The organism is Marinomonas sp. CT5 (genome assembly GCF_018336975.1).
Taxonomy (GTDB): Bacteria; Pseudomonadota; Gammaproteobacteria; order Pseudomonadales; family Marinomonadaceae; genus Marinomonas.
In genome coordinates this window covers 4415294-4471050 of record NZ_CP025572.1, presented here as the reverse complement: position 1 = coordinate 4471050, position 55757 = coordinate 4415294, and the positions used below count along the sequence as shown (strand labels likewise).

The 55757-nt window shown below is 42.4% G+C and carries 68 protein-coding genes and 1 pseudogene; 47 read left to right on the top strand and 22 right to left on the bottom strand.

The window, feature by feature from the left end; translation table 11 throughout:
- Positions 1–15 precede the first annotated feature (15 nt).
- The 31 genes from rpsG to rplQ all read left to right on the top strand — a co-directional run bounded on the left by rpsG (position 16) and on the right by rplQ (position 17808).
- A complete protein-coding gene (rpsG, locus tag C0J08_RS21305; RefSeq protein WP_212653865.1) occupies positions 16–489 on the top strand; it encodes a 30S ribosomal protein S7 in 474 nt (157 codons plus the stop codon).
- Between the two features lie 21 nt (positions 490–510).
- Complete coding sequence (fusA, locus tag C0J08_RS21300; RefSeq protein WP_212653864.1) at positions 511–2604, top strand: elongation factor G; 2094 nt, start codon at positions 511–513, stop codon at positions 2602–2604.
- A gap of 35 nt (positions 2605–2639) precedes the next feature.
- Positions 2640–3863 (top strand): elongation factor Tu, encoded by a 1224-nt coding sequence (gene tuf / locus C0J08_RS21295; protein ID WP_212653863.1) that lies wholly within the window; start codon positions 2640–2642, stop codon positions 3861–3863.
- A 207-nt stretch (positions 3864–4070) separates the two neighbouring features.
- Positions 4071–4382 (top strand): 30S ribosomal protein S10, encoded by a 312-nt coding sequence (rpsJ, locus tag C0J08_RS21290; protein ID WP_012071937.1) that lies wholly within the window; start codon positions 4071–4073, stop codon positions 4380–4382.
- Positions 4383–4512: 130 nt separating this feature from the next.
- Entirely contained in the window at positions 4513–5151 is a 639-nt protein-coding gene (gene rplC, locus C0J08_RS21285) for a 50S ribosomal protein L3 (RefSeq protein WP_212653862.1), read from the top strand.
- A 12-nt stretch (positions 5152–5163) separates the two neighbouring features.
- Positions 5164–5769, top strand: a complete 606-nt coding sequence (gene rplD / locus C0J08_RS21280) for a 50S ribosomal protein L4 (protein ID WP_212653861.1) — start codon at positions 5164–5166, stop codon at positions 5767–5769.
- The gene (gene rplW, locus C0J08_RS21275; protein ID WP_211536690.1) at positions 5766–6062 is read left to right on the top strand and encodes a 50S ribosomal protein L23; all 297 of its coding nucleotides are present in this window, start codon (positions 5766–5768) and stop codon (positions 6060–6062) included. The genes rplD and rplW overlap by 4 nt, the downstream gene beginning before the upstream one ends.
- 14 nt (positions 6063–6076) lie before the next feature.
- On the top strand, positions 6077–6901 hold the full coding sequence (gene rplB / locus C0J08_RS21270) for a 50S ribosomal protein L2 (RefSeq protein WP_212653860.1): 825 nt from the start codon (positions 6077–6079) through the stop codon (positions 6899–6901).
- A gap of 15 nt (positions 6902–6916) precedes the next feature.
- Positions 6917–7192 (top strand): 30S ribosomal protein S19, encoded by a 276-nt coding sequence (gene rpsS, locus C0J08_RS21265; RefSeq protein ID WP_012071932.1) that lies wholly within the window; start codon positions 6917–6919, stop codon positions 7190–7192.
- Positions 7193–7206: 14 nt separating this feature from the next.
- On the top strand, positions 7207–7539 hold the full coding sequence (gene rplV / locus C0J08_RS21260; protein WP_110577367.1) for a 50S ribosomal protein L22: 333 nt from the start codon (positions 7207–7209) through the stop codon (positions 7537–7539).
- Positions 7540–7553: 14 nt separating this feature from the next.
- Positions 7554–8234, top strand: coding sequence for a 30S ribosomal protein S3 (gene rpsC, locus C0J08_RS21255; protein ID WP_212653859.1), 681 nt, complete (start codon positions 7554–7556; stop codon positions 8232–8234).
- A 10-nt stretch (positions 8235–8244) separates the two neighbouring features.
- Entirely contained in the window at positions 8245–8658 is a 414-nt protein-coding gene (gene rplP, locus C0J08_RS21250) for a 50S ribosomal protein L16 (protein ID WP_212653858.1), read from the top strand.
- On the top strand, positions 8659–8850 hold the full coding sequence (gene rpmC / locus C0J08_RS21245) for a 50S ribosomal protein L29 (protein ID WP_110577370.1): 192 nt from the start codon (positions 8659–8661) through the stop codon (positions 8848–8850).
- A 1-nt stretch (position 8851) separates the two neighbouring features.
- Positions 8852–9112: a 30S ribosomal protein S17 gene (gene rpsQ, locus C0J08_RS21240; protein WP_013797833.1), complete on the top strand. Its 261-nt coding sequence runs from the start codon at positions 8852–8854 to the stop codon at positions 9110–9112.
- Between the two features lie 51 nt (positions 9113–9163).
- On the top strand, positions 9164–9532 hold the full coding sequence (rplN, locus tag C0J08_RS21235; RefSeq protein ID WP_067020125.1) for a 50S ribosomal protein L14: 369 nt from the start codon (positions 9164–9166) through the stop codon (positions 9530–9532).
- Positions 9533–9549: 17 nt separating this feature from the next.
- Positions 9550–9867, top strand: coding sequence for a 50S ribosomal protein L24 (gene rplX, locus C0J08_RS21230; protein WP_212653857.1), 318 nt, complete (start codon positions 9550–9552; stop codon positions 9865–9867).
- Between the two features lie 17 nt (positions 9868–9884).
- Positions 9885–10424 (top strand): 50S ribosomal protein L5, encoded by a 540-nt coding sequence (gene rplE, locus C0J08_RS21225; RefSeq protein WP_212653856.1) that lies wholly within the window; start codon positions 9885–9887, stop codon positions 10422–10424.
- Between the two features lie 12 nt (positions 10425–10436).
- Positions 10437–10742: a 30S ribosomal protein S14 gene (gene rpsN, locus C0J08_RS21220; protein WP_212653855.1), complete on the top strand. Its 306-nt coding sequence runs from the start codon at positions 10437–10439 to the stop codon at positions 10740–10742.
- Between the two features lie 129 nt (positions 10743–10871).
- A complete protein-coding gene (gene rpsH, locus C0J08_RS21215) occupies positions 10872–11264 on the top strand; it encodes a 30S ribosomal protein S8 (protein WP_123096695.1) in 393 nt (130 codons plus the stop codon).
- 8 nt (positions 11265–11272) lie between these two features.
- Positions 11273–11806, top strand: a complete 534-nt coding sequence (gene rplF / locus C0J08_RS21210) for a 50S ribosomal protein L6 (protein WP_012071921.1) — start codon at positions 11273–11275, stop codon at positions 11804–11806.
- 10 nt (positions 11807–11816) lie between these two features.
- Positions 11817–12167: a 50S ribosomal protein L18 gene (gene rplR / locus C0J08_RS21205; RefSeq protein ID WP_110577376.1), complete on the top strand. Its 351-nt coding sequence runs from the start codon at positions 11817–11819 to the stop codon at positions 12165–12167.
- A 10-nt stretch (positions 12168–12177) separates the two neighbouring features.
- Positions 12178–12678 (top strand): 30S ribosomal protein S5, encoded by a 501-nt coding sequence (gene rpsE, locus C0J08_RS21200; RefSeq protein WP_110577377.1) that lies wholly within the window; start codon positions 12178–12180, stop codon positions 12676–12678.
- Between the two features lie 6 nt (positions 12679–12684).
- The gene (gene rpmD, locus C0J08_RS21195; RefSeq protein ID WP_012071918.1) at positions 12685–12870 is read left to right on the top strand and encodes a 50S ribosomal protein L30; all 186 of its coding nucleotides are present in this window, start codon (positions 12685–12687) and stop codon (positions 12868–12870) included.
- Position 12871: 1 nt separating this feature from the next.
- Positions 12872–13306 carry a 50S ribosomal protein L15 gene (gene rplO / locus C0J08_RS21190; protein WP_111608640.1) on the top strand — a complete coding sequence of 145 codons (435 nt, stop codon included), beginning with the start codon at positions 12872–12874 and terminating at the stop codon, positions 13304–13306.
- Entirely contained in the window at positions 13307–14638 is a 1332-nt protein-coding gene (secY, locus tag C0J08_RS21185; protein WP_114412697.1) for a preprotein translocase subunit SecY, read from the top strand. It abuts the gene before it with no gap.
- A gap of 19 nt (positions 14639–14657) precedes the next feature.
- Entirely contained in the window at positions 14658–14771 is a 114-nt protein-coding gene (gene rpmJ, locus C0J08_RS21180) for a 50S ribosomal protein L36 (RefSeq protein ID WP_110577380.1), read from the top strand.
- 127 nt (positions 14772–14898) lie between these two features.
- Positions 14899–15255 carry a 30S ribosomal protein S13 gene (gene rpsM, locus C0J08_RS21175; protein WP_212653854.1) on the top strand — a complete coding sequence of 119 codons (357 nt, stop codon included), beginning with the start codon at positions 14899–14901 and terminating at the stop codon, positions 15253–15255.
- 65 nt (positions 15256–15320) lie between these two features.
- Positions 15321–15713, top strand: coding sequence for a 30S ribosomal protein S11 (gene rpsK / locus C0J08_RS21170; RefSeq protein WP_012071913.1), 393 nt, complete (start codon positions 15321–15323; stop codon positions 15711–15713).
- 16 nt (positions 15714–15729) lie between these two features.
- Positions 15730–16350 (top strand): 30S ribosomal protein S4, encoded by a 621-nt coding sequence (gene rpsD, locus C0J08_RS21165; protein ID WP_212653853.1) that lies wholly within the window; start codon positions 15730–15732, stop codon positions 16348–16350.
- A gap of 33 nt (positions 16351–16383) precedes the next feature.
- Positions 16384–17388, top strand: a complete 1005-nt coding sequence (locus tag C0J08_RS21160) for a DNA-directed RNA polymerase subunit alpha (RefSeq protein WP_212653852.1) — start codon at positions 16384–16386, stop codon at positions 17386–17388.
- 42 nt (positions 17389–17430) lie between these two features.
- The gene (gene rplQ / locus C0J08_RS21155; protein ID WP_212653851.1) at positions 17431–17808 is read left to right on the top strand and encodes a 50S ribosomal protein L17; all 378 of its coding nucleotides are present in this window, start codon (positions 17431–17433) and stop codon (positions 17806–17808) included.
- A gap of 137 nt (positions 17809–17945) precedes the next feature.
- Here the strand turns inward: rplQ and uvrA are convergent, their stop codons facing one another.
- Positions 17946–20768 carry an excinuclease ABC subunit UvrA gene (gene uvrA, locus C0J08_RS21150; RefSeq protein ID WP_212653850.1) on the bottom strand — a complete coding sequence of 941 codons (2823 nt, stop codon included), beginning with the start codon at positions 20766–20768 and terminating at the stop codon, positions 17946–17948.
- A gap of 156 nt (positions 20769–20924) precedes the next feature.
- On the opposite strand from uvrA, the gene C0J08_RS21145 reads away from it, so the two are divergent.
- The 6 genes and pseudogenes from C0J08_RS21145 to C0J08_RS22690 all read left to right on the top strand — a co-directional run.
- Complete coding sequence (locus C0J08_RS21145; RefSeq protein ID WP_212653849.1) at positions 20925–22283, top strand: MFS transporter; 1359 nt, start codon at positions 20925–20927, stop codon at positions 22281–22283.
- Positions 22284–22959: 676 nt separating this feature from the next.
- The gene (eruA, locus tag C0J08_RS21140) at positions 22960–27015 is read left to right on the top strand and encodes an NACHT domain-containing antiphage protein EruA (protein WP_212653848.1); all 4056 of its coding nucleotides are present in this window, start codon (positions 22960–22962) and stop codon (positions 27013–27015) included.
- Between the two features lie 304 nt (positions 27016–27319).
- Entirely contained in the window at positions 27320–28480 is a 1161-nt protein-coding gene (locus tag C0J08_RS21135; RefSeq protein WP_212653847.1) for a tyrosine-type recombinase/integrase, read from the top strand.
- Positions 28470–30575 carry a hypothetical protein gene (locus C0J08_RS21130; protein WP_212653846.1) on the top strand — a complete coding sequence of 702 codons (2106 nt, stop codon included), beginning with the start codon at positions 28470–28472 and terminating at the stop codon, positions 30573–30575. Before C0J08_RS21135 ends, C0J08_RS21130 begins: the two co-directional genes overlap by 11 nt.
- A gap of 8 nt (positions 30576–30583) precedes the next feature.
- Positions 30584–32350, top strand: coding sequence for a hypothetical protein (locus C0J08_RS21125; RefSeq protein WP_212653845.1), 1767 nt, complete (start codon positions 30584–30586; stop codon positions 32348–32350).
- 109 nt (positions 32351–32459) lie between these two features.
- A pseudogene (locus C0J08_RS22690) lies at positions 32460–32558 on the top strand (IS5/IS1182 family transposase); the annotation flags it as partial.
- Between the two features lie 218 nt (positions 32559–32776).
- On the opposite strand, the gene C0J08_RS21120 reads toward C0J08_RS22690, so the two are convergent.
- From C0J08_RS21120 to C0J08_RS21110, 3 genes are all read right to left on the bottom strand, one after another.
- Positions 32777–33046 (bottom strand): hypothetical protein, encoded by a 270-nt coding sequence (locus C0J08_RS21120; RefSeq protein ID WP_212653844.1) that lies wholly within the window; start codon positions 33044–33046, stop codon positions 32777–32779.
- Positions 33047–33171: 125 nt separating this feature from the next.
- The gene (locus tag C0J08_RS21115; RefSeq protein WP_212653843.1) at positions 33172–34569 is read right to left on the bottom strand and encodes a DEAD/DEAH box helicase; all 1398 of its coding nucleotides are present in this window, start codon (positions 34567–34569) and stop codon (positions 33172–33174) included.
- The gene (locus tag C0J08_RS21110; RefSeq protein WP_212653842.1) at positions 34566–35066 is read right to left on the bottom strand and encodes a hypothetical protein; all 501 of its coding nucleotides are present in this window, start codon (positions 35064–35066) and stop codon (positions 34566–34568) included. Before C0J08_RS21110 ends, C0J08_RS21115 begins: the two co-directional genes overlap by 4 nt.
- A gap of 91 nt (positions 35067–35157) precedes the next feature.
- On the opposite strand from C0J08_RS21110, the gene C0J08_RS21105 reads away from it, so the two are divergent.
- Positions 35158–35367, top strand: coding sequence for a helix-turn-helix domain-containing protein (locus C0J08_RS21105; RefSeq protein WP_212653185.1), 210 nt, complete (start codon positions 35158–35160; stop codon positions 35365–35367).
- Between the two features lie 155 nt (positions 35368–35522).
- Here C0J08_RS21105 and C0J08_RS21100 read toward each other — a convergent pair whose 3' ends face one another.
- The 5 genes from C0J08_RS21100 to C0J08_RS21080 form a co-directional block, all read right to left on the bottom strand.
- On the bottom strand, positions 35523–35690 hold the full coding sequence (locus C0J08_RS21100) for a hypothetical protein (protein ID WP_212653841.1): 168 nt from the start codon (positions 35688–35690) through the stop codon (positions 35523–35525).
- A gap of 252 nt (positions 35691–35942) precedes the next feature.
- Positions 35943–36140 (bottom strand): hypothetical protein, encoded by a 198-nt coding sequence (locus C0J08_RS21095; RefSeq protein WP_212653840.1) that lies wholly within the window; start codon positions 36138–36140, stop codon positions 35943–35945.
- Positions 36141–36283: 143 nt separating this feature from the next.
- Complete coding sequence (locus C0J08_RS21090) at positions 36284–36916, bottom strand: hypothetical protein (RefSeq protein ID WP_212653839.1); 633 nt, start codon at positions 36914–36916, stop codon at positions 36284–36286.
- 150 nt (positions 36917–37066) lie between these two features.
- Positions 37067–37702, bottom strand: a complete 636-nt coding sequence (locus C0J08_RS21085) for a hypothetical protein (protein ID WP_212653838.1) — start codon at positions 37700–37702, stop codon at positions 37067–37069.
- A gap of 52 nt (positions 37703–37754) precedes the next feature.
- Positions 37755–38846, bottom strand: a complete 1092-nt coding sequence (locus C0J08_RS21080) for a hypothetical protein (protein WP_212653837.1) — start codon at positions 38844–38846, stop codon at positions 37755–37757.
- Between the two features lie 378 nt (positions 38847–39224).
- Between C0J08_RS21080 and C0J08_RS21075 the strand changes: the two genes are divergently transcribed.
- Positions 39225–39386 carry a hypothetical protein gene (locus C0J08_RS21075; RefSeq protein WP_212653836.1) on the top strand — a complete coding sequence of 54 codons (162 nt, stop codon included), beginning with the start codon at positions 39225–39227 and terminating at the stop codon, positions 39384–39386.
- 41 nt (positions 39387–39427) lie between these two features.
- Complete coding sequence (locus C0J08_RS21070) at positions 39428–39865, top strand: MbcA/ParS/Xre antitoxin family protein (RefSeq protein ID WP_212653835.1); 438 nt, start codon at positions 39428–39430, stop codon at positions 39863–39865.
- A 41-nt stretch (positions 39866–39906) separates the two neighbouring features.
- On the opposite strand, the gene C0J08_RS21065 is transcribed toward C0J08_RS21070, so the two are convergent.
- Together C0J08_RS21065 and C0J08_RS21060 are read right to left on the bottom strand one after the other, a co-directional pair.
- Positions 39907–40143 (bottom strand): hypothetical protein, encoded by a 237-nt coding sequence (locus tag C0J08_RS21065; protein WP_212653834.1) that lies wholly within the window; start codon positions 40141–40143, stop codon positions 39907–39909.
- Between the two features lie 58 nt (positions 40144–40201).
- On the bottom strand, positions 40202–40936 hold the full coding sequence (locus C0J08_RS21060) for a hypothetical protein (RefSeq protein ID WP_212653833.1): 735 nt from the start codon (positions 40934–40936) through the stop codon (positions 40202–40204).
- Between the two features lie 280 nt (positions 40937–41216).
- On the opposite strand from C0J08_RS21060, the gene umuD reads away from it, so the two are divergent.
- The 4 genes from umuD (at position 41217) to C0J08_RS21040 (ending at position 44258) form a co-directional block, all read left to right on the top strand.
- Positions 41217–41663, top strand: coding sequence for a translesion error-prone DNA polymerase V autoproteolytic subunit (gene umuD / locus C0J08_RS21055; RefSeq protein WP_212653832.1), 447 nt, complete (start codon positions 41217–41219; stop codon positions 41661–41663).
- Positions 41663–42934 carry a translesion error-prone DNA polymerase V subunit UmuC gene (gene umuC / locus C0J08_RS21050; RefSeq protein WP_212653831.1) on the top strand — a complete coding sequence of 424 codons (1272 nt, stop codon included), beginning with the start codon at positions 41663–41665 and terminating at the stop codon, positions 42932–42934. Before umuD ends, umuC begins: the two co-directional genes overlap by 1 nt.
- A 596-nt stretch (positions 42935–43530) precedes the next feature.
- Positions 43531–43788: a type II toxin-antitoxin system Phd/YefM family antitoxin gene (locus C0J08_RS21045; RefSeq protein WP_212653830.1), complete on the top strand. Its 258-nt coding sequence runs from the start codon at positions 43531–43533 to the stop codon at positions 43786–43788.
- A gap of 86 nt (positions 43789–43874) precedes the next feature.
- Positions 43875–44258 (top strand): antitoxin Xre/MbcA/ParS toxin-binding domain-containing protein, encoded by a 384-nt coding sequence (locus C0J08_RS21040; RefSeq protein ID WP_212653829.1) that lies wholly within the window; start codon positions 43875–43877, stop codon positions 44256–44258.
- A 793-nt stretch (positions 44259–45051) separates the two neighbouring features.
- Here C0J08_RS21040 and C0J08_RS21035 read toward each other — a convergent pair.
- The 11 genes from C0J08_RS21035 to C0J08_RS20985 all read right to left on the bottom strand — a co-directional run bounded on the left by C0J08_RS21035 (position 45052) and on the right by C0J08_RS20985 (position 53127).
- Positions 45052–45411: a hypothetical protein gene (locus tag C0J08_RS21035; RefSeq protein WP_212653828.1), complete on the bottom strand. Its 360-nt coding sequence runs from the start codon at positions 45409–45411 to the stop codon at positions 45052–45054.
- Positions 45412–45449: 38 nt separating this feature from the next.
- Positions 45450–46064, bottom strand: a complete 615-nt coding sequence (locus tag C0J08_RS21030) for an ATP-binding cassette domain-containing protein (RefSeq protein WP_016239123.1) — start codon at positions 46062–46064, stop codon at positions 45450–45452.
- Positions 46064–46828: an ATP-binding cassette domain-containing protein gene (locus C0J08_RS21025; RefSeq protein ID WP_016239122.1), complete on the bottom strand. Its 765-nt coding sequence runs from the start codon at positions 46826–46828 to the stop codon at positions 46064–46066. Before C0J08_RS21025 ends, C0J08_RS21030 begins: the two co-directional genes overlap by 1 nt.
- Positions 46821–47633, bottom strand: coding sequence for an alpha-D-ribose 1-methylphosphonate 5-phosphate C-P-lyase PhnJ (locus C0J08_RS21020; RefSeq protein WP_212653827.1), 813 nt, complete (start codon positions 47631–47633; stop codon positions 46821–46823). Before C0J08_RS21020 ends, C0J08_RS21025 begins: the two co-directional genes overlap by 8 nt.
- Complete coding sequence (locus tag C0J08_RS21015) at positions 47630–48643, bottom strand: carbon-phosphorus lyase complex subunit PhnI (RefSeq protein ID WP_019282992.1); 1014 nt, start codon at positions 48641–48643, stop codon at positions 47630–47632. Before C0J08_RS21015 ends, C0J08_RS21020 begins: the two co-directional genes overlap by 4 nt.
- A complete protein-coding gene (locus tag C0J08_RS21010) occupies positions 48643–49200 on the bottom strand; it encodes a phosphonate C-P lyase system protein PhnH (RefSeq protein ID WP_029388398.1) in 558 nt (185 codons plus the stop codon). Before C0J08_RS21010 ends, C0J08_RS21015 begins: the two co-directional genes overlap by 1 nt.
- A gap of 4 nt (positions 49201–49204) precedes the next feature.
- Entirely contained in the window at positions 49205–49630 is a 426-nt protein-coding gene (phnG, locus tag C0J08_RS21005) for a phosphonate C-P lyase system protein PhnG (protein WP_021565143.1), read from the bottom strand.
- A gap of 12 nt (positions 49631–49642) precedes the next feature.
- On the bottom strand, positions 49643–50038 hold the full coding sequence (locus C0J08_RS21000; protein ID WP_226981137.1) for a hypothetical protein: 396 nt from the start codon (positions 50036–50038) through the stop codon (positions 49643–49645).
- A 112-nt stretch (positions 50039–50150) separates the two neighbouring features.
- Positions 50151–50975, bottom strand: a complete 825-nt coding sequence (locus C0J08_RS20995; protein ID WP_016239116.1) for an ABC transporter ATP-binding protein — start codon at positions 50973–50975, stop codon at positions 50151–50153.
- A gap of 2 nt (positions 50976–50977) precedes the next feature.
- Positions 50978–52036, bottom strand: a complete 1059-nt coding sequence (locus C0J08_RS20990; RefSeq protein ID WP_029388397.1) for a FecCD family ABC transporter permease — start codon at positions 52034–52036, stop codon at positions 50978–50980.
- Positions 52033–53127, bottom strand: a complete 1095-nt coding sequence (locus C0J08_RS20985) for an ABC transporter substrate-binding protein (protein ID WP_212653826.1) — start codon at positions 53125–53127, stop codon at positions 52033–52035. The genes C0J08_RS20990 and C0J08_RS20985 overlap by 4 nt, the downstream gene beginning before the upstream one ends.
- A gap of 86 nt (positions 53128–53213) precedes the next feature.
- Here C0J08_RS20985 and C0J08_RS20980 point away from each other — a divergent pair, with 86 nt between their 5' ends.
- From C0J08_RS20980 to C0J08_RS20970, 3 genes are all read left to right on the top strand, one after another.
- Positions 53214–54119 carry a LysR family transcriptional regulator gene (locus C0J08_RS20980; protein ID WP_086961197.1) on the top strand — a complete coding sequence of 302 codons (906 nt, stop codon included), beginning with the start codon at positions 53214–53216 and terminating at the stop codon, positions 54117–54119.
- A 698-nt stretch (positions 54120–54817) separates the two neighbouring features.
- Positions 54818–55444 carry a recombinase family protein gene (locus tag C0J08_RS20975; RefSeq protein WP_249344412.1) on the top strand — a complete coding sequence of 209 codons (627 nt, stop codon included), beginning with the start codon at positions 54818–54820 and terminating at the stop codon, positions 55442–55444.
- A gap of 84 nt (positions 55445–55528) precedes the next feature.
- Positions 55529–55757, top strand: a 229-nt coding sequence (locus tag C0J08_RS20970) for a transposase (protein ID WP_212653825.1), incomplete at its 3' end; no start/stop codon positions are given.

Sequence of the window (55757 nt, the reverse complement as noted above, 5' to 3'; positions counted from 1 at the left end):
GAAGAGGATATTGCAATGCCTAGAAGACGCGTCGTCGCTAAGCGTGAGATCCTTCCGGATCCTAAACACGGAAGCCAGATTCTCGCTAAATTCATTAACCATGTAATGGTTAGTGGTAAGAAATCTGTTGCAGAAAGCATTGTTTATGATGCTCTTGATACTATTGCAGCACGTGCTAAGACTGAAGAGCCTATGGCTATCTTCGAAAAAGCACTAGAGTCTATCCAGCCAATGGTTGAGGTTAAATCTCGCCGTGTTGGTGGTGCTACTTACCAAGTTCCTGTAGAAGTTCGTCCAGCTCGCCGCGCAGCTTTATCTATGCGTTGGTTGGTTGATGCTTCTCGTAAGCGTGGTGAAAAATCCATGGCTTTGCGTTTGGCTGGCGAAATCTTAGATGCTGCTGAAAACAAAGGTTCTGCTGTTAAGAAACGTGAAGACGTTCACCGTATGGCAGAAGCGAACAAAGCATTCTCTCACTACCGTTTCTAATCATCCAGAGAAGGATACACAGTGGCACGTAAAACCCCTATCAACCGCTACCGTAATATCGGTATTTGTGCGCATGTTGATGCAGGTAAAACGACGACAACTGAACGCGTTCTTTTTTACACTGGTCTGTCTCATAAAATTGGTGAAGTGCATGATGGCGCTGCAACAATGGATTGGATGGAACAGGAACAAGAACGTGGTATCACAATAACTTCAGCAGCAACAACATGCTTCTGGAGTGGAATGAATAAGCAGTTTGAAGAGCATCGTGTCAATATAATTGACACGCCTGGGCACGTGGACTTTACCATTGAGGTAGAGCGATCTTTGCGTGTCTTGGATGGTGCTGTTGTTGTGCTTTGTGGTTCTTCGGGTGTGCAGCCTCAAACAGAGACAGTGTGGCGTCAAGCAAATAAATATGAAGTTCCTCGTATGGTTTTCGTCAATAAGATGGACCGTACAGGAGCAGATTTCTTTTCTGTTGTACGTCAATTAAAAACACGTCTGGGAGCGAATGCTGTTCCGATTCAAATTAATGTTGGTGCTGAAGAAGATTTTAAAGGCGTCATTGATTTGGTATTGATGAAGACGATTGTGTGGAATGAAGAAGACCACGGAATGACTTTTACACTAGAGGACATTCCGGCTGGCCTTCTTGACGAGGCACAAAAGTGGCGTGAGCACATGGTTGAGGCGGCAGCTGAAGCAAGTGATGAGTTGATGGATAAGTACCTTGAAGAAGGTGAATTATCTGTTGATGATATTAAAAGCGGTTTGAGGATTCGTACATTAGCTAACGAAGTTGTGTTGGTTATGTGTGGGTCTGCCTTTAAAAATAAAGGCGTTCAGGCTGTTTTGGATGCTGTTGTTGAATATTTACCTTCACCGCTGGAAGTAAAGGCGATTGAAGGTACGCTTGAGGATGGTGAGACGGTTGTAACTCGCGAAGCTAATGATGACGACCCGTTCGCGTCATTGGCATTTAAGATTGCAACAGACCCATTTGTTGGCACATTAACATTTATTCGTGTTTATTCTGGTGTGTTGCGTTCCGGTGATGCGGTTTACAACTCTGTTAAACAGAAGCGTGAGCGTATTGGTCGTATGGTGCAAATGCATGCAAATAACCGCGAAGAGATAAAAGAAGTATTGGCGGGTGATATCGCTGCTGTCGTAGGTATGAAGTTTGTAACTACGGGCGATACACTATGCGATATGAAGGATGTTGTTGTTCTCGAGCGTATGGAGTTTCCTGAGCCTGTCATATCTGTAGCAGTTGAGCCTAAGTCTCAAGCTGATCAGGATAAAATGGCTGTTGCGCTAGGTAAACTGGCGCAAGAAGATCCCTCTTTTCGAGTGGAGACACACGAAGAGACAGGTCAAACAATTATTTCCGGTATGGGGGAGCTGCACCTTGATATCCTTGTTGACCGAATGCGTCGCGAGTTTAAGGTGGAGGCCAACATTGGTAAGCCTCAAGTTTCTTATCGGGAGAAAATTCGCAAAGAAGTGGTGGTTAATCACAAATTTGTGCGTCAATCCGGTGGTCGTGGTCAATACGGTCACGTCGTAATGAAGTTGATCCCAACTGATAAAGATGGGCTTGAGTTTGTTAACGAGATTGTTGGTGGTGCTATTCCTAAAGAATACATCCCTGCAGTAGAAAAGGGTGTTTCAGAGCAAATGAAGAACGGTGTAATCGCTGGTTATCCATTGCTGGGTATCAAGGTTGTATTGTTCGATGGATCCTTCCATGATGTTGACTCTAACGAAATGGCCTTTAAAATTGCAGCTTCTCAGGGGCTAAGAAAAGGAGCGGTAGATGCTGATCCTTGTGTTCTTGAACCTGTAATGAAAGTGGAAGTTGTAACTCCTGAAGAATACATGGGTGATGTGATGGGTGACCTGAATCGTCGTCGTGGTCTTGTTCAGGGGATGGACGATTCCCCGTCAGGGAAGATTATTCGTGCTGAAGTTCCTTTAGGGGAAATGTTCGGATATGCAACTGACGTGCGTAGCTTGTCGCAAGGTCGTGCAAGTTATGCAATGGAGTTTGAGAAATACGCTGAAGCACCGGCTAGTGTGGCAGACGCGATCATCAAAAATGAAGATTAATCATCATACTTACTAATTCTTAAGGTGTATGTATCATGGCAAAGAGTAAATTCGAACGTAATAAACCGCACGTTAACGTTGGCACAATCGGTCACGTTGACCATGGTAAAACAACGCTAACTGCAGCATTGACTCGTGTATGTGCAGAAGTATTCGGCGGTACAGCTGTTGCTTTTGACGGTATCGATAATGCTCCTGAAGAGCGTGAGCGTGGTATCACTATCTCTACTTCTCACGTAGAGTACGATTCTCCAACTCGTCACTACGCACACGTAGACTGTCCTGGACACGCCGATTATGTTAAAAACATGATCACTGGTGCTGCTCAAATGGATGGTGCGATTCTTGTTTGTGGTGCGACTGATGGTCCTATGCCTCAGACTCGTGAGCACATCCTTCTTTCTCGTCAAGTAGGTGTACCTTACATCGTAGTATTCCTAAACAAATCTGATTTGTTGGCTGAAGACTGTGGCGGTGCGGATTCTGAAGAATACGCTGAAATGCTAGAGTTGGTTGAAATGGAATTGCGTGACCTTCTTTCTGAATACGACTTCCCAGGTGATGACACTCCAATCATCCCAGGTTCTGCTTTGATGGCATTGAACGGCGAAGACGACAATGAAATGGGTACAACTGCAGTTAAGAAACTAGTTGAAACTCTAGATGCATACATTCCTGAGCCAGAGCGTGCTATCGATGGTGCATTCATTATGCCTATCGAGGACGTATTCTCTATCCAAGGTCGTGGTACAGTTGTAACAGGTCGTGTTGAGCGCGGCATTGTTAAAGTTGGTGAAGAAGTTGAGATTGTTGGTATCAAAGATACTACTAAAACAACTTGTACTGGCGTTGAGATGTTCCGCAAGCTTCTAGACGAAGGTCGTGCTGGTGAGAACTGTGGTATCCTTCTTCGTGGTACTAAGCGTGATGATGTTCAGCGTGGTCAAGTTTTGGCTAAGCCTGGTTCTATCACTCCTCACACAGAATTTACTGCTGAAGTATATGTGTTAGGTAAAGATGAAGGTGGTCGTCATACACCTTTCTTCAAAGGCTACCGTCCACAGTTCTATTTCCGTACAACTGACGTAACTGGTGCTTGTGAGTTGCCAGATGGTGTTGAAATGGTTATGCCTGGTGATAACATTCAAATGACTGTTACTCTAATTCACCCAATCGCAATGGACGAAGGTCTACGTTTTGCGATTCGTGAAGGTGGTCGTACAGTTGGTGCTGGTGTTGTAGCTAAAATCATTAAATAATAAATAATCAAATTTATTTATTATGATTTGACGAAAAGGCCATCCGCTAACGGATGGCCTTTTTATTTAGAGGTTTATTTGTCTGTTCGGGGGGTTGGTTACTTGACAACCAGTTTTTGAATGGCTAATATTCGCCGTCCTTAAAAAAGGATTGTGGCTTAATAAATGTACAGTTAAGTCATCAAAACATTGTATTTGGAGTTGGAAATGCAAAGCCAAAAAATCCGTATTCGTCTGAAAGCATTTGATCATCGTCTGATTGATGCTTCAACACAAGAAATTGTGGACACAGCGAAACGTACAGGTGCGCAAGTGCGTGGACCGATTCCACTTCCTACTCGCAAAGAGCGTTATACAGTATTGATTTCTCCACACGTAAACAAAGATGCGCGTGATCAGTATGAAATTCGTACACACAAACGTGTTCTAGATATCGTTGAGCCAACTGAAAAAACGGTTGATGCTCTAATGAAGCTAGACCTTGCGGCAGGCGTGGAAGTACAAATTTCTTTGGGCTAATGTTAGTTCAAAGTTTGGGGTGCGAGAACCGGCTGGTTATCAGTCGGCTTATGCACAATAGTGGAATGATCTGGAATGGTCAGCCGTAGCGGGTGATAGCCCCATACACAACTGGCAAATGAGGTAAAAAATGACTATTCAATTAGTCGGACGCAAAGCCGGAATGACGCGCATCTTTAATGAAGATGGTGTATCCGTGCCAGTAACCGTCATCGAGGTTGAACCGAACCGCGTTACTCAGGTGAAAACAGCAGAAACTGATGGCTATCAAGCTGTTCAAGTCACTGTTGGTTCTCGCCGTTCGAGCCGCGTTAACAAAGCTGCTGCGGGTCATTATGCAAAAGCGAATGTTGAAGCAGGCCGTGGTTTGTGGGAGTTCCGCCTTTCTGGTGATGAAAAAGAAATCAATGTTGGTGATGAGCTAACTGTTGCTGATTTCGAATCTATCCAAATGGTTGATGTAACTGGTCAATCAAAGGGTAAAGGGTTTCAAGGTGCCATCAAGCGTCATAATTTCCGCACGCAAGATGCTACACATGGTAACTCATTGTCTCACCGTGCACCTGGTTCTATCGGCCAATGTCAAACACCTGGTCGTGTTTGGAAAGGCAAGAAGATGGCTGGCCATATGGGTGCTGCACAAGTAACTACTCAATCACTAGAAGTGGTTCGTGTAGACACAGAGCGTAACCTTATCCTAGTGAAAGGTGCCGTACCTGGTGCAGTTAATGGTGATGTTATTCTTCAATCAGCTGTTAAAGCTCGCTAAGAGGGGTAGACAATGAACTTGAATCTAACAGGCGCGGAAGGAACGGTAGAAGTTTCTGATGTAGCCTTTGCTCGTGAATACAACGAAGCGTTGGTTCACCAAGTAGTTACATCTTACTTGGCTGGCGCTCGTCAAGGCTCACGTGCACAGAAAACACGCTCTGAAGTAGCAGGTGGTGGACGCAAACCTTGGAAACAGAAAGGTTCTGGTCGTGCACGCGCAGGTACTATCCGTAGCCCTTTATGGCGCTCCGGTGGTGTGACTTTCGCTGCCAAGCCACAAGATCACTCTCAGAAAGTGAACAAGAAGATGTACCGTGCAGCAATGCGCACCATCTGGTCTGAGCTTGTACGTCAAGACCGTCTTGTTGTTGTTGAAGATCTTAAATTGGAAGCTCCAAAAACTAAGCTCTTTATAGCAAAAATGACAGAATTGAATATTGAGAACGCTTTGATTGTTTCCGATCAGTTGGATGACAATTTATTCTTAGCGGCTCGCAACATTCCTAACGTAGATGTACGTGATGCAGCGTCTATCGACCCTGTTAGCTTGATTGCTTACGACAAAGTGTTGGTGACAGTTGGTGCTCTGAAACAAGTTGAGGAGGCACTAGCATGATCGGCGAACGTATTTATAAAGTTCTGTTGGGTCCACACATTTCCGAAAAAGCAACGATCGTAGCTGAAGGCAACGGTCAGTATGTTTTTCGTGTAACTGGTGATGCAACGAAACCTGAAATCAAACAAGCTATCGAAGCGCTTTTTGAAGTCAAAGTTGAGTCTGTTCGTACGTTGAACCAAAAAGGTAAAACAAAGCGCACAGTTCGTGGTCTAGGCAAGCGTAATGACGTGAAAAAAGCGTACGTTCGTTTGGCAGAAGGCCAAGACATTGATTTCATGGTCGCTGAATAAGGGGAGATAGGTCAATGGCTGTTGTTAAAAGTAAGCCAACGTCTGCAGGCCGTCGTCACGTTGTTAAAGTTACCAACAACGATTTGCACAAAGGCGCACCATATGCACCTTTGCTAGACAAAAAAAGCAAATCAGGTGGACGTAACAATAACGGACGCATCACTACGCGTCACGTAGGTGGTGGTCATAAGCAGCATTACCGTATGGTTGATTTCCGTCGCAATAAAGATGGGATTCCAGCGGTAGTTGAGCGTTTGGAATATGATCCAAACCGTTCTGCAAATATTGCATTGATTAAATATGCTGATGGTGAGCGTCGTTACATTATCGCTTCCAAAGGTATGGTCGCTGGCAATGTTGTTTTTAGTGGTGCAGATGCGCCTATCAAAGCGGGTAATACTTTGCCTCTGCAAAATATCCCAGTTGGTAGTACCGTACACTGTGTCGAGCTTAAGCCAGGTAAAGGTGCACAAGTTGCACGTTCCGCTGGTGCTTCTGCTCAGCTAGTTGCTCGTGAAGGTCGTTACGTTACCCTTCGCCTACGTTCAGGTGAAATGCGTAAAGTATTGACAGAATGTCGCGCTACTTTAGGTGAAGTATCAAACTCTGAGCATAGCTTACGAGTTCTTGGTAAAGCTGGTGCTACGCGTTGGCGTGGTGTTCGTCCTACCGTTCGCGGTGCGGCGATGAACCCAGTTGATCACCCACATGGTGGTGGTGAAGGTCGTAGCAAAGGTGGTCGTCACCCAGTTACACCATGGGGTGTGCCTACTAAAGGTTACAAAACGCGCAGCAACAAGCGTACTGATAAACTTATTGTACGTCGCCGTACTAAGTAATAAGAGGAAACGACTGTGCCACGTTCACTAAAAAAAGGTCCTTTTATCGACCTTCATTTGTTGAAAAAGGTAGAGGCTGCGGTAGAGAAAAATGATCGTCGTCCAATTAAAACTTGGTCACGCCGTTCTACTATCTTCCCTGATTTTGTAGGGTTGACTATCGCTGTCCATAATGGTCGCCAGCATGTTCCAGTTCTAGTAACTGAAGATATGGTCGGTCATAAATTGGGTGAGTTCGCTCCGACCCGTACATATCGTGGTCATGCTGCGGACAAGAAAGCCAAACGGTAATAAGGGGTATTAACATGAGTGAAGTAAGCGCTTCATTGAAGGGTGCTCGCCTCTCAGCGCAGAAGGCCCGTTTGGTTGTAGATCAAATCCGCGGCAAATCTGTTAGCGAAGCACTGAACATTTTAACGTTCAGTCCTAAAAAGGCGGCAGTAATTGTCAAGAAAGTACTGGAGTCTGCTATTGCTAACGCTGAGCATAACGAAGGTGCTGATGTAGATGACTTGCGAGTGTCTACGGCTTACGTTGATGAGGCTATGACTCTGAAACGTATTATGCCACGTGCCAAAGGCCGTGCTGACCGTATTCTAAAACGCGGTTGCCATATTACAGTTAAAGTCGCTGACTAATTAGGAGAAACCCAATGGGTCAGAAGGTTCATCCAACTGGTATACGCCTAGGGATAGTTAAAGATCATACTTCTACTTGGTATGCGAATAATCAAAACTACTCTAAGCTATTATTAAATGATCTTCAGGTTCGTAAGTTCTTGGAGAAAAAATTGGTTCAGGCTTCTGTTTCTCGTATCGAGATTCAGCGTCCTGCTCAAACAGCCCGTATTACAATTCACACTGCTCGTCCGGGTATTGTGATTGGTAAAAAAGGTGAAGATGTTGAGAAACTACGAAATGCAGTTTCTGAGATGATGGGCGTACCTGTTCACATCAACATCGAAGAAATTCGTAAGCCTGAAATGGATGCGAAATTGGTTGCGCAGAATATTGCTAGCCAACTTGAGCGTCGTGTTATGTTCCGTCGTGCTATGAAGCGCGCAGTACAAAATGCTATGCGTGCAGGCGCGAAAGGTATCAAGGTTCAGGTAAGTGGTCGTTTAGGCGGTGCAGAAATTGCACGTGCTGAGTGGTACCGTGAAGGCCGTGTGCCTCTACACACTCTACGCGCTGACATTGACTACGCTACTTATGAAGCAGCTACAACTTACGGCATTATCGGTGTCAAAGTGTGGATCTTCAAAGGCGAAATCTTGGGCGGTATTGAACAAGTGCGTGCTGATAAAGGCGCACAAAAGAAGAAGTCTAAGTAGGGGGTAAGTCATGTTACAACCGAAACGTACTAAGTTCCGTAAGATGCAGAAAGGCCGTAACCGCGGTCTTGCTCTTCGCGGAAACCAAGTTAGCTTTGGTGAATTTGGATTGAAGTCCACTGAACGTGGTCGTCTTACTGCACGTCAAATTGAAGCGGCGCGTCGAGCTATGACTCGTCACATTAAACGTGGTGGTAAAATCTGGATTCGTGTATTCCCTGATAAGCCGATTACTCAGAAGCCTCTTGAGGTTCGTCAGGGTAAAGGTAAGGGTAGCGTAGAATACTGGGTTGCTCAGATTCAACCTGGAAAAATGCTTTATGAAGTTGAGGGCGTTTCAGAACAGCTAGCACGCGAAGCATTTTCGCTAGCTGCTGCTAAGCTTCCTCTGTCCACAACTTTCGTAACGCGTACGGTGATGTAGATGAAAGCAAAAGAACTGCAAGAAAAGTCTGTAGCTGAGCTACAAGCGACCTTGATTGAACTGCTACGTGAGCAATTTACTCTGCGTATGCAGAAAGCCACAGGTCAGTTAGCGCAAACTCATTTGCTCTCGCAAGTTCGCCGCAATATCGCACGTGTTAAAACCGTGCTAAACGATAAGGCAGGTAACTAAGATGGCAGAAACAAAAGCGCGTACAGCTACTGGTAAGGTAGTAAGCGACAAGATGGATAAAACCATCACAGTACTAGTTGAGCGTACAGAAAAACACCCTCTATACGGTAAGTTTGTACGTCGTTCAACTAAACTACACGCTCATGATGAAAATAATGAGTGCCAGATCGGTGATACAGTTAAGGTCGTTGAAACACGCCCTTACTCTAAGTCTAAGACTTGGAATCTGGTTCAAGTTGTTGAGAAAGCAGCAGCTGTATAAGCTGCTCCTTCCTTCGTGAGACTTGTTATCTAATTTGATTGGAGAGCAGTAATGATTCAAACGGAATCGATGCTTGATGTTGCAGATAACAGCGGCGCAAAGCGTGTTCAGTGTATTAAAGTACTGGGTGGCTCACATCGTCGTTATGCTGCTATCGGTGACATTATTAAGGTCACAGTGAAAGAAGCGATCCCTCGTGGTCGTGTTAAAAAAGGGCAGGTTCTAAACGCTGTAGTCGTTAGAACTAAGAAAGGTGTTCGTCGTTCTGATGGTTCAGTGATTCGTTTTGATGTAAACTCAGCGGTTCTATTGAATGCTTCAGGACAGCCTATTGGTACTCGTATCTTTGGCCCTGTAACACGTGAGTTGCGTACTGAGCAATTCATGAAAATTGTTTCTCTTGCACCTGAAGTGCTGTAAGAGGGAGAGGGGACATTATGCGTAAGATCAAACGTAACGACGAAGTTATCGTGATTGCTGGTAAAGACAAAGGTAAGCGCGGTAAGGTTGTTAAGGTAGTAGACGAAAATCGTGTTCTAGTTTCTGGCATTAATACTGTTAAGAAACATGAGAAGCCAAACCCTATGAAGGGGTCAACTGGTGGTATCGTTGAACAAGAAGCACCTATTCAGGTTTCCAATGTAGCCATTTTTAACAGTGCTACAGGTAAAGCGGATCGCGTCGGCTTTAAATTGAACGAAGATGGTACAAAAGTACGAATCTTTAAATCAAATAGTGAAGCGATCGACGCCTAAGAGCGAGAATTATAGCCATGGCGAGACTTAAGCAAGTTTATAAAGATCAAGTTGTAGCAAAACTTACAGAAGAGTTTAGTTACAAAAACGTGATGGAAGTGCCGAAAATCACTAAAATCACATTAAATATGGGTGTTGGTGAAGCTATCGCAGACAAGAAACTTCTTGAACATGCGGTAAATGATCTTGAAGCACTTAGCGGCCAAAAAGTTGTTGTAACTAAGGCTCGTAAATCTGTAGCAGGCTTTAAAATCCGTGACGGTTATCCGATCGGTTGTAAAGTGACTCTACGTGGCGAGCGTATGTGGGATTTCTTTGACCGTTTGGTTGATGTTGCTATTCCTCGTATTCGTGACTTTCGTGGACTTAATCCAAAGTCTTTCGATGGTCGTGGTAATTACAGTATGGGTGTTAAAGAGCAAATCATCTTCCCTGAAATCGAGTACGATAAAGTAGATCGTGTACGTGGTATGGATATTACCATTACTACGACTGCTCGTACCGACGAAGAAGGTCGTGCTTTGTTAGCCGCCTTTAGTTTCCCTTTCAAGAAATAAGAGGTAGGAATCATGGCTAAAATATCAATGATTCAGCGCGAAGCAAAACGTACCAAATTAGTAGCAAAGTATGCTGAAAAGCGTGCTGCTCTAAAAGCGATCATTAGCGACGTTAATGCATCGGACGATGAAAAGTGGGAAGCGACGCTTAAATTGCAAGCGCTTCCACGCGATTCATCTTCTTCTCGTCAGCGTAATCGTTGCCAAATCACAGGTCGTCCACACGGTGTTTATCGTCGTTTCGGTCTGTCTCGCATTAAGCTGCGTGAAGCGGCAATGCGTGGTGACGTACCAGGCTTGAAGAAAGCTAGTTGGTAAGCAAGTAGAGCGCGATCATAATACATGGCAGTGAGTGGAGTGTCTAAATGCTAGACATTCTGCTCGCTGCTGTGTACTATGCGCGAGCTCTATTTGCTGCACAATGGTTTTTAAATTAGGAGCTCTTAAATGAGTATGCAAGATACCCTTGCGGATATGTTCACTCGTATTCGTAATGCACAGATGGCTGCAAAGACCTCTGTGAGCATGCCTTCATCAAAAATGAAGTCATCAATTGCTGCTGTTTTACGCGAAGAAGGTTACGTTGGTGACTTTTCCGTGGATGACGCAGTTAAACCGACGCTTACTATCGAGTTGAAATACTACGAAGGTAAGCCAGTTATCGAACAAATTAAACGCGCATCTCGTCCAAGTTTGCGTCAATACAAAGGAACTACTGCATTACCTAAAGTAGAAGCAGGCCTTGGTGTTGCAATCATCTCAACCTCTAAAGGTGTGATGACAGACCGTGCAGCTCGCGCTGCTGGTATCGGTGGCGAAGTAATCTGCACAGTATTCTAGGAGTTAGTATGTCTCGAGTTGCTAATAGTCCCGTGACGCTTCCTAGTGGTGTAGATTTGACTCTAAATGGCCAAACTGTTGTTGTAAAAGGCGGTAAAGGTTCTTTAGAGTTTAATATTCACACAAGCGTACAAGTGTCTAAAGAAGAAAATGTTATCACCTTCGCTGCGCGCGACGGTGCTAAGCAAAGCCGTGCCTTAGCTGGTACAACTCGTGCTTTGGTTAACAACATGGTCGTTGGTGTTAGTCAGGGTTTTGAGAAACGTTTGTTTCTTCAAGGTGTTGGTTACCGTGCTGCGCTTAAAGGCAATGTGCTTAACCTGTCTCTGGGTTTTTCTCATCCAGTAGATTACGAATTACCTGAAGGCGTAACAGCTGAATGTGCTTCTCAAACAGAAATTGTGATTCGCGGTATTGATAAACAAGCCGTTGGTCAAGTTGCTGCAGAAGTTCGCGGTTTCCGTCCACCAGAGCCATACAAAGGCAAAGGTGTTCGCTATTCTGACGAAGTAATTCGTCGTAAAGAAGCTAAGAAGAAGTAGGTAGGCATTCATGAACACTAAAAAACAATCTCGAATTCGTCGTGCACGTCGTGCTCGTTTGCATATTCGTGACTTAGGTGCGAATCGTCTTACTGTACATCGCACACCACGCCATATGTATGCTCAAGTGATTTCTCCTTGTGGTAGTAAAGTACTAGCTAGTGCTTCCACCCTTGAAGAAGCTCTTCGTGGCACAGCGACAGGCAATAAAGCAGCGGCTAAAGAAGTCGGTACTTTAATTGCTGCACGCGCTAAAGAAGCAGGTGTCACTTCGGTCGCTTTCGACCGTTCTGGCTTCAAATACCATGGCCGCGTTCAAGTTCTTGCTGACGCTGCACGTGAAGCCGGTCTAGAGTTCTAAGGGGTAGCAAATGGCAGTTAATGATCAACAAACTAGCGACCTCCAAGAGAAGCTAGTTCAAGTAAACCGCGTTGCTAAAGTTGTGAAGGGTGGTCGTATCTTCTCTTTCACTGCTTTGACAGTCGTTGGTGATGGTAATGGTAAAGTTGGCTTTGGTCGTGGTAAAGCACGCGAAGTTCCTCAAGCGATTCAAAAAGCAATGGAACAAGCTCGTCGTAATATGGTTTCTGTTAAGCTAGATGGCGATACTCTTCAGTATCCTGTTAAAGCTAACCATGGCGCGTCTAAAGTTTACATGCAGCCTGCGTCTCAAGGTACCGGTATCATCGCCGGTGGTGCAATGCGTGCGGTTCTTGAAATCGCTGGCGTGCACAACGTTTTGGCTAAATGTTACGGTTCTACAAACCCAGTAAACGTAGTTCGCGCTACAATTAAAGGTTTGCAGGATATGAAAGCACCTGAACAAATCGCGGCTAAACGCGGTAAGTCAGTCGATCAAATTTTGGGGTAATGTGTCATGGCGAATAATACCATCACAGTTCAACTAACCCGCAGCCCGATCGGTCGTCTTCCAAAGCACCGTGAAACTGTTAAAGGCTTGGGTTTGCGTAAAGTTGGCCAAACACGTGAGTTGGAAGATACTCCTTCTGTACGTGGTATGGTTAATAAAGTTTATTATATGGTTAAAGTGGTAGGAGAATAACATGTTCTTAAATACACTTCGTCCTGGCGAAGGTAGCAAACATGCTCCTAAACGTGTTGGTCGCGGCATTGGTAGCGGCTTGGGCAAAACCGGCGGACGTGGCCATAAAGGTCTTAAGTCTCGCTCTGGTGGTTCAGTAAAACCTGGTTTTGAAGGCGGTCAAATGCCTTTGCAGCGTCGTCTGCCAAAATTCGGTTTTACTTCACGTCAGGCAAAGTATGTTGCTGAGGTTCGTTTAAACGAGCTTGCTGCTGTAAATGCTGAAGTTGTAGATTTGGCTGCTCTTAAAGGCGCCGACATTCTAGGTCATCAAATTAAAACTGCACGTGTAATCTTGTCAGGTTCAATCGACAAAGCTGTTACTGTTCGTGGTCTTAAAGTGACTAAAGGTGCTCGTGCCGCTATTGAAGCAGCTGGCGGAAAAGTCGAGGAATAAATGGCAAAGCGTGGCTCACTACCTGCTGGTATGCAGAACGGATTAAGCGAGCTTTGGTCTCGTATTCGTTTTGTGTTTCTAGCAATTATTGTATACCGAATCGGTGCACACATTCCTGTTCCAGGCATAAATCCTGACAGATTGTCTGCTTTGTTTGATCAAAATGAAGGCACTATTCTGAGTTTATTTAACGTATTCTCAGGGGGCGCGCTTGAGCGCATGAGTATTTTTGCGCTTGGGATTTTGCCCTATATTTCTGCCTCTATTATCATGCAGTTATTGACGGTTGTGAGTCCGCAGCTAGAGCAGTTGAAGAAAGAGGGTGAAGCGGGTCGTCGTAAGATTACTCAATACACTCGTTACGGTACTGTTCTTCTTGCCTTAGTTCAGTCTGCTAGTATGGCAGTCGGTTTGGCGAGTCAAGGTATCTCTTTCAGTAGTGGTATAGAGTTCTATGCTGTTGCTGTTGTTACCCTTGTTGCTGGTACTGTTTTCTTGATGTGGTTGGGTGAGCAAGTTACTGAAAAAGGTATCGGTAATGGTATTTCCATTCTGATCTTTGCTGGTATTGTTGCTGGCCTTCCATCTGCTTTAGGTCGCTCATTTGAGTCGGCTCGTCAAGGTGATATTAATATTTTAGCTCTGTTATTAATTGGTATATTAGCTATTGCGACTATTGCGTTCGTTGTTTTTATTGAACGTGGGCAGCGTCGTATTACGGTTAATTATGCTAAGCGACAACAGGGCAAAAAAGTGTTTGCTGCACAAAAGAGTCATTTGCCACTTAAAGTTAATATGGCAGGTGTAATTCCGCCTATATTTGCTTCAAGTATCCTTTTGTTTCCTGCCTCTATCGGCCAATGGTTCGGTCAAGGAGAGGGAATGGAATGGTTGCAAAATATCTCTTTGGCTCTAGCTCCTGGACAACCGCTTTATGTGTTGTTGTTTGCGATCGCAATCGTTTTCTTTTGCTTTTTCTACACGGCGCTAGTGTTTAATCCTAAAGATGTAGCAGATAACTTGAAAAAATCCGGTGCTTTCTTGCCGGGTATTCGTCCTGGTGATCATACAGCTCGATATATTGATGGTGTAATGACTCGTTTGACATTATTTGGTGCTTTATACATCACTTTAGTGTCTCTGATGCCTCAATTCTTTGTTGTTGCGTGGAATGTTCCATTCTACTTTGGCGGTACTTCTATGTTAATCGTAGTGGTCGTTGTCATGGACTTTATGTCGCAAGTGCAAAGTCATTTGATGAGTCAGCAATACGAATCATTAATGAAGAAGTCTAATCTGACTGGTTATGGTCCGAATGGCCTAATGCGCTAAGCGTTGGTTGGAGTTGAACATGAAAGTACGTGCATCTGTAAAGAAAATCTGTCGTAACTGTAAAATCGTTCGCCGTAACGGTTCAGTTCGAGTGATTTGCATTGAGCCTCGTCACAAACAGCGTCAAGGTTAATTGCGACTTCGCTCGATGATAGGAAAGGGTGGTTGATTTATGTCCTAAAGATAGGCATAATCAGCCGCCCTCATGAAAGTAAAGTGATGATTAAAATCTAATCGTCAATAACAACGGAGTAAAGTGAATGGCTCGTATAGCCGGTGTCAATATTCCTGACAATAAACATGCGGTCATTTCTCTGACTTACATCTTCGGAATTGGTCGCACTCGTTCACGCGCTATCTGCGCTGCTACAGGTGTTGCAGAAACTGCGAAAATCGGTTCATTAAGTGATGATGTCCTTGATGAACTTCGTGGTGAAGTTGGTAAGTATACTGTAGAGGGTGACTTGCGTCGTGAAGTCAGTATGTCTATCAAACGTTTGATGGACCTAGGTTGTAATCGCGGGATTCGTCATCGCCGCAGCCTACCTGTTCGTGGTCAACGTACCAAAACGAACGCTCGTACACGAAAAGGTCCTCGTAAACCTATTCGTAAGTAATTTAAACGCGTTTCGCTCTAGCCACTAAGTTTGCTAGAGCTGAGCATTAAATAGGAAAGTGCAATATGGCTAAGCCAGCTACGCGCAACACCAAGAAAAAAGTCAAAAAGACGGTCGTCGACGGTGTTGCTCATGTACACGCGTCATTTAATAACACGATCGTGACTATCACTGACCGCCAAGGCAATGCTTTGTCTTGGGCTACAGCCGGTGGTTCTGGTTTTCGCGGTTCTCGTAAAAGTACTCCTTTCGCTGCTCAAGTAGCTGCGGAACGTGCCGGTACTGTCGCACAAGAGTTCGGCCTTAAAAACGTTGACGTAATGATCAAGGGCCCTGGTCCTGGTCGTGAGTCCGCAGTTCGTGCTTTGAATGCATTGGGCTTGCGTATCAATAACATCACAGATGTGACGCCAATACCACACAATGGTTGTCGTCCACCTAAGAAACGTCGCGTTTAATTGAGGAGACAGATACATGGCTCGTTATATAGGTCCAACTTGTAAGTTGTCTCGTCGTGAAGGTACCGACTTGCAATTGAAGAGCGGTTCACGCGCTCTTGAGTCGAAATGTAAAGCAGAGACAGTCCCTGGTGTGCACGGTGCACGTCGCGGTCGTCTTTCTGATTACGGCTTACAATTACGTGAGAAACAAAAAGTACGTCGTATGTACGGTGTTCTTGAAAAACAATTCCGTAATTACTACAAATCTGCCGCTCGTCTTAAAGGTGCAACAGGTGAAAACCTTCTGCAACTTTTGGAATCACGTTTAGACAACGTTGTATATCGCGCAGGTTTTGGTTCTACACGTGCGGAAGCTCGTCAGTTAGTAGGCCATAAAGGCATTCTAGTAAATGGCGCTACGGTTAATATTCCATCTTACCAAGTAAAAGCTGGAGATGTTGTATCTATCCGTGAAAAAGCTAAGAAGCAATTGCGTGTACAAAGCGCACTAGAGCTATCTAAAAGTCGTGCACCGATCCATTGGATCGAAGTTGATTCAACTAAGCTGGAAGCAACTTACAAAGCTGTTCCAGAGCGTGCCGATTTATCAGCTGAAATTAATGAGAACCTAATTGTCGAACTTTACTCTAAGTAAGTCGGTGATTGGGATTAAGAAATAGGTGGATCTATGCAGCGTTCAGTGAGCGAATTGTTAACCCCACGCAACATTGAAGTTCAAGAACTTGGCAAAACACGAGCTAAAGTAACACTGCAACCACTTGAGCGTGGTTTTGGTCATACTTTAGGTAATGCTTTGCGTCGTATTCTTTTATCTTCAATGCCAGGTTGTGCGATTGTTGAAGTCGAAATCGACGGTGTATTACACGAATACAGCGCAATCGAAGGGGTGAAAGAAGATGTAATTGAAATTCTTCTTAACCTGAAAGGAGTTGCGATCGCTCTACACGGGCAAGATGAAGCAACCCTTACTTTAAGTAAAAAGGGTCCTGGCATCGTAACAGCTGGTGATATTCAGTTAGTTGCTGATGCAGAGATCGCTAACCCGGATCATATTATTGCGCACTTAGATGATACTGCTGAACTAAATATGCAAATCAAAGTCGCACGTGGCCGTGGTTATGAGCCTGCTGATGCTCGTGTTGCTGGCGACGATGAGACTCGTCCAATTGGTCGCTTGCAGCTGGATGCCTCATTCAGCCCTGTTCGCCGTGTTGCATACAGTGTTGATAATGCTCGTGTAGAGCAGCGTACTGATTTAGATAAGTTAGTTTTAGATATCGAATCTAACGGTACAATTGACCCTGAAGAAGCAATTCGTCGAGCAGCGACTATCCTACAACAGCAAATTGCAGTGTTCGTCGCCCTTGAAAGCGAGAGCGAAGCACCTGTTGTGGAAGAAGAGGATGAGATTGATCCAATTTTGCTACGCCCGGTTGATGATCTTGAATTGACCGTTCGCAGTGCTAACTGTTTAAAAGCAGAGAACATTTATTACATCGGTGATTTGATTCAACGTACTGAGGTTGAGCTTCTGAAGACGCCTAACCTAGGTAAGAAGTCGTTAACTGAAATCAAAGATGTTTTAGCACAGCGTGGTTTGTCTTTGGGAATGCGTTTAGAGAATTGGCCACCGGCTAGTTTGAAAGACGATAGCAAAGTTCTAGCTCGCTAGGTCATTGTTCCCTGACCACCGTAGTTTGGTAAGGAATGTAAAATGCGTCATCGTAAGAGTGGACGTCACTTAAACCGTACTAGCTCACATCGTAAAGCGATGTTTAAAAACATGGCTGCTTCTTTGTTCGAACACGAAGTTATTAAAACTACGTTGCCGAAAGCGAAAGAATTGCGTCGTGTTGCTGAGCCTTTGATCACATTGGCGAAAGTTGATTCTGTTGCGAATCGTCGCCTAGCCTTTGCTCGTACTCGTAGTAAAGATGCAGTAGGTAAATTGTTTTCTGAACTTGGTCCTCGTTACCAAGCTCGTCCTGGTGGATATGTTCGCATTTTGAAATGTGGCTTCCGTGCAGGTGACAATGCACCTATGGCTTATGTTGAATTGGTCGATCGTCCAGTTACAGAAGCCGCTGAGTAATATCAGTTTGTTATAAAAAAGCCGAGCTAATATATTAGCTCGGCTTTTTTTGTGCAGAATTAATCTGATATTCAGTTATAAAAAAACACTTTAGGAAGGTGTCGTCTCTAAAGTGTTTTTGTTGTTTTACCATCTACTCAATTAAAAATTTGTTTTAAGAAGCGACCTGTATGGGATTGTTTTGATTCTGCGATATCTTCAGGAGTACCTTCGGCAATTATATAACCTCCTCCACTACCCCCTTCGGGCCCTAAATCGACTATCCAGTCCGCCGTTTTTATCACATCAAGGTTATGCTCAATAACGACCACAGTATTGCCATGATCCCTTAATCTGTGAAGAACCTTGAGTAGTTGTTCGATATCGGAAAAATGCAGGCCTGTTGTTGGCTCATCAAGAATATACAGTGTTGTACCTGTGTCTCGCTTAGATAGTTCTTTTGCTAACTTAACCCGCTGAGCTTCGCCACCTGAGAGTGTCGTGGCTGCTTGTCCCAGACGAATATAGCCTAAACCCACATCAATTAGGGTTTGTAATTTTCGGGCAATTGATGGAACGGGATCAAAGAACTCTCGTGCATCTTCGATGGTCATTTCAAGGCATTCGTGAATGTTTTTACCCTTGTAAGTTATTTCGAGAGTTTCACGATTGTAACGCTTACCCTTGCAGGTATCGCATGGGACATAGATGTCTGGCAAAAAATGCATTTCAACTTTGATGACGCCGTCACCTTGACAGGCCTCACAGCGGCCACCTTTTACGTTAAAGCTGAATCGTCCTGGTTTATAGCCACGGGAGCGTGATTCTTGCGTCGCTGAAAACAGCTCTCTCATTGGGGTAAAGATACCAGTATAGGTCGCTGGGTTTGATCTTGGTGTTCGTCCAATAGGGCTCTGATCAATATCTACGCATTTGTCGAATAAATCTAAGCCTTCAATGCGATCATGCGGTGCAGCTTTTAATGTGGTTGCTCCATTTAGAGCGGTTGCGGCTAATGGGTACAGGGTGCCATTTATTAATGTCGATTTACCGGAACCTGATACGCCTGTAATGCAGGTCATTACGCCAACAGGAATGTGAAGGTCAACGGTATTTAGATTGTTGCCGGTAGCACCGATAAGTTTTAGGTACTGTTTATCTTTTGCTGGGTGGCGAATACTTGGTATGTCAATTTTTCGTTTGCCAGTTAGGAATTGTCCAGTAATGGATTCTTCGCAATTCATGATGTCTTGCGGTGTTCCGCTAGCAATAATTTGACCGCCATGTACGCCTGCGCCTGGACCAATATCGACAACAAAATCAGCTACTCGAATAGCATCTTCGTCATGCTCAACCACAATGACGGTATTGCCTAGATCTCTTAGTCTGGTCAGTGTTGCTATTAATCTTTCGTTATCACGTTGATGTAATCCAATGGAAGGTTCATCAAGAATATACATGACGCCCACTAAGCCCGCGCCAATCTGGCTGGCAAGACGAATTCGCTGAGCTTCCCCACCAGAAAGAGAGTCTGCTTTACGGTCTAAGGTTAAATAATCTAGACCAACATTCACTAGGAACGTTAGACGATCACGAATTTCTTTTAGAATCTTTGAAGCGATTTCGCCGCGAGCGCCAGGTAGCTCTAGAGTTTCAAAGTATTCTAGACATTTGGCAATTGGATAAGTCACCACCTCTGGCAGTGTTTGTTCAGCAATAAATACGTTACGAGCCGATCTATTAAGACGGGATCCATGGCAGTCAGGGCAAGGCTGAATGCTTATGTATTGTGAAAGGTCATCGCGAACACTATCAGATTCTGTTTCATGATACCGACGTTGTAAGTTTGGTATAACACCTTCAAATGCATGAGAGCGTGTCATTTTATCGCCACGTTCATTAATATAAACAAAGTCTATCTTGTCTTTTCCCGAGCCGTGTAAAATGCGCTTTTTGAATTCATCAGGGATGTCTTTATATTTAGATTCAATATCAAAACCGTAGTGCTTTGCCAAAGCGCTAAGCTGCTGATAATAAAAGATGCTGCGTCTGCCCCAGCCTCGAATTGCGCCCTCAGCAAGCGTTAAGGTTTCATCTTGAATAATTCTTTCTGGGTCAAACATTTGGTGTGTGCCAAGACCATCGCAAGTTTGACATGCGCCATTGGGGTTGTTAAATGAAAAGAGACGAGGCTCTAATTCCGTTAAGCTATATCCGCAGACTGGACAGGCGAATTTGCTGGAGAAAATATACTCTTCTTTTTCATCGTCCATGTTGATGACTTTTGCAATGCCGTCGGATAAACCAAGGCAAGTGTCAAAAGACTCAGCTAAGCGCAATTGGAGGTCCGAGCGGACTTTAAAGCGATCAATAACGACTTCGATGGTATGTTTTTTGTTTTTTTCTAATGCTGGTGCATCGTCTAAATCGACGACAAGGCCATCGATTCGTGCCCGAATGAACCCTTTTGACAGTAAATCGCTAATGGTATGTAGGTGTTCGCCTTTGCGATCTTTCACTATCGGGGCGAGAAGCATCATTTTGGTTTCTTCTGGTAGCGATATAACTTTATCGACCATTTGTGATATGGTTTGCGCCTCTAATGGTTCACCGTGATCTGGGCAACGTGGTTGTCCTGCTCGAGCAAATAACAATCGCAGATAATCGTAGATTTCTGTTATTGTACCCACTGTTGATCTTGGGTTGTGAGATGTGGATTTTTGCTCAATGGAAATAGCAGGCGATAACCCTTCGATGTGATCTATGTCCGGCTTTTCCATCATAGATAAAAATTGTCTAGCGTATGTTGAGAGAGATTCTACATAGCGACGTTGGCCTTCCGCATACAATGTGTCAAAAGCAAGTGACGATTTACCTGAGCCGGATAGGCCTGTAATCACGACAAGCTTGTCTCTTGGGATGTCTAAATTCACATTTTTTAAATTGTGAGTGCGGGCCCCGCGTATGGTTATGGTATCCATGAGTCTCCAATGTGAAGTCGATCAACAGAAAAAATCTGCTAGTAAATGAAATAACTGTCTATTTTTACAGTAGTTGAAATGGAGCTTCAACGGTATTTTTTGTAAAATTGCGATCTTTTTTCTTAACCACCTAAGTTAAGCGGTTGAAACCTCTTTATGGATCTACTCGAACGTCGTTCAGTTCTTGCTTTAGCACTGATTTATTTATTTAGAATGTTGGGCTTATTTCTCATTATGCCAGTAATCAGTGTTGCTGCGGATGGGTTAATAGGCGCTGATGCAGCTTTGATTGGCACCGCCATCGGTATTTATGGTTTAACCCAAGCGAGTTTACAGATCCCGATGGGGATGTGGTCAGATAAAATTGGCCGTAAGCGCGTTATTATCATTGGCTTGTTGTTGTTTGCTGTAGGTAGCTTAATTTGTGCCAATGCGAGCGATATCAATACCTTAATTGTTGGGCGCGCTGTTCAGGGCGCAGGAGCCATTGCTAGTACCTTGATGGCGTTGTTGAGTGATGTGACTAGAGAGCAGAACCGTACTAAAGCCATGGCTCTAGTGGGAGTGAGTATTGGCGCTTCTTTCATGCTGTCTTTGGTATTGGGGCCTTGGATTTTTGCTTTGATAGGGTTGTCCGGCCTGTTCTATCTATCTTTTGCGTTATCTTTACTCGGTATTGGCTTGATCATTTTTGCGGTGCCTAATATCGTCCAGCATACATTTCGACGTGATACGACACCCAGCATTTTAGCCTTAGGTTTAGTGTTGAAGGATTCAAAGTTGCGTTTTTTGAATGTAAGCGTTTTGTTGTTGCATGCCAGCTTAACCGCCTTATTTGTGACTGTGCCAAATGAGTTGATTCAACAATTCAATTTACCGTTATCGCAGCATAGTTGGTTGTACTTGGCGATCATGGGTTTTGCTTTCGTTGGTATGCTACCATTAGTCATCATTGCTGAATCAAAAGGCAAGATCAAAAGCGTGCTCATCGCTGTGATGATTTTGCTTGGTTTAAGCTCGATCTTTTTGCAATGGGCTCCTTATCTTTGGGTATTTGGGGCGTTGTTGTGGGTCTATTTTGTAGGTTTTAACTCATTGGAAGCCTTATTACCTTCTTTGATTAGTAAGTTGGCGCCAGTAGGTTATCGTGGAACCGCGATGGGGGTATTTTCTACCCATCAATTTATGGGATCATTTTTGGGTGGTGTTGGTGGTGGATGGTTGCTCCAACACCATACAAACGGTGGTGTCTTTTGGGTTGTCGGTGTGGTGTTTTTGGCGTGGTCTTTAGTTTGCGCTGCTCAGCCTGCACCTCGCCAGTTAAGCAGTTTGGCGTTTAGTCTACCTAATATGACAGATGAAGATGTATCAAAGTTGGCGGATCAACTTGCTGAAATCCAAGGAGTGGAAGGTATGCAAATTTTTAAAGATGAGCAAACTGCTTATCTGAAAATCGATAAAAAAATATTAGACAAAGAGGCTCTGGTGCATCTGGCACCGCAAGTGCGTCTTTAATCAAAACACTATTCTATCTTTTAGTTGGAGAAGAACGTCATGGCACGTGGAATAAATAAAGTAATCTTTAATCATCATTGAAAAACTATACACGCACTATACATTAAGTAAGTGATGAAATTAGATGCTGATTTTTTAAACAGGTGCCTTTAATCAAGTCTTAGGCGTTCTGGTTTTGATGTTTTAAACCTCAAACCATCTAACTTGCAACGAAGAGAATTACATAACTAAGCACATTCAAGAGGCAGAGACTCATCGTACATCAATTGCCACCGTATCCATTACCTGCGGATGCAATAAGAGATAGATCGTGGCTTAAGTCTTAATAAAAATACTCGGACGAACAGATAATTTTAGATCTCGCAGAAAAGTAAGCTATCGCCAAAGCTGACGACTCCATTCTTAAGACTCAATTAATTTAAGCCGTTTCCCTACAAGTAAACACATTAATAGAAGCAGAAGATATCTAATTTTCTGAAGTAAAGAAAGTTGAGTGAACTGACACTACTTGATCGTATATTCCGAAATTTGGCTCTTTCTTCTTTTCATTGACCAGCTTTAACCAATCAGTGATTATGGTAACAGCGACATTTTAGAAACTCTTGTAGCTTACACTTTAGACCTTTCTTTTTAGCAGGCTAACTTAATAACTATCTAAAAGAGCGTATTTTATTCTATGGACCAATCCTTTTACCTAGAACGCAAGCTCTTTAATGGTGATATAACATACTCAGAAACTGACTTACTAGGTGCTTCCAATTACATTGTGATTTTGGCTGAACCCGGGGCAGGTAAAACAGAGCTTTTGAAAAATCTAGCTAAACAACTAGGTGTCAGAGAGGTAACCGCAAGTGTATTTAGTTATATGGGAGCAGATCAAGTTGATACACCTCTGATTATCGATGCATTTGATGAGTTGGCCAAGGTTGATAAAAGTGCTATTTATAAACTACTTTCTAATGTTAAAAAGTCGGAACCAACAAAAGTAATCATTTCAAGTAGATCCAGTGAGTGGAACAATTCAGACACAAGTATTTTCGAGGAGTTTATCGGCTATGTTCCCTTAGTTGCTAGACTTTACGAGTTTAATGATTCAGAGCAATGTAAGATCTATAATCACCATTCAAATAGAGATGATTTTTTAAAATTTCAAGCTGAAGTTACCAAGTTCTCATTGGAACCACTCCTTCCAAATCCACAGTTCCTCAAGATGTTTGCAGATGCATATGTTGAAAGCGACGAACATTTTACAGATAAACGTTCCATTTTTACTCAAGCTATTGTGCATTTAGCAAAGGAAGCTAATACAATCACTAAGCCTAACCCTTCGCTCTCAAATGACAGAAAAGTTAGCCTATCATCAGAAATTTTTGCAAAACTTTTACTCTCTGGTGCTGAGGGCATTGGGATCAATGAAGCAAGCGAAAACAGAATGTACCCGTTGGCAGGTTCATTACTGAATTCTAATAATGTCGATATTAGCGGTATCTTAGCAACTCGTCTTTTTAAGCCCGGAGACAATGCAGACCAGCATAGACCTGTTCACAAGATAGTTACTGAATATTGTGCGGCGAACTATTTAATTAAGCGTATATCCACCCCATCAGACCCTTTAACTTTCGCTCAATGCTTACCTATTATTGCTCCAAATAACACTGTTAGAGATGAATTACGTGGCTTACTTGGTTGGATTGCTACATTAGGTGATAAAGCCATTCAAGAAGTCATAATTGAGCTTGATTCATACGCAGTGCTTGCGAATGGCGATCCTTCCCAACTGGAACCATCGTCAAAAAGATTACTTTTATCAAAATTGAAGGATATGGAAGCTTTTGACCCATATTTCCGAAGAAGTGACCTCTGGCGCAAATTCAGTGTTGCCGGATTTTTTACACAAGAAACAATGGATGAGGTTAAATACATTATCACTAATAAAAGTGATGGACACTTAAGGTGCTTACTCCTAGAACTTTTAGCCGGTTCAAATGCTGAAAAATGGTTAGTCAAAGAGTTACGTCAGTTATTATTAGCATCGAATGAAACTAAAGAAGTTCGAATATTAGCTATGAACTGCCTATTAAGGGTTGAGGTTGAAGACTACAACCTCCGTTTAGACTTACAAGGTTTAATTATTGAAGCCAGTCATGCATCTATGCATATAGCAGTAAAAGTAATCAAGGAACTTGGCCCTGACACTTTTAGCATAGATGAACTTAAAGCCTTCTTTCTGAAATGCACTGATCTATACCCTAATCATATGCATGGCTTTGATTCGTCAAGGGAACGCCCTTACTTCGTAAAGCTCTTGATAGCTGATTTAACTTTGGGAGCCATAGAATGTCTTTTAGATACATTCAGCAAGAACTTAGTCTGCACCTGTCAGAAAGAAGTGTATGAATGTAATTGTAAAAATGGGTTAAGTAAAATCATCGGTTCAATGCTTGACCGCTATTTCGAATTAGCCGAACCACCTTATAATTCGTTACGTGTCTGGGAATGGATTAAAAACCTTCATTTTCCATACCAAGTGAATCCTATTGATATCATCTCAGTTAAAGTGCTTCGAGAAAACATTGCTTTACGTCAAGAAATTATTGCTCATGTTTTTGGTAAGCTAACTGATCGAGAGAAAATTTTCCAAGCCAAGATAAACAAGTTTAGTGAGCGTTACTCGCATTCAGGTCTTTGCCTAACTCCTGATGATCATAAGTTTATTGTTGATTTAGCATTTGAGAACGATAACTGCGCATTGTGGATGAGTTTTATGCAGCGACATAATAAACATAGAGCGAAAGAAAAATTAGGACCTGATTATCTGCGCCAACATATGCGAAATCAAGCCTCTAAAAAACATGAATTTATGATGCAATGGAGCTTGCAGAATAGACTGGATGCTGTTTTTGATAAAACGCACGATCGAAAATGGAATTCAAAACATAGCAGAATAATGAAACGTCATAATCGAAAAAAGACCCTACTACATGCGGAAAATATCAAATATGTTCAAGACAACCGTGATCTGGTTGAAAGTGGCCAACATTGGAGCTGTTTAGCTCGTTTTGCAGATCTAGTCCTACTTAGGCCTGAGGATATAGAGCTAGAGTTTGGTGATGAAACATTGGTTCGAAATGCACTCAGAAACTGTCTAGATTTTATTGAGCCACATGTACCCAGCTTACAAAAACTTGCTGAGATGCAATGCGCCTCTAAGGGGTTAGTCGTTGAAACCATTCTTTTTGCGGCTTGCTTTGAAATTATGCGTGACTGTGGAACCTTAAAAGGCGTAAAGCACCCATTACTAAGTGCATTAAGAACAAATTTAGATATGGGGTATTCTGCGGTTGATCAAAGTGAAAAAGATGCTCTTAAAGCTGAAGTTGATCGCTTAATCTTTCCTGATACTAAATCTTCTGAACAATTTTTACGCCAATACCTTGAGCCTCAATTAGCACAACCTAAATGCGCACATACAGAAATTTACTTTTTAGAATATGACGAAAAATTTAGCTCTTTACGAGCAAAATTATCAATTGAATGGCTTCAGCGCTTTATTGAAATTGAACACAACGCTCTAAGCTCTCTTTTTGAACTTGCAGCCACCTACGGAAAACGAGAAGAACTGAATAATATCATCAAAATTCGTTGTTCTGAATTTTTGTCTAAATGGCCTACCGTCACAGATGATGAGAAGTTTGAACGAAGACGTAAATTTTGGTTTATTCGAGCATTCTACTTCCTTAACTTAGACATAGCACAACCATATTTTGATTGGTTAAAGCCAAATAAAAACTCTGTACTTTTGTTAAATGAACATTCAGGCCGAATGAATCGAAGAGATTATTCATATTGGCCAGAGCTAACCTCTAGCAAGGTGGAAATGGTGCTCGAAGCCTTCTTTGATAAATGGCCAAAAACACATCTGCCTAGCCATTTTGGTACAGGAAGCCCAGCGGGAGAGACAGCATATCGATTTCTGACAGAAATCATCTGGTCTATTGGTAATGACAGCTCTGATGAAGCAATTTCTGTTCTTAATCGACTAACAAGTGATCCACGCTTCACTGATATTCATACAGTGTTAAAAAGCATACAAGCAGAACAGCTACGGAAAAAAGCTTTGAGAGATTTTGAGCCCCCAACGCCTGATGAAATCGTTGATTTATTAGATAATAATGCTGTGGTCACGGTTGAAGGACTACGTCAAAAAATTCTTCAAGAATTGATAAGCTATCAAAAGTATATTAATGGAGGAGAGTTTAATTCAAGGAACCGTTTTTATTCAAAAGATAAAAATAGAAATCACACTCGATTAGGTGAAGTAAATTCTGTCGAAATCATTGCCGAACGACTACAAACAATACTCCATCCTCAAGGCATTATCATTACTTCAGAACATCAGACACAAAATCAAAATAGGATTGATATAACTGCCGCTAAGATGATTAACGGGAAAAGGCGATTACTTGTTATTGAAGCTAAGGGCCAATGGCATATTGACTTATATACGGCAGCTTCTACTCAACTAGCCGAACGCTACTCAACTCATCCTGATGCTGAACATCAAGGAATTTACCTTGTTATTTGGTTTGGTGCAGACGAGAAAGTTGCAGGCCGTCAACTTCATGGTATTAATAATGTTCAAGAGCTGAAAACCAGTATTGAAAAAACGCTACCTATAGAACTACAAGGGCTTATTGATGTATTTGTCCTAGATGTATCTAAACCTATGTAAACTCAGATTTATATGTACAACTTTATTGATAATTAGCATTTAGCATTTAGCATTTAGCATTTAGCATTTAGCATTTAGCATTTAGCATTTAGCATTTAGCATTTAGCATTTAGCATTTAGCATTTAGCATTTAGCATTTAGCATTTAGCATTTAGCATTTAGCATTTAGCATTTAGCATTTAGCATTTAGCATGTAGCATTTAAAATTTAGAATGTTTGAAAGAACTTTAGATTTCTTATTAGTTTAATAAGATAAATAGGCATGCATAGTGGTTGATTATCAAAGGTATGGAAGTGATTAGAAATGGCTCATATTAGATACGCTGATTCCGTAGACTTTTATGGATCACTGCATGGTAGGTTTCCAGTGATCCTGTCGGAAGAGTTAACTGTTCATCGGCTTTCATTGCAATATCTACTCTCATTGCGAGTAATGTGTGCTGAGCGAACTCTCATTACATATGCTCATCATATATGTGATTTCTTAACTCAATTAGAAGTAGATAATAATGGATGCAGTGATGAGCAGAGGCTTGCTTGGGATGAGATAGATGACTCTTGGCTAGAGAGTTACCGCAATGAATTGTTGAGCAGGCCTGGAGCAAATAAAGACAACACAAAAAATTATGTTGCCCAGGTTCTGCGTACTGTAATTGCATATCTAGAGTGGACTCAAACACAGGGTTATTCATACAACCTTATTGGAGTAGAGGAACGATGTAGGGTAAGACTGTTGCCCTCAAAAAAAGATGGTGTTGTTTCTCATCCATTAGTTAAGCGCCTTAGTAAAGAAAAAAGCGCGCCTCGAACTGCTCCGCGAATGGATTGGATTGAAATTGTTAAAGCGCATACAACGCTGGGTGCTAACAATTTGCAAGTTCGATTTGAGCTTATGGTCGATTGGGGAGCTGCTCTCGGGTTGAGGGCTCACGAAATATGCGCTTTAAATATAGAACAACTTCCTGAAAGAAAAACTGCCGAGAATGCAGCTATCGCCGGTGAAAATGTTTTTATAAATGTTGTTACTTCAAAAGGGAGTAAGCCAAAAGTAATTCCAATAAGTCCACTGTTGGTTAAAAGAACATGGGATTATATAGAGAATGATAGATCATCTACCGTAAAGGCACACAGAAAAAGAAATAGAAAGAGAAAAGATGTATACGTAGAGTCCTCAAGTATTTTTTTATCTAGTACAACCGGTCGAGCGTTACACCCTAGGACACTTTCTAATCAGGTCAGAAGTGCTTTTTGTTGTGCCGTAGAATGCGGTGCTTTAACGAAAGATGAGCTTGTTTGGCAGCACGGACTAAAACACCGATTCACAACGGACATTTTAAAAGGCTTAGATTCTGCAGGAATTCAGAGAGTAGAGGAAATTGCTAAGCATCTAACACGACATAAATCCCCTGATAGTTTACAGACGTATGCAGTCGGACGTTTTTTTGAGGATAGTAATGGCTCATAAAAAATTGCAACGTAGTAAAATTACCTCAAGACCAAAAGCTTCAATTTTACCGATATCCCCCACAGGTCGATTTGAAGTGTTTTTGGGGGATGAGGAAGGTACTATTTCTGTTATAGATTTAATGGACCTGCATGATTCCGAGAAAATTATTAGAGAACTAAGTTTTTATGTTCGGGGTAAACGCAATCGTAGATCTGCGGTCAATAGCATATTACCATTTTTACGTCATGTGCTAATGACATCAGAAGTTGTTGATACGGATTCATTAAAATCATATAAAGATTCAATTAGTAAAAATGATGAAATTACTTTAAATACTAAATATCAAAAGTTTCTAACTGCAACAAATTTTTTTATGCATTTAATAAATGCAAACGTTATACCTAAACAGATTATCCCGAAGGGATTTGATTCTTCAAAAATACAGGTTAAAAATAAGCAATCATTTTCAGAAATTGCTAGGGTTTATGTCGAAGATAATAATAATTTTAATCCAGAGGAATTAGAGGAGGTTTCTAAAACTTTTAACCTTGGGGATTTGGAATCCAAAGCTTTAATGCTATCTTTATGTTGTATTGACCTTCTTCATAAAGAAGCAATTATAAAAATTGAAGAGTGGGAGAGTGATTGGGTTCATGTCGACTCAATTATATCCTCCCTTTCGAATGATGAAATCAATAATTTTAAAAAAGTACGAGACTTCATTAAAAGTTTTCCTATTCCAGAGCGTACTTTTGAAGAGGCTTTTTCAATACTGTATTCTAAATTTGGGAGAGTCTTACCGTCTGTTAGATTTTGGCCTGTTGGCATTGAGGGCTTCTTCCGTAGTAAGGGATGGAAGTCGAGTAATGTTGTTGATTTGTTTAAAGGGAAATCATCAGATCTAGTTTATAAAAAAGTTTTTGAATCGACTATAAATAAACTAACATCAAATCAGTTAGAGTATTATAAAAATTTAGATACATATAGACACTTAGATAATGAGCGAGATCCTCGAAGTATCGATTTAGCTATTAAGGTTTTATACTCTCATTATGGTAGATTAGTGCCTGAATCTAGTACATGGCCTGTTGGTTTATTAGATTTTTTCAAGTATCGGGGATGGTCTGGAGTAAGAATTCGTTCGGCCTTTTTTCCTACGACGAACACCATTGCACCATTTATTGTTGGTTTACTGTCGTATATTGAGCTAAGTCCTAATGTTGATACTGTAGCTCGGTATGCATACCTTAACTCTTTTAGACCATCAAAGGATTCAGGAAAGATCGTAACTTTTTTTGATAAATTCCGAAGCGAGCCTCTTATTAAAAATTGTGATGCGAGCGATCCTATTATTGCGGCCTGTGTTCGCCATGTAGAAAGAATGAAACAAACTCTTTCGGAATTGGGAACTCAAGGCAAAAGCTTTTTGAGGCTTGAAAAAACACCACTATGGTTACAGTTTACACCAAACGCTGGTCGGGAAAATATTGTCGTTAAACTTGCTGATGCTACAACCATTACTAATCTAGTTCGTAATTTTATTAATGTATCTTCCCAAAAAAATCCAATTTTAACTACTATTAAAGGTAGTGTTGGCGAAAACTTCAGACCGACATGTACGTTGATCTTACGTTTAACTGGAGAGAACTCATCCAGTATTCAGCATGTGTTGAATCATAAATCCGCTTCAACAACTCATCGATATACTGAAAGGGTGTTAACACAATCGCTCTTAAAGACGAAAACAAAAAGCTTCCAACAATATTTGGTTAATACATCTGAAAATAATCTTATTGAAGACGATGGTTCCCATTTAAAACCTCTGCATAATGATTTGTTTGATGTCTCAGAATCTGGAGTTGACGAGTGGATCAACTGTGATGCACAAAGAATTTGGTTTCAGGATCTAGGTATTATTGCTGAGTGGATTGCTTGGGAAAAGGCTATATCTGAATCTCAAGAGGAAATTCTTTTTTCAAATCCTGAGAGATGGAATATTTATTGGGCTCCAAGGTTAGCAAAATATCGAAATATCCTTGCTTTAGTTTCTAGTGTAGATAAGAAAAAAGCCCGAGAACTTGCTAAAAACATTATTTTACCTCCCTTGTCATAGGAAAAAAGATGGTCTCGTCTTTACATGTAAACCTTAATCATCCACTAGAACACGCAGAAAAGAAACCTGCAAAATATTCTTGGCTTATTTCAGGTGTCAATGAACCCTCATGGCGCTTTAAGCCGCATATTGAAACTGATGAATTATCTAAATATACAGTTAATTGGTTTTATGATGACACTCTGGAAAGTGACCCTCAATGGGTATATTGGGTGGATCGAGCTAAAGAACAGCTTATATGTAGGATGGAAAATTTCAAAAAGAGAGCACTCACAACTAGTTCTCTAGTCGGTTATGCCAGATCATTAAGAGTTTTTTTTAAATTTATATTTATTGAACGCAGATGCATGTTTTTGGAAGATATTTCTATTGCTGATATTGATGCATACAAACAATGTTTATTAGATCGAAATATTAAAACATCGACGACTGAGGGGTTACTTTTACCGATAGCTGATCTTTATACTATGCGAGAATCATTGCAAGAATCTTTAGACTTTGATCCTTTCATTGATCAAAGTCCTTTCACATATGCTAAAAAATTATCTAAGAGCAATTCACATACAGAGACGCTATTACCACGCGAAATATTTTTTGTTTTAAATAAAGCTCTAAAACTTATAAAAAATTCAGATAAAACCTTACAACTGCTTGATAGCTATATGGCGCTACGAGATGGTGGGGAGAAAAGTCATCCCTCTAGAACATTCACAAAGTTCTTTGGTATTACTGCATCAAAACTGATTATGGACGTTAATATTCTTTATGGTGCCGCCTTAACCATTACTTTTCTTTTGACTGCGGAGCGTAAACATGAAGCTGCTTTGAGGGATACAGATGATATAGCTAAGCTTCTAAATCTAGAACTTGACGTTCTTTATGGTCTAGAAAAGAAGACCTCAGGATCTTTGTCAGGTAAAAAAACCGAAGTTGCTGTTATTTCAGAAGTCATCGATGCATTTAGAGTTATCATGCGAATTACTGAATACAAACGACAGGAATCAGGAGAAAAAAAGATACTACTAAAAACTCCACTTCAACATTCTGTGAAAAATGGTAATACGAAGTCATATTACCTTCATACTGCAAGTATTTATCATCTTCTTAAGTGTTTTACTAATTCAATTGGTCTTGAAGAATTAAATCTTAGACCTCATATGTTTAGGCGTGCATACTCGATGCTATGGATGTGGAGGTATGAAATAGGAGATATGGCGGAGCTTTCCATCATGCTCAAACATAATAATTTATTTTTTACTAAAAAATATACTGACGATGAGAATATCTGGCATTTCATGCCAGAAGTGGAACAGGCAATGGCCTTTGATATCCTTAATCGTTCATTTCAGAAAAAAATAACAATAAGTGGGGGGGCTAGCAATACTCTTGAACGCTATGGACGCCTAATTCAGGCAAAATCAAGAATACTCGATCCAGTAGTGATTGCTGATTTTGTTGATAGCATGGTGAAGCAAGAAGAGTTAAAAATTATTAGTCATGCTAATGGTTATTGTTTGATTACCTCAAAATCAAAAGGTGAATCAAGGTGCCTTGATGATAAAGGGGAGCTTTCTGATGCCAAGCGTGAGGAGAAGCGATGTGTAGGTTGTCCAAATTTCGGAATTGATGATAATCGTCGCGAATATTGGGAGAAACGGATAGAGCTTCATCAAAAAGTTGTGAATCACAGTGAAAATAAATCTTTAGTTGAAAGTTCGGAACAGTTTATAGAGCAGGCAAAACTTTATATAAAATCAGATGACAGAAATTATTAGGCTTGGTAACAAGCGTATAAGCACTTTTCATGAGACAATCATGTGCTAAGCCTTCGGCTCTGCCCATGTCAAATCTACTCTTCTTTGCTTGTTTATCGTTAAGGTCTAACACCTATTTCGAATTATCAAATGCCAATTTGGTTTTAGGAAAGTAGAAAATCGTGGTCTGGCTAAAAACGACAACATGCTTGCGATGCTGTTTGCCTGAGTCAATGTATTTAGGGTTGATCATTTGATACGAGTTGCAAGGGGTTAATCTGTTTAAAAACCACTAAACAAGGTTCAATTATCTTGTTTAGTGGTAGAAAAGTGAAAAACCAGCCAAATTAATGACTTCCATTGGGCTTTCCAGAATATTAAGGCGCTTGATCGGATATTCTCAAGCAATACTCGGGACTCTCATCTCAACTTACCCTCAAGAATTATTTACTTAATAAATTTCTTTTCTCTTAGCCAATGCAGAGTTTCATCTTGCAGAGAGTTACTGTAATCTTCAAATGAGTAAATATGTGTAAGTGAATTAATAAGGTTTCTATTTTTACTATCAAGTTTAGTTGAGATATCTAGCATGCTAACGCTATATGAGTTGTTGCATGCAGATGCTAAAGCTTTAGCAATTACTGTACTTGAGTCACTATGTGGCTGTTCAACTAAAATAGACTTAATTCTTTCAAAAAGTTCCTGCATTGTGTCCATATGTATACTATCTCTTAGTGGATTGGATTTGGTTTTTTATTCAAAAACATTAAACATTAAACATTAAATAAATGCCAATAAAGTATTGAATTCGTGTTTTAAAGCTTTTTGGGACTTTCCTTTCTTTATAAAGATAGAATTGTTGTCCTGTAAGAGTCTTTACATAAAGCCATTTTAACGGAGTATGAAGCTTCTGATGCTATATCATGAAGTCTATCAAATGTATGTGTATGGCTTGAAGGTGTTGTTTTCATGGAAATAAAGCCTTTGTTTTCCGAGCTTATAGTGTGTTGATTGAAGTTCGCTGTTTTTATTAGGGCTTGATCTTCGATGACTTTTATTCTCATCGAATCTTCCGGTAGGTCTTGGTTTATCCGTTCTGAATATTCAATTAGCTTTGGCTCAGCAAACGCTATCATTGAACAAGACTCATTCGGTTCCTTATTAATCCGTAGAATCCGTCCAAGCACTTGGCGAAAGTTAAGCTCTGTTCTCACATTGCTCAGATAAGCGCAGACCTGTAAACGTGGGATGTCTGTGCCTTCACTTACCATGCCAATAGAAACAATCCAGTCAATCTCTGAACTTTGAAAGTCTCTGATGTTTTCGTGAGCATCAATTTGATCATAACTAACTACAATAGAGCTCTCGTTAAAGTTAGTGATAATAAACTGAGATATCCGCCGCGCTTGATCAATAGATGATGCAACAACTAAACCTGCGGCACGAGGGTGTTTTTCTCTAATTCTAATCAGTTCCTCATGGGCATAGGTCATTAGCTGACTTAGTGAGTCTTGATGAGTCAGTAGTTCGCTATATTTTAGTTTTTCAGCCTCAATTGCCTGGCGAATACTACTAAATTTATGTGTTTTAGAATCCTCCTTAACATCAATCGAGCTATTATCGAGCAATATTAAACTAGGTCTCCTACAAACCTTATCTCTAACTGCATCGCCTAACCCATACACAAAGTCTGTATCAAGCTCTTGAGGCTCTCCAGAATAGCTCTGAAGCGCTATTTTTGTACTGTCTGACCGCCAAGGAGTACCACTCAAAGTTAGAGTCAGGGGATTGCCTTCTGATATTAAAGAAACTAACAACTGTCCCCATTGATTAGACGTGCTACTTACACCAGAAGCACAGTGATGAATTTCATCAGAGATTATTAGAACACGGTAGTTCTTAATGACATGTGCAAGTTCTTGGTATGCGTATTGGATTCCTTGATAGGTAATAACCAAGCCTTTTGCGCCTATTCGGCCATCAAAGCGATCATTCAATATATTGCTGAAGGTTTCTTGAATGCTGTTCTGTATGCTTACAGAGGGGGCGAAGCAAAGAACGAAATCAATGTGGTCAGCATCTAATAAGCTTTTTGCTAACGATGCAGAAAATCTTGTTTTTCCGGCACCTGGTGCAGCAACGCACATAAAGTTTTGCTGACCATTTTGATAGACTTCTAAAGCTTTAGATAAACAGCTCTTTTGCCAAGTTCTTAGTGAGAGGTTTTGCATTTTCTTCATGAGAGCGCAAGTAATATGGTTTGAGTGCTAGTTAGTAAGCCGTTTAGTGTTATCGCTCGTTTTTTAGCTTCACTTTTTTTAGATATCAACAAATCAAGCTGAGCGGGTAATAGGGACTTCATCTCCTCATAGCCTTGGGCTTCGGCAATACATAGTTCAAGTTCATACTCAAGTTCAGCTTTACGCTTCAAGAGCATTTCTTTCTCACTCGCTACAACGGCAATGGGTGTAATTTTTTGCGTTTTGGTTTCATCTAAAATTTTCGCTTTGGCATAATAAGTACTCTTACCACTCTTTGAAGCAACGACTAACGCACCTGACTTAACTAAACGATGAATTTTCAGATAAATAGCATGTCGTGCTTTTTTCATTTCAATAGGGTTGTCTTCTCCGTATTTTTCAACATAGTGTTTGAGCACGTCATTTATAGTGGCTTTTTTTTGTGCCGGTGCTTGGAAGAACTCTTCGACAACGTGAGCGATGGGCTTAGATCTCAAAATAACTATCTCTATTTGTCAAAATACGGATTATAGTCCGTGGAGTTATAGTCCGCAATTGGAGATTGTATTTCATTTTTGAGATATAAAAATGAGAAACATAGCAAAAGAGGTTGGAGAGCTAATTCGGAGTCAACGTAAAGCGCGAGGTATCTCTCAAGAAGCTTTAGCGGCAAAATCTAAGATAGACCGCAGTTATATGGGAAGAATAGAGCGAGGTGAAGTCAATGTTACGTTAAAAGCTCTATGGGATATCGCTGCGTCGATGGATATCTCGACGAAAATACTGATCCCCGATTGAGAATTCAGCTGCTGTCTATGATGTTCTTTCTAAGTTAAGTGAGATTTCGATGATTATCTCTCTATTATTCATATGACATGGTTAATTGAAGCTTTTTCAACAAGAAGCAACAAATTGGCGTACCTTTTTTATGCGAAACTGTTCCACGCGACTCGCTAGGGCGAAACTAGCCTTGCCGAATGGAAACACTTTTCGTCCAGCGAGTTGGAATGGTATGTACTGCTAGATAACACCAAAACGGCACCGAGCTCCGCTTGCTCATCACCCAACACGCCATGTAACAAATCAACAGCATGCCAAAGCGTAGCTCTTAAATAAGACATGAAACCCATTACCACACTTGGTATCAAAGCCTCAGTGATAACGATAACATCAAATTCACCAGCCACACGACATACGCAAACTCGCCCGCGACTGCAGGCAAAAATGTGTATCGACCGGTTAATAGGGGAAGTGCTACTCAGGCAAGAACGGAACGTACTGGACAAACGCTACATGCGCACCCATTGTTGATAACAGATGCTCAAAGGGTTGAGTGTATAGCAGAAAATACTATTTAAAGCAGTTATGTATCATTATTTTTTGGGAGGGTTCTGTTTAGGCTGTTTTTTCTTTGATGGATCCAAAGACGCTGCTCCTGCAAAGCTATTAATTCCTAGTTCGAGTTCACTGATTGTCTTACGTCTTTTTAGCGCGCGCTCAAAACTGTCAAAATCTACGAGGTTGGCATCTACCATTTTGGCTGAAATAGAATCCTTTTCATTTGCGCTCATTTTATGGTTCCTTTTGCTTTAGTCATATAAGAAGGTTTAGTAATCGCAAATTGGACTTACTGGATAAACGCTACATGCACCTATTTTTGAGAATAGATTAATAGATGCACAAAGCGCTGGGGTAGCGAGGCTTTTTACTAACGTTAAGGCTTCATTGCTGAGGCACCAGAACCTGTATTTGTTTGCTTGGGGGCTTGTTGCTGAGCTTGAGTGTCCTGAGAGGAGGATGGGTTCATTTGGGATGCTCCTGATACACTTTTACCGATATCAGCCATTCCATTATAACTCTCAATGGTAACCATTTCTTTTGTAAGTTGTTCATGCTTTTTATCTGACATATTTTGAAACTCCAACTTGTTGATTGATATTGAAAATCCGAGTGCTACAGATAAGATAATAGCAGAAATAAAAGAATATATGGCTATTTTATCAAGACGTTCTAAGACTTTCTCTTGCTTTTCAGTTTCTGTCCATTGCTCATTTACCATATTAGTAATGTAGCTGGCATTTTTTTGAAAAATTGTAATGATACAAAAAATGGATATTAAAAATGTGAATGCAGCTAGAAAAAATAAACTCAGGTTAATGAAAGTTACTTTTTCTGAGATTTGTAACATTGTCACTAGGAACCCAATTCCAGCAACAGAAAGGGTTAGAACACTTTTATCTTTTTCAAGTGTTGTATTATAAAAAGAAGCATAACCTTGACTTTTGAACTCAACAGTCGATAGCATTTTTACTTCGCGTTCTTCATCATATACTTTGTTATCTTTCATCTTTGCATAAAGATCCTCAGTGATCTGCTCTTTGAGCTGATCTGAGTTCACTTCAGTTTTGTTTATTCTGCAAAATATATTCACTTAATTAAGTCCGTTCTGTTTATGAATGTGAAGTTTTATCAGATAGCTGGCTATCATTCCTTTGACTTAAAAAAGTAAGTCAGACATAACAGTTATGCCTCTAATTTTATGTAGAATTGGGGTCTTTTGTTCGTTATCCCAATGAACAAATTTCTGATAATCACTTGATTTCACAAAAATTAAACTCACTTGGTTTAGTGAAAATTTAAACTGATCAGGGCATCGCCATTCTCTTTCATGAGTCCAGTCTATTATTTTATCTTCGTCAGACAGGTCAAAATTTACAATTCGCCACCATTCTGTTTCGGGAAGAAATTTTTTGGCTACCTTCGTTTCTTCATATATTACTGGTCTGCCACCTTTTTTAAAAACATAGCTCTTATCAAACATAATTCCTATCGGAATGTATCGAACTTTTTTGCTCTTAGTTTCTGTTCTAACTTTCTGTTCGAAGTAAGTGTTTTGGCAAGCAGCATATAATGGTGCATCTTGGAAGCAGACAGCTTCTCGGCTTCCATTAATAAAGCCACTTGAGGTATTGCTGGGAAAAATCTGTCTTGTAGTTATGATGTTTTGAAGGTTTTCTAATGATGTTTTTTTCTTACCATCAATTGTTGAGGGTTTTGTGAGGTGTATTAGTTTGGTTGTAAGGTCTGATCTTTCGGCAATTCTATTTTTCCAACTTTCAAAATTGTACCCCATATACACTTCTCCTTGTCTATATATAAAATTTATTATAATAAACAGTTTAGTATTATTTCGTAGCTAACATCAGTTTTGCTTTAAGAAAAGTCAGTTTAATGTCATCACCTTGACTGAACTTAAACTTACCCTTAGTAACGGTATTGAATCTTTCAAAGTAGTAATCGAGAAGCGGATCATATTTACCCGAATGAATCCAAGTATAGAACTTTGGCAGTTCATAACCTAACTCTCTACCAAAGTTTGAACTACTTTTCACATCAGAATCAGCTTCCAAATCAACGATGCTCATTGATTGTAGATTGGTCTTAATTTCCTCTATCGTAGGTAAGAGTGATTCTTTATACGAATCAGCCAGATGCAAAAGCGTAGCATCAGTCACTCTTGCTTCAAATATCATAATCAGGTCGTCAATCTCACCGTTGTAATAGTTATTATCCAACCGCTTTTCTGATTCAGCTCTTAGAACGTAGAGCTGTTCTAGAGGGTCAGATTTATTTTCAATAGTCTGCTTAGAAAGTTCTGTCTGATACTCTTCAAACAAGCCCTGAACCGTTTCAGCAATCACTTCAAGATAGTCATAGCGAGTTGTGAGAAATTTCAACAACTCACTTACGTAGAGATTCAGAGTTAAGTCTTCCTCACCAATTTCTCTGCTGTATAAGTGAACTGTTAAATCAGCATTGTTTAAATGGCTCTTGAACGGCCAACTAGCAAAGCGTCTCGAGTTAAGTTGATTCAACGAGACGGGGTGAGCTCCAAAGCAGGCTCTTAGCGTCTTAAAGTAGGTGTTGTCATCTTCATGCTCAAATAGACGCTTAACAAAACTCTTCTTCTCACCCTTGAAGGGTTCTGTTTGTTCATTCACAAAAACTCTATGAAGTTGGGTTACTGACGCTGAGACTAGGTCAATAGATGATATGAGGGAATAGACCTGCATACACTTTACGTCTATGTTGGAATCAAGCTCCGGCGCATTCTCTAAGTGTCGCACTGAAACGCTGATCCAATCCATACAAGAGCAAACGAGGTTAAAGAGGTTTTTACCGCCTTTGTCTTTGTAGATCTGATAAACGAACTTTGAGTTAGAATTAACTAAATCTCTAAAATCTGAGATTTTTGCGTCGCTTATGATACCTTTCATTTTAACCACACATATCAATTCTAGAATTGATGTAAGTTACCATCAAGAAAATGACAATTCATTAGTTATTTATATCGAAACATCAGTCGATACTACCATTCGTGTTCTGTGGACTTCCCCAGCTTTATTTACTAGACACCCGTTAAGGTTAAACATCTAGAAACAATCAAAGAAATTAGATTTTTTTATAAAATTGTTCTACATTATTGAAAGTTAAGACTATTTTTAAAAATTATTTGTAGTGCCCGCCGTATAGGATACTGAGATAAGGGCTGGAGTTAGGGTTCTACAACATTTAATATAAACCTACCTAAAAGGTAGATGCCGCCTATGGATGGGCGATTGCCATTGTTTAGAATTTATTCAAGGATTGAAAAAATGACTACTCATAATTACTTTTGTCTAAAGCTTCTTCTTGCTGTTAAATCGATTACCTTTGAGGATCTTTCTAAAATCCCTTTTGAGGAGCAGCATCTGATAGCAGAAAGAATTGAAGAGCTGCAAGACTTTTTGGAAGCTCAATTGAATAATAGCCAGTAGGCTATGGCCTTCAACATGATAGCAGAAATAGCGGATGGCCCATGAAATCGCTTAGAGGCGTAAAAAGATTTTCTCTTGATTCTATCAACGATCTATTTCCCGATGTAGATATTATGTCGCCAATTGGGTATTTTTCGATTGTTCGATCGAGAGTTAGTGGTGATCGATTGAAGGCGATTACTGATTTGATAGGGGAAAAAGAGTTGATTGCTCGGTCAATCGGTACCACTTCAAATCTTAGTAAGAGTTATCAAACCAAACGCTTATCTTCTGCTGAGACAGATAATCTGATTGACCTGCTACGAGTTTATATTCAGGCTGCAAAAATTTATGGATCATTAGATTTGGCAAAAGAATGGATGCGTTCGTCTATTCCTGCCCTTGGAGGGGAGATTCCCGTTAACATGCTCGATTTACACGCTGGCCGTGAAGTTGTGCGGCAAGTACTTCGAAGAATGGAATTTGGGGAGTATGTGTAATGAAGCGATTGTCTCATCAAAAATGCCTATTTCTCCCACGTTTAATTTGCAATTTGTCCAAGCTCACCCCTAGAAACCATCCAACAAAGCTTACCGGCCACCATACAAGACGATGAAAAGCTTAAACTCATCAACGACATCGCCAAATCCTTGGCATAACAGAAAGCATCGCCGTCGTACCCGCCGCCGACATCATGAACATGATCCAAACCAACCCCGCATGGGTCGACCAAACCATCGAACGCCGAAGCTGGTAGGGGGAATGTAAATTGATTCATGTAAAGCATTTATGAGGTTGTATTTGAGTTCGCTAAAACTAAGGACCCAAGTGTTGATTTATGTCTCTTGGTCGAATGCTAGTTTTAATAACTCAGTAGGACTTTCTAATCCCGCGAAATCACTTAAACCATTACAAAGGCCGACAATCGTTGCAGTATTTATGAGGTAATTCATAAAAGATTTTAGGTTTTCCTTTGGTATTTTTTCTTTGTGAAGCTTTAGGGTTGTGCTTCCGGTAGCCCTTTCGATTTTTTCGATAAGGTAGTCTGGTCCTTTTATTTGATAATCATCGAGAGCTTTTAAAATAGAATACAAATGATTCAGAATAAATAATTGAACATCATTGTCTAAGTCAGACAGTTTTATTTCATCCATTAGTTTATTTGTTTTCTCACGTAGTAATGATAAATCCTCATTTGATACTTTAGTATATCCAGTGAAGCCATTTAATGCGCTTGCTGAAGTAAACAGCATAGATAGTGTTGAGGAGCTTACTGCGCTTCTGAATGTTTGCCAATTACCAGAAAGATCCTGCTTATTGAATGCATTTTCAATCTGAGGAAGCCAAGCGAGATACTCTTTATAATTTTCAGGGTCGTGAATTTCAAAAGTACGAACAGTCTCATCAATTAATGATTGAACTGCACATATTTTGCTGAAAATATTAAAGTCATCATCGATTCCAAGTATTGATTTCCAAACGTCTTTAGTCTTTTCGTTGTTACCATGCTCCATCCCTTTTTTTAGTATCTGATGAAGGCGGTATGCTGAGTTGCTCATGAGCTTGGCCACTAAAATCTTCCTGTTACTAACTTTATATTCTCGTCAGTATACTGCCAGTGAGCGAGTATTCCAAACAACTAAAGTTTCTACAATAAGGAGTGTCGAGTAGAAAGTAATTAGCAAGTAATTAGTGTCAGATGCAAATATTGACTGTTGCCTTTGAACATCCTCCCTCCGTGTATAATTCTTAGTGTAAAAGCCTAAAGCTCGATCTTCTGCAAAAATTCACTTGGTCATTCGCGTTGCTTAAAACTATACTGTATATACATACAGTATTTTGGTGTTGATCATGCGTGTGACTTATCTTGGTGTGTCTGAGTCGGCGGCGTTTATCGCGGCCAATAGTGTGCGAATCCCTTTGTATGTGGATTCGGTATCGGCGGGTTTTCCTTCGCCCGCTCAGGACTTTGTTGAAAAATCTTTAGACTTAAATGAGTTCTGTGTCGCTCACCCGAACGCGACGTTTTACGTCCGTGCTCAGGGAGATTCGATGATCGATGTAGGCATTCATTCGGGTGATGTGTTGGTGGTGGATCGTTCATTAACCGCGCGTCATGGGGATATTGTGATTGCCTGTATTCATGGGGAAATGACGGTGAAGACATTGGAGCTTCAACCTAATGTGTTACTTCGTCCGAAGAACAAAGCCTACAAAGCCATTCATATTACCGAAGAGTCTGAGCTGGAAATCTTCGGCGTGGTAACGGGTGTGGTTCGTAAGTACGAGCGCGGTTGATGAAGACGGTCTTTGCCTTGGTCGATTGCAATAATTTCTACGCCAGCTGCGAGAAGCTGTTTCGGCCAGATTTGAAACACACGCCTGTTGCGGTGTTGTCGAATAACGATGGTTGTATTGTCGCGCGTTCTAAAGAGGTAAAGGAGCTGGGGATTAAGATGGGCGTGCCGATGTTTCAGGTTCAGGACGAGATAAAAAAGCACGGCATTGTCTGCTTTTCGTCGAACTATGCGCTGTATGCGGATTTGTCGAATCGGGTGATGACCATCTTAGAAGAGGAAGCGCCACGGCTGGAAGTGTATTCCATTGATGAAGCCTTTATGGATTTAACCGGTGTTGATCACGTGACGGATTTGCTAGCGTTTGGCAAACGAGTAAAGGCCAAGGTCGATCAATGGACGGGCATTACGGTAGGCGTGGGCATCGCGCCCACCAAGACGCTAGCGAAATTGGCCAACCATGCGGCGAAGAAATACCCAGCCACTGGTTCGGTGGTAGATTTGATGGACCCAGACAGACAAAAGCGCTTGTTGGCTTTGTTGGATGTGAGTGACGTATGGGGTGTTGGCCGTCGTACCACGGCAAAGCTAAAGGCGAGGGGAATCAACACAGCGTTGGATCTGGCGAATGCTGACCCTAAATCGATTCGAAGTGAGTTTTCTGTGGTGTTGGAGCGAACTATTCGAGAGTTGAATGGGGTGTCGTGTTTGGATTTGGAATTAGTCAGGCCAACTAAACAGCAAATCATTTGCAGTCGGTCATTTGGTCATAAGGTGACAGACAAACAAGAACTACGGGAAGCGATCGCTAAGTACACAACCAGAGCTGCCGAGAAACTACGCGGTGAAAAACGCCTTTGCCGCGTGGTGAGTGTGTTCCTTCGCACCAGTCCCTTTATTCCAAACGAACCGCAATATTCGAAAACCCTGTCTGCAGAACTCCCCAACCCAACTGACGACACGCGAGACTTATTAGAAGTGGCCGACGTGCTGTTTCGTCGCATCTATCGTGCAGGTTATCGCTACGCCAAAGGCGGTGTAATGCTCGCCGATTTCTACGAACATGGTGCATTCCAACAAGATTTATTCCGAGCCGACAATACAAAAATCAACTCAAAAGCCCTAATGAACGTCGTGGACAAAATCAATCACAGCGGCCTAGGCAACGTCTTCTTCGCCTCGCAAGGCGTGTCACCTCAATGGTCAATGAAACGCGAACACCTATCGCCAGCCTATACGACCAGGTGGGATGAGTTACCCAAAGTGTATTGATTCAAACAATAGTGATGGCGAGGTGTTCAATGAACGATGAAGGAGCCAAAGATTATGCCAGTAAAGTGCCAGCAGACAAGATAATCGCAACGGTTGACTTATAGCTATTGGAACAATGTCCACAGGAGCGTTGGGACTTATCTGATGGACACGCAAGAGTTATGCTAGATGGTATTACGGTTTCAACTTGGAATCTCTGCTTGAGCCTTTAGGCTCAGTGCTTCCTCCTCATTGGCAGCAACTACTTCAAATATGCTTGAATACTTGATTGAGCATAAATAGTTTTATGCTAAAAGCATTGGGTTGCTATAAGAACCCACAACTCAGTTTCAATAAAAAACCTTAAAAATCAATTGCATTATTAATTTTTAGAAGATGAAGCTTTGTTGTTTTATGTCATACCTCTAGAGGAAAGTGGCCAATTATAAGAAAACATATAATTTATAAGAAAAAATATAATTGCATATAATTGGTGTATTAGAAGAGTGATGAATCATTTTTTGTGGTTTTTTAGATATTCATACAGACCACAAGTGTCTGGGAAGTCCAGATCGTACTTTTAATAGTACTATTAAAAGGAAAAAAGAGGTGAGCTTATGAGTGTTGTTACTGCTAATGATTTAAAAACTAAGGGTGTGTCTGCAATTGAGGCCGGTTTGTTAGAAGATGAAGAAGTTATTATCTCTGTCCGAGGTAGAGATACATATGTCGTGATGGATTTGCATAAATACTCTAAGTTCAGAGAGTATGAGCTTGAGATTGCCTTACTAGAAGCTAGGGCTGATATTGAGGCTGGACGTTATTGTGAAAGCTCTGTGAATGACCATATGCAGCAGATAATAAATGGACTATAGGTTCATTTTTCCTGATAGCTGGTATGGACCCAGTTTCCTAGACAGTTAATCATCATTGTACTTATCAGTCATGTTAGGGAAGAGATATGAGCACTAAACGAAAAAATTATGCCGAAAAATGCATCGATATTCATGATATTGAGAGCAGTCTTGATCGTGTTTTGAATGATTCAAAAGGTAGTCCAGTTGCTATTATGAAGGATGGTAATCCCGTATTTTACTGTATTCCCGCTGACACATACGCGGCAATTCTAGAATTAGTTGATGCATCTGAAATGAGAGAGTTGAATGAAAGAGTTCATCAATTGGGTCTAGAGCTGTTTGGTGACGAAGACAAATGGAAATCATGGATTAAAGCACCTGCACTAGCGTTAGGTGGTAAGTCACCAGAGTCGATTATGGCTACTAAAGAAGGAATAAATAGAGTAAGAGATCTTATAGGGCAGATTAGCCACGGGGTTGTTGTTTAAATCAGCTGTGTAGTGATCAGATAAACTGCACATAATTACACGTTGGTTTTTTTTGATTGTAATGAACTAAGACGTGATTAGTATTGTTTAGGCTCTGATCCATCAAGACTGTTAGTGTTGCCGTCGTTAAATTGATAGCAGTCTGTCGTTTATTGAAATCATCAAACTCTGCTGCCTTATCCTCATACCGTGCAATGACATCAGTCCTGGGGCTGAAATACTAGCAGACTATAGAAAAGCTCCTGATAAACCTTTGGTTATAGAAAGCTCTACTGGGATAATAGTCTTATCTTTGAATGGCGTAGGGGCAAACCAGCATTACAACATCATAACGGCCTACAGTCGCTTTTCTCATCCTGGTACTGTTATAGCCACCATATAGACGAAAAAAAAGAGCATAAGTCGTATGCTCTTTTAAAAATAATTTAGTTCGTGGCAACCTTTTAGCACTAGGGTTCAAGGCGGTCATCACAGGATGACCTAACTAAGGACAGTAACTAGCCTGACTCGTTACTGGTAGCTTAAAAATGAAGCGGTATTGCCAGGAACCCCTAACTCCATAAAGCCCTTCTACACTTTGAATTATATCTCAAATGTACATTTGTACAAATGTATTTTTGTACAAAAGGAGTTAAAAGGGATATATATGGGTTAGTTGGTATCACGGTGATATATCACCGTGATACTAACATGCCTTTCAAATTTAAAGCCGGCACTAAGACCGGCTCTATTACTAGCTAGAACTCAAACGGGGGGAATCTGCCCAACTCCTGAACCCACTCTATAAGTGACTTTACAGTCTCACAAAGAACGCGAGAAGCTGGCCAAACTGGACAGCGAGAAAGCCCAGGCCGAACAGCAGGGCGACCAGGACAAGGCCGCCGAGCTTTCCAGCCAAATGCACCGCACCCGTGCCGAGCTGCACGGACTGGAAGCACAGGCCGACTTGCTGGCCAGTTACCAGGGAGAAGGACAGCACGAACCAGAGGAACGCGAGGAAATGGAGGTAAGCAGTACCAGCCGCACGGTTTACCAGCGTGGCGGACGGCCTACCACCTTCCGCAGTTCCATCTATGACGTGGCCGACCGCATGGGCATGAACGAAGTTTAGGCAACCTACACTCAACGCAGATCCCAATAAAATTTTTTTCATTATGAGTACTTTTCCAGGTTAAATTAAATGTAGACGGTTTAACCGTCTAAAGAGATTGACTGATCCACCCAACTGGCACTCGTATGACTGGTGTAAATAACCAGTTTCTGAGCGGCTTTAGCCTGTAATAAAAGCGTGCTCACCTGATGACTACGCTCTGGATCCAATCCTGTACAGGGCTCATCTAAAAGTAAGATTGGAGGAGAAGAAAAATAAGCGTGAAGCAACATAAAACGCTGTAGTTCACCACCAGAGACATCACAGGCATAGCGAGAGAGTAAGCTAGGAGAGAGGTCCAGCAGTCTTAGTCCGTCGAGTACTGTCTTTGTGGGGACTAGAGCAAACCAATCCACAAGTTTTTCGCGAGGTAGTACGGTAGGATGTTGCCCTACGTACGACATTAATCGTGAGCGTAGAAATGCAAAGTGGGCGGGTGTCATTGTGCTTGGTGTGAACTGCTGATCGTGGGTTCGTATGCACAAGTGTGCCGTTCCTAAGCTTCGACTTCCCCAAATTCGTGAGAGCAAAGTCGATTTTCCTGAGCCTGACGCTCCCCAGATCTGTACTATCTGCCCTGTTTGTGCCGTTATGCGAAGTGGCCCATGATGTATGCCATTGCCTTCATACTGCAAAATCACAGTTGGTTTATTCATTAAATCATTGCCTTAACAAGAGCTTGGGCGATGAGATGCTCAGGCTCAGTAAGCAAACGATCCATAATGGATTCGCTGACGATGCGGCCTTGATCCATCACGATGGCCCGATCAGCAATGAGTCGAGCTAGACGTAAGTCATGAGTCACAAACACCATGGCAGTCTGTGTTTGGTTTCTCAAATTAGAGAGCACATCTAAAAAATCTGCTTGAGCGACTGAGTCGAGACCAGCAGTGGGTTCATCTAAAAATAAAATGCTCGGCTGATGGATCATGGCCGCAGCGATTTGTACGCGTTGGCGCATCCCTCCCGAAAAGTTCTTCACTGGCTCATGTAATCGTTCTGGACATAAACCAAGTCGCTGGCCCCATTTTTGTGCTTGTTTGAGTGCATCAACCGCACGGTTGTCACCTAAATCAAAAAGACGACGTACGATATTAGTGGCGGCACTTTGTCTCAGGTTTAGGGTTGTGCTGGCATCCTGAGCCACATAGCCACACGCCCGCCGACGTAAAAGGTTAGTTTGATAAAGACTGGTACGTAGTAAATCCTGGCCTAAAAGGGAAAGAGCCTGACAGTTGTTAGATAGCTGTCGTCCAGCAAGTATATTCAGAAGACTTGATTTTCCAGCACCTGAGGGGCCGACTAAAGCGAGAACCTCGGAAGGATAAAGCTTGAGGTGACAATCCGACAAAATACGGTGCCCAGCTATTTCAAGTGAGATAGCCTGTGCTGTCAGCACGGGATCTGGCAAGCTAAACATGAGCGCGCTCCTTGCATGCTTCGGAGTCGGAACATACCCAATGGGGGGTGTTTGACGTACCAATATTATCCAAATAATGAATAGATGAGCCGCAGATACAACATGCTATATCGACTTTTTTCAGGCTAGCAGGCAGGTCAACAAAAGCTAAGTTTGCTAAGGGTGTATAGGCAGGCAATGCATAAATTCGTCGCTCGCGTGCGGCGCCAAAAATCTGAATAGCAGGCATCATCGCCATGCGGGGGTTATCCATAGCAGGAATAGGCGACGGTGACATTAAGACCCCATCATTAACAATCACAGGGTGGTCGTATCCTAAGCACGCCTCATCTTGTTGCAACCATGTTTCAAATAGAGCGCTTAACACGACACCGTAATCATGATGTGCGTGCCGTGTCAGTGCTTCGGCCGCATCATTAATAAATCCACGTAGAGGGTCAGGTCGAGGAACTTGGTACACCACAATTTGCTCTTCCCGCAACGGGCTTTCAGGGACTCGCTGACGCGTTTGAATGAGAGTAGCCTTTGAGCTTGTTGTCGTAATTGATATGTTTGCCGTTTTAGTAAAAAAATCCCCGATATTCAGGGCATTAACGGTATCATCCGAACCATGATCGACTACCTTTAACGTGTCATTCGGTTCTAATAAGGCAGCGGTAATAGCCATGCCTCCTACCCCCCAACCATAGGCAATGGGTAGCTCAGGAGCTGAGAAAGGTATTTGACGTCCAGGTAGACAGAGTGCTTTTAGGGTTTTACGACGTATTTCTTGTTTGGACGGTAGATCAAGGTAGGCATAATTCATATTTCCTCCTTAGCCTGAACTCGGCGTAAACGCGCTAAATCAGCATCAAAGTCAGAGTAATGAGGTAATTTCAAATGGCTGACATAGCCGGATGCAGCGACTCCGTCGGTATGCATGAGTGCATCACTGGTAGCACCCTCAATTTTAAAGTGCTGATCTACGATTGCCATGGCGACGGCTTTACGCTCGTTAGCTCCAAAAGCAATACCAAAACCCGCTTCTAAATGTGGAGATGAGCTAAAACTTGGAGCCACAGTAGTGCAGGCAGTTAACTCAACCTCACCAATGGATACGGTTAAATTGAGGTCTTCCAGCTCTACGAATATTTCAACGCTCCCTCTCATTAATTGCGCTACATAGGGATGACTCGTTGAGGCTTTACGCAAACTCTCGTAAGCTAATCCAGTTAAGTAGCCTTCTTCGCCACGAGCGAGATGAGCGAGACGCTCGCAAGGATCAGGTAAAGAAGGCAAAACAGTTCGCGTAATGTCTATCGGAGCTTTAGATATTTCGGTGCGGATAAGATCTGCGTACAGTGGCTCAGAGCTAGAGGGCGATGAGGGAGCTGTTATCACTGATTTAGGTAACTCGCACTGAGGGCGAGAGTGTTCTAAATCCATATTCAGTAAGCGGTGGGTGTAGTCGTAAGTGGCGCCTAAAATTTGCCCTCCAGCCAACTCTTTTTGCGTGGCGGAAATGTGGCGACTGTAATGCATTGTTTTTAGATCTATGTTTTGGCTTGAGCCAAAATTGGCTAATTGCGCGCGATGAGCACGTACGAGAAATACCGCTTCGGCAATGTCTCCCTGAGCTTGCTTAAAGGCAATAGCAGCAAAACGTCGATCGTATAAGCCCCCCTCACTCATGATCCGATCAAGAGCTAACGACATTTGTGCCATGATTTGATTAATTTCAATCTCGGGGATTGTGTCGTCGCCTCGGCGACTCCGTTCTACGGCTATACGGGAAGCAGCAATTGCTTGTTCACCACCCTTTACTGGTACGTACATTAAATGATCTCCAAAGTTAAGTGACGTGGTAATACAACCAGCTGCGTGTCAGCGCATAGTAGTAGGTCCACTCCACGCGGGTAATCGGCACGAAAAGCAATATGATCAATGACTACATTTTGATGTAACCCTGAAAAATATAAAGTGTGTGGTTTGTTGAGTCCTGCACCGGTGGCTCGTATAGCAAGCCCCCCGTTTGTAGGTGATATGGCGGCTATTTCCATGACAAGGGTTGCCCCACTTTCAGGCGCCTCACGGCTTCCTGCTGGAATATGTTGTAAGTGATGCCGTTGAGAACCTGCAAAAACCCATTCGGGAGTTTGGCTCAAGATTACGCCTGTATTCAAAATACGGCTTGTTAATTCCTTATTTTCCACCTCAATAGCTACCGTCGTTTGGCTGTCTAGAAGGCAGTCAACGATGCAATGAATAGCACGCTCTTCTAGTTGCTGTATGCGCATTGGGTAACCAAAGGCATGCAGTAGTCGCCGATAAGTACGCGTCTGCCGATGTAACTCATCGTCATGTCTGTGCTCAGATCGTAAAGGTATTTTCATGATTCTAAGTTTTTTGTGTGGTGTAGAAACGTACAGAAGTAGCAGCCGTCAGCTGCTCCCTCTCAGCCTTTTTTAGCTCTAACTGTTGGCGTATAGGGTGCAGCACCAGCTCACGTTGGTGGGAGGGGGCCGTTTGTAGAAAGGCGTCTAGATAGGCCGCTAACTCCGCTTTGCGTAGATCGGAGCCCAAATGTACTGCGTAACCTTGAATTTTCCCAATAGCGATTACGCAGCGAGTACAAGAAGCCTCACCAAACTGAAATGACACTGAGGCCTTACAAGCTTGTGTATTGAGCTGCACCAACCCCGTTTCAGGGCCAGCGAGTTTTTGTATAGGCACACCCGGATTGTAAGTAGCCCAGATATTTTCCAGATAATCTCGGTTAGCTCGGGCAAGTAGCCCGAGCCAAGTTTGGCGTTCTTGATTCATGGCTATGACTTATTACGATAATACGGTAGCGTTGTAAATATCTTCTGCGGGCTGGACTAACAAGCGTTCTCCCATTTCGAGCTTCATTTCAGCCAAAATGATCTCTTCTTCTGGTGAGCGGTCTTTCTTGCGTGCTAACTGAATGAACTCGGGGCGTACGTGTCCGGGACGGATGGTGATTTCAACAGCGGTGCCACGGTACTCGAAACGGAAGTAATAACGACCACCGGGGGACTCTTCTTCTTCGAGCCCTACTGAGTTATCAACAATGTAGCGACCCTCAGTAAGACCGCGGGTAACAAACTCAATCGCATCTCTACCCCCTGGGCCTCCAAAGGCTGTGACACAGCGAATTTCACGTCGTTCAGGCAAACGACCATTATCTAGCAAGGGCCAGGCTCGCTGCATAACTTTTAGCCCGTGGGCTACACCACCCGGATAACCGGCACCGTGGTATTTTAATAACTCATCAAAGTGGACTGTAAATTCATGTCCATTTTCCAGATAGGAGATTGTATCGTTACTCATTGTATTTACCTTTGTTTAGAGGATAAGAAATGGGCATATCTTGATCCGGTTCACGTATTCCAAAAACCGGGCAGATTGTGCTTTGAAAATGTTCTCCCGTTTGCACCATTAGACGGCGTAGTCTGACGTTGTATAAACGGGATAACTCAGACTCGGTTAACAGCTCATCAGCTGGACCAAATTTAATCTGATCGTTGGTGTGCATCAGCAGTACTTTGTCTGCGAGATGCAGAGCGTGTTGCGGATGGTGAGTGGTAAAAACGACCGAATGGCTACGTACTCGGCGTAACTCGAATAAGACGTTAAGCAATAAGTCCTGATTAGCTAAATCTAAAGCTGAAGCCGGCTCATCAAGTATGAGTACCTCAGCACCAGTAGCTAAAGCACGAGCAAGCAACACTAATTGGCGCTCGCCGCCGGATAGAGAGCCATATAAACGATAAGCAAAATGCCCTCCGCCTACTTTTTCCAATGCTTCAAGAGCTAGCTTACGATCCCGCTGTGAAGGAAGGCTGAACATGGGAAGCAAGGCGGCTCGTGCCATGAGTACCACATCGAGGCAACAATGGTTTTCACTACCGTATTGGTATTGAGGTACATAGCCGATGAGGTGGGGTACCTGCCGTTGTCCTTGATCTAAACGTTGTGAGCCTAATAGAGCTTTTAGCAACGTAGTCTTACCGCGTCCGTTTGGGCCCAAAATGGCCAACGTTTCGCCCTTTTGTACGTTAAAACTTAAATCCTGAAAAATCACACGTTCACTAAAACGTACGCACGCTCCAGTTAAACTGAGATGAGAGGTAAAGACGGTTTGCATGATTAAGCCCTTTCACGTCGACGAGTGCATAGTAAGTACACAAAGACGGGGGCGCCAACTAGAGCTGTGAGTACGCCTAAAGGAATCTCTGCAGCAGTTAAACTACGAGCCAACGTATCAGTCAAAATCATGAAAGTGGCACCCAGCATAAGACTCGTGAAATAGAGCCGGCGGTGATCTTCGCCTACTAACATACGAGCAAAGTGTGGGATTACGAGTCCTACCCACCCCACTACGCCCGATGCGGTTACGCAGGCGCCGATAATGATAGAAATCAACGCGAAGACGACCATCCGGGAGCGTGCAACATGGATGCCAAACGACTTAGCTTCGTCGTCACCCATAGCGAGTACAGCAATGCGATAGCGCATTCTATTCAGTAGGTAAATGCTGGCAATGAGTATAGGAGCAGTTTGTGCAAATTTTTCCCAACTCGCCGTTGCAAAGCTTCCCATCAGCCAAAAGACGATGGCAGGTAAACTCGTTTCTGGATCCGCGGCATATTGAACTAACGAAATACCTGCTGCAAATAAAGCATCAATAACAATTCCAGCAAGCACAATAGTCATCAAAGTACGACCCGCCATATTTGAAATCAGCACTACTAAAAACAGAGCAGCAAATGCTGATACAAACGTAGCCCCCATCAGTAGCGGCCCCCCTACTCCAGCCAAAATTGCCAGTGATCCTCCTAATGCTGAACCTGAGGATAAACCTAGCACTTTAGGTGAAACGAGAGGGTTACGAAATAAGGTTTGTAAGGCTACCCCGCAGATGGCAAGCCCAGCCCCACATACTCCTGCCAATAATATGCGCGGCAAGCGTACATTCAAGATCACCAACGCATCCATATGCTGTGAGTTATCACCTCGTAAGGCTGCATATAGGATGGCTACAATCTCATCTAGCGCTACGCTGTATCGACCTACTGATAGCCCGATTAGCACAGTCGCTATAAGCAGTAGGGACAAAAGAGGCCAATGACTAGCACGCCAAGTGCTCAGGGTAACTGGCTCAACCATTTCTGAGGACGAGTGAATCGATCGCGTATATGTGTTCATTGTTTACGAAACTCTTGATAACCGTGACTGTCGCCGTTCATAGCAATACGCAGAATTCGATCTATCTGCTCATCCGATAGGTCAAAGTTATAAAGTAATTTGAAGCCTTCTTTTAATTCGTGACGTAGATCAAAAGAGAAAATATCGGGATGAGTAAGATTGGCCAGCCACATCCATGTGTAGGGGCTTTCATGGGAAGCACTATCCCAGATATATCCACCTTGAGGTGTCTTATAAACGCGTTTTTGTACGGCGGCATTTAAGCGAGAAAGTAATGGGTCGTCGTATATCACTTCTAATCCAGCATCCGTCTCTGCTGCGGAAAGTAAGATAATATCTGGGTTCCATTCAAGAATCTGTTCCACGCTAACAGTGCTTTGTACGCCAGCTCCTTGAGCTACATTTTTAGCGCCAACCAGCTCGATGAAGGTCTGTTGATAACTTTTCTCACCAGTAGCAGTCAACCTGGATTTGGCAGAGCGCAAATGCAAAATGCTTGGTGTTGCATGAGAGCCTACTTGTTTTAAACCAGTAGTAATTTCACTTTGTACACGGTCACGCCAATCAATAAGCTTTGACAGTTTTTCAGTATTACCCGTGATATAAGCCACCATTTTGATATTGGCTCGGGCCTGCTCTTCTGTACCCGCATTGCCACCGCCTACCATTAGAGCAACGGGCAAACCTGCATTGCGAAGTGGAGCTACGATATCATCGCCGCGCTCACCCCACTGGATGACTAAATCCGGTTTAAGTGCTGCGATGGCCTCTACGTTGGGCATCCAACCACCGTTTTCCGACAAAATGTCACTGGAGATATCAACAGCTTCAGGAAACATAACGCTCATCATACCGCTCTCAAAGGCTCGTTTAGAGCCCTCATTCATACCCACTAACAGCTCGGTAGAACCATCTATTGCGATGAAGGTAGCTGCAGCTGGTTTGGGCAGAGTAATGATACGTCCAGGAGGGGCTTCTAACTTAATTTCCTGTCCGGTTACATCAGTAAAGTTAAATTCTTGCGCTGACAAGTTACCTGATAACAAAGTTGTCGCTACTAGCACGGCAAAGCAACGGGGTATTGAGGTCATAACCCCTCCAATTGAGAATGAGATTGACTATAATTTTGATTAAAAATATTATAGCCAGTGTTTCATCAATTGGAATCGAATGTTTTATGACGGTGCGTGAAGTAATTTCGAACAAGCTAGCAGCAGTGTCTGTGCGTGACTTGCTTTTAGTTGAGGCCGTCGCAATGAAACGTAGTTTTCGTTATGCGGCCATAGACATGGGTATTTCGACCTCGGGCTTGTCTTATCAAGTAAAAAAAGTAGAGGAAATTCTCGGACAGCCCATTTTTGAAAGGGGGAGTAAAATAACACCCACTGCCTTTGGAAAGGAAGTTTTAGACTTAATCGCCGTAATTTTAGAAGGCGTGACTCGGCTTGAGGGGTTACGTGATGATGGCTTAGCTCTTCCCTTTGGGCAAACCTTACGTATTGGAGTGATTTCCTCACTGGCACCGGATAACTTGTTACGGATTATCCAGATTTGTGCTCACCGTTCAGGTAAAACTAAAGTCGAGTTGGTTAGTGGCAAGCATCAAGGTCTGTTACGGCGTTTACAGAACCGTGAAATTGATTTGCTAATTAGTGCAGCACAGTCGGTTCCTGAGGGGATGGCATATACAAGCTTATTCAAGGAACACTTTGTCTTACTAGTGCGAGCCGATAAACTTCAGCCTGAACTCCATCCTCTTATGCTCTGTGAGCCTGGATTACTACCACTTAGCGAGGATGATTTTGTTCCATCGCTAATTACTGAAGGCTTAAGTAAATTATTAAGCTCCGGCTTGACTCGTACATATGGCCTTGGTGTTGAGCATCGAATGGCTTTAGTTGCCGCAGGTTATGGTCATGCATTATTGCCGTATGGCTGGGTAAGAGATGTACATTTACCGGATCATTTAGCAGTGATGGAGCTTCCTCCCGCTTTATCGGCAGAGCGTGAATTAGGTTGCTTTTGGCGTCACTCATACATGATGGGGAGTCAAATTTCTCAGGCTTTTAGTGAAGCATGGTAAGCATGTTTCTGATGCAGGAGTATTTAAGATTTTACTGAAAAAAGGCATTGTGCATCAAGGTGCGCTTACGCATTGATTTTGTGGTCTGCAAACATTCGGATCAGCCTTCGAGCGTCATCATGCTTGACGCTCGTTGTAACAGATAAGCAAGGAAAGGCAATTCCTGTCGCTTTGAAAGCACTCTTGATTTTTTTTCCAGTTGCGCTCGTCGGGAGGAATTCGACATAGCGCAAGTGCCAATGCAACTAATCTATTTATAATTTATTCTCAACAAAAAAAATCCAGTATGCTTTTTCACAGCATAACTGGACCGATTTCAGTTTACAACTATTTTGTCTAGTTTAAGACTTTATCGTCATAGTTTAGATCTATTTTGTTCAGTTTAAGACTTTATTGTCTGCCCACAACCGCCAACCCGTGCGACTGGCTGGCCGTGATCGAGTGACCCACCAGGCCCGGCAGCAGGCCGGGCAGGCTTACGCATAATCAGACCCCCCTCTAAGACCTACGCATAATCACCCCCCCAGCCGATGGCCCCAGGGTTCCGTTAAATCGGCCCCCCAGGGCTGCCCGGTGTCGCATAACTCCTAACTAATGAGACAGTGAGGAATTACCGGAAAGTGTCGCTTAAATGTGTTCCATAAGTTATATTCTTTCATAACCATTTAAAAAAACATAGAATGCAACAAGGTGAGCAGATGGAAATGAGAGATACAGACACCCCCGACCTGTTCACGGGGCGTATGACGTTCGGATATGCCCGCGTCAGCACCAAGGCCCAAGACTTCGGCGGGCAGGTGGAACAGTTGGAAGCGGCAGGCTGTAACCAAGTGTTTGCCGAGAAGATCACCGCAAGGCACCAAAACCGCCCAGAGCTGCAAAAGATGCTGGCCAAGTTGCGGGCCGGTGATGTGGTGATAGTCACCCGGCTGGATCGACTGGCCCGCAGCACCCGCGACCTGTTGACGTTAGTGGAACAGATACATGAAGCCGGGGCAGGGTTTAAGAGTTTGGCGGAGCCGTGGGCCGACACCACGACCCCAGCCGGTAAAATGGTTCTGACCGTATTTGCAGGCATAGCGGAGTTTGAGAGGGCGTTAATCAAGGAGCGCACCGACATAGGTAGAGCGGAAGCGCGAAAACGGGGCGTTTACATGGGGCCGCCAGTGAAGATGACAGACGACAAGAAAGCCGCCCTTTTGGAGTTGCTAGCGTCAGGCAAGACACCCACAGAGGCCGCCCGGATATTTGGTATCCATCGCTCCACGGTGTACCGGATCACTATTCAGGAGGAAAAGAGAAAACTAAACGATAAAACCAGCTAATCCAATGCACGGGTTAAGGAAACTGCGATTAAGTCCCCAATATGAGACAATGCCGATCTGACCATTACCTCAAGACCGAATGACATGAATCAGCTTTCCTTCGCCGATACCGAATTTACCAGCAAACGCCGCAAGACTCGCAAAGAGCTCTTCCTTGGTCGGATGAATGAGCTGATTCCATGGCTACAGCTCGAAGCTCAGATTGAGCCGTTTTACCCAAAAGCTGGCAATGGTCGGCGTCCATACCCTCTCGCTACCATGCTGCGCATTCACTTTATGCAGAACTGGTACAACATGAGTGATCCAGCGATGG

Coding starts and splice junctions, on each gene's coding strand:
- C0J08_RS20985 (WP_212653826.1), bottom strand. CDS start 53,127: ATGACCTCAATACCCCGTTGCTTTGCCGTGCTAGTAGCGACAACTTTG.
- rplR (WP_110577376.1), top strand. CDS start 11,817: ATGAACACTAAAAAACAATCTCGAATTCGTCGTGCACGTCGTGCTCGT.
- rplO (WP_111608640.1), top strand. CDS start 12,872: ATGTTCTTAAATACACTTCGTCCTGGCGAAGGTAGCAAACATGCTCCT.
- C0J08_RS21120 (WP_212653844.1), bottom strand. CDS start 33,046: ATGGACACAATGCAGGAACTTTTTGAAAGAATTAAGTCTATTTTAGTT.
- phnG (WP_021565143.1), bottom strand. CDS start 49,630: ATGAATCAAGAACGCCAAACTTGGCTCGGGCTACTTGCCCGAGCTAAC.
- C0J08_RS21105 (WP_212653185.1), top strand. CDS start 35,158: ATGAGAAACATAGCAAAAGAGGTTGGAGAGCTAATTCGGAGTCAACGT.
- rpsG (WP_212653865.1), top strand. CDS start 16: ATGCCTAGAAGACGCGTCGTCGCTAAGCGTGAGATCCTTCCGGATCCT.
- C0J08_RS21040 (WP_212653829.1), top strand. CDS start 43,875: ATGAGCACTAAACGAAAAAATTATGCCGAAAAATGCATCGATATTCAT.
- C0J08_RS21125 (WP_212653845.1), top strand. CDS start 30,584: ATGGTCTCGTCTTTACATGTAAACCTTAATCATCCACTAGAACACGCA.
- secY (WP_114412697.1), top strand. CDS start 13,307: ATGGCAAAGCGTGGCTCACTACCTGCTGGTATGCAGAACGGATTAAGC.
- C0J08_RS20990 (WP_029388397.1), bottom strand. CDS start 52,036: ATGAACACATATACGCGATCGATTCACTCGTCCTCAGAAATGGTTGAG.
- C0J08_RS21095 (WP_212653840.1), bottom strand. CDS start 36,140: ATGAGCGCAAATGAAAAGGATTCTATTTCAGCCAAAATGGTAGATGCC.
- rplQ (WP_212653851.1), top strand. CDS start 17,431: ATGCGTCATCGTAAGAGTGGACGTCACTTAAACCGTACTAGCTCACAT.
- rplE (WP_212653856.1), top strand. CDS start 9,885: ATGGCGAGACTTAAGCAAGTTTATAAAGATCAAGTTGTAGCAAAACTT.
- rplP (WP_212653858.1), top strand. CDS start 8,245: ATGTTACAACCGAAACGTACTAAGTTCCGTAAGATGCAGAAAGGCCGT.
- eruA (WP_212653848.1), top strand. CDS start 22,960: ATGGACCAATCCTTTTACCTAGAACGCAAGCTCTTTAATGGTGATATA.
- tuf (WP_212653863.1), top strand. CDS start 2,640: ATGGCAAAGAGTAAATTCGAACGTAATAAACCGCACGTTAACGTTGGC.
- rpsN (WP_212653855.1), top strand. CDS start 10,437: ATGGCTAAAATATCAATGATTCAGCGCGAAGCAAAACGTACCAAATTA.
- rplW (WP_211536690.1), top strand. CDS start 5,766: ATGATCGGCGAACGTATTTATAAAGTTCTGTTGGGTCCACACATTTCC.
- C0J08_RS21080 (WP_212653837.1), bottom strand. CDS start 38,846: ATGAAAGGTATCATAAGCGACGCAAAAATCTCAGATTTTAGAGATTTA.
- rpsD (WP_212653853.1), top strand. CDS start 15,730: ATGGCTCGTTATATAGGTCCAACTTGTAAGTTGTCTCGTCGTGAAGGT.
- rpsE (WP_110577377.1), top strand. CDS start 12,178: ATGGCAGTTAATGATCAACAAACTAGCGACCTCCAAGAGAAGCTAGTT.
- C0J08_RS20995 (WP_016239116.1), bottom strand. CDS start 50,975: ATGCAAACCGTCTTTACCTCTCATCTCAGTTTAACTGGAGCGTGCGTA.
- rplX (WP_212653857.1), top strand. CDS start 9,550: ATGCGTAAGATCAAACGTAACGACGAAGTTATCGTGATTGCTGGTAAA.
- rpsK (WP_012071913.1), top strand. CDS start 15,321: ATGGCTAAGCCAGCTACGCGCAACACCAAGAAAAAAGTCAAAAAGACG.
- rpmD (WP_012071918.1), top strand. CDS start 12,685: ATGGCGAATAATACCATCACAGTTCAACTAACCCGCAGCCCGATCGGT.
- rplN (WP_067020125.1), top strand. CDS start 9,164: ATGATTCAAACGGAATCGATGCTTGATGTTGCAGATAACAGCGGCGCA.
- rplF (WP_012071921.1), top strand. CDS start 11,273: ATGTCTCGAGTTGCTAATAGTCCCGTGACGCTTCCTAGTGGTGTAGAT.
- C0J08_RS21130 (WP_212653846.1), top strand. CDS start 28,470: ATGGCTCATAAAAAATTGCAACGTAGTAAAATTACCTCAAGACCAAAA.
- rpsC (WP_212653859.1), top strand. CDS start 7,554: ATGGGTCAGAAGGTTCATCCAACTGGTATACGCCTAGGGATAGTTAAA.
- C0J08_RS21145 (WP_212653849.1), top strand. CDS start 20,925: ATGGATCTACTCGAACGTCGTTCAGTTCTTGCTTTAGCACTGATTTAT.
- rpsJ (WP_012071937.1), top strand. CDS start 4,071: ATGCAAAGCCAAAAAATCCGTATTCGTCTGAAAGCATTTGATCATCGT.
- C0J08_RS21015 (WP_019282992.1), bottom strand. CDS start 48,643: ATGTACGTACCAGTAAAGGGTGGTGAACAAGCAATTGCTGCTTCCCGT.
- rplV (WP_110577367.1), top strand. CDS start 7,207: ATGAGTGAAGTAAGCGCTTCATTGAAGGGTGCTCGCCTCTCAGCGCAG.
- rplB (WP_212653860.1), top strand. CDS start 6,077: ATGGCTGTTGTTAAAAGTAAGCCAACGTCTGCAGGCCGTCGTCACGTT.
- C0J08_RS21070 (WP_212653835.1), top strand. CDS start 39,428: ATGAAATCGCTTAGAGGCGTAAAAAGATTTTCTCTTGATTCTATCAAC.
- C0J08_RS21160 (WP_212653852.1), top strand. CDS start 16,384: ATGCAGCGTTCAGTGAGCGAATTGTTAACCCCACGCAACATTGAAGTT.
- C0J08_RS21090 (WP_212653839.1), bottom strand. CDS start 36,916: ATGAAAGATAACAAAGTATATGATGAAGAACGCGAAGTAAAAATGCTA.
- C0J08_RS21075 (WP_212653836.1), top strand. CDS start 39,225: ATGACTACTCATAATTACTTTTGTCTAAAGCTTCTTCTTGCTGTTAAA.
- C0J08_RS21035 (WP_212653828.1), bottom strand. CDS start 45,411: ATGAAAAAAATTTTATTGGGATCTGCGTTGAGTGTAGGTTGCCTAAAC.
- C0J08_RS21000 (WP_226981137.1), bottom strand. CDS start 50,038: ATGCAGCGAGCCTGGCCCTTGCTAGATAATGGTCGTTTGCCTGAACGA.
- umuC (WP_212653831.1), top strand. CDS start 41,663: ATGAAGACGGTCTTTGCCTTGGTCGATTGCAATAATTTCTACGCCAGC.
- C0J08_RS21010 (WP_029388398.1), bottom strand. CDS start 49,200: ATGAAAATACCTTTACGATCTGAGCACAGACATGACGATGAGTTACAT.
- rpsH (WP_123096695.1), top strand. CDS start 10,872: ATGAGTATGCAAGATACCCTTGCGGATATGTTCACTCGTATTCGTAAT.
- C0J08_RS21025 (WP_016239122.1), bottom strand. CDS start 46,828: ATGTTTAGCTTGCCAGATCCCGTGCTGACAGCACAGGCTATCTCACTT.
- rplC (WP_212653862.1), top strand. CDS start 4,513: ATGACTATTCAATTAGTCGGACGCAAAGCCGGAATGACGCGCATCTTT.
- C0J08_RS20980 (WP_086961197.1), top strand. CDS start 53,214: ATGACGGTGCGTGAAGTAATTTCGAACAAGCTAGCAGCAGTGTCTGTG.
- C0J08_RS21045 (WP_212653830.1), top strand. CDS start 43,531: ATGAGTGTTGTTACTGCTAATGATTTAAAAACTAAGGGTGTGTCTGCA.
- C0J08_RS21030 (WP_016239123.1), bottom strand. CDS start 46,064: ATGAATAAACCAACTGTGATTTTGCAGTATGAAGGCAATGGCATACAT.
- umuD (WP_212653832.1), top strand. CDS start 41,217: ATGCGTGTGACTTATCTTGGTGTGTCTGAGTCGGCGGCGTTTATCGCG.
- rplD (WP_212653861.1), top strand. CDS start 5,164: ATGAACTTGAATCTAACAGGCGCGGAAGGAACGGTAGAAGTTTCTGAT.
- rpsQ (WP_013797833.1), top strand. CDS start 8,852: ATGGCAGAAACAAAAGCGCGTACAGCTACTGGTAAGGTAGTAAGCGAC.
- C0J08_RS21085 (WP_212653838.1), bottom strand. CDS start 37,702: ATGGGGTACAATTTTGAAAGTTGGAAAAATAGAATTGCCGAAAGATCA.
- C0J08_RS20975 (WP_249344412.1), top strand. CDS start 54,818: ATGGAAATGAGAGATACAGACACCCCCGACCTGTTCACGGGGCGTATG.
- rpmC (WP_110577370.1), top strand. CDS start 8,659: ATGAAAGCAAAAGAACTGCAAGAAAAGTCTGTAGCTGAGCTACAAGCG.
- C0J08_RS21115 (WP_212653843.1), bottom strand. CDS start 34,569: ATGAAGAAAATGCAAAACCTCTCACTAAGAACTTGGCAAAAGAGCTGT.
- C0J08_RS21100 (WP_212653841.1), bottom strand. CDS start 35,690: ATGTCTTATTTAAGAGCTACGCTTTGGCATGCTGTTGATTTGTTACAT.
- rpmJ (WP_110577380.1), top strand. CDS start 14,658: ATGAAAGTACGTGCATCTGTAAAGAAAATCTGTCGTAACTGTAAAATC.
- C0J08_RS21065 (WP_212653834.1), bottom strand. CDS start 40,143: ATGAATCAATTTACATTCCCCCTACCAGCTTCGGCGTTCGATGGTTTG.
- C0J08_RS21020 (WP_212653827.1), bottom strand. CDS start 47,633: ATGAATTATGCCTACCTTGATCTACCGTCCAAACAAGAAATACGTCGT.
- rpsM (WP_212653854.1), top strand. CDS start 14,899: ATGGCTCGTATAGCCGGTGTCAATATTCCTGACAATAAACATGCGGTC.
- C0J08_RS21135 (WP_212653847.1), top strand. CDS start 27,320: ATGGCTCATATTAGATACGCTGATTCCGTAGACTTTTATGGATCACTG.
- uvrA (WP_212653850.1), bottom strand. CDS start 20,768: ATGGATACCATAACCATACGCGGGGCCCGCACTCACAATTTAAAAAAT.